The sequence below is a fragment of the Paraburkholderia unamae genome (genome assembly GCF_003268775.1).
GTDB lineage: Bacteria > Pseudomonadota > Gammaproteobacteria > Burkholderiales > Burkholderiaceae > Paraburkholderia > Paraburkholderia unamae.
The window spans coordinates 56781-113556 of sequence record NZ_QLSU01000027.1 but is presented as its reverse complement, the minus strand read 5'-3'; the positions used below and the strand labels follow the sequence as shown (position 1 = coordinate 113556).

Sequence of the window (56776 nt, the reverse complement as noted above, 5' to 3'; positions counted from 1 at the left end):
GCTCAGCGAAATCGTGCCCGCGAAAATCGCCAATGCGATCGGCAGCCTGCACGCGCTGGGCTGGGACGTGCTCGCGGGCGCGGTCGTGCTGCACGTGTGCGCGATCGCCGTCTATGCGCTCGCGAAAGGCCACAATCTGGTCGGCCCGATGCTCACCGGCAAAAAGCGCCTGCCCGCCTCGGTGCGTGCGCCCGCACGCGGGTCGTTGTGGCTCGCGGCCTTGCTGATGGGCGTATCGGGCGTGGTGGTCGCGCTGCTCGCCGCGTATCTTTGAAGCTTGAAGCGCAAATTCCGCGCAAACCTCGCGCAGCGCGTAAAATCAGCGGCTCGTTTTCACTCGACACGATTTACCCATGGCAACCTACCGCGAACTGCTCGCCCAGAAGCGCGAGCTCGACGAGCGCATCGAAGCGGCGCGCGCCGAAGCGGCGAACCAGGCCCTCGCCAGCGTGCGCGCGACGATCGCCGAATACGGCTTCACCCCTGACGAGGTGTTCGGCAAGCCGCGCCGCGAAAAAGCGGACAAGGCGGACAAGGCCGCGCGCAAGCCCGCAGACAACGAGGGCAAGGCCGGCAAAGGACGCAAAGGTAACAGCAAGCGCGAGCGCGCCAACCTGGACCTGTTCGGCGACACGGCCGAGAACGCCTGAGCCGTACGCGCGCCTTTATCGCGCCTTTAATCGGCAAACAGGGCCGCGAGGGCCCTGGCGGTGTTACTGCGCGCCGAGTTTCTTGATCAGCACGTCGAGCTGCGCCACTTCCTCTTCCGTGAGGTCGGTGAGCGGCGCGCGCACCGGGCCCGCGTCGTGGCCCACGAGCTTCGCGCCCGCCTTCACGATGCTCACGGCGTAGCCCGCGCGGCGATTGCGGATCGCGAGGTACGGCAGGAAGAACTCGTCGATGAGCTTGCCGACCGTCGCGTGGTCGTCGGCGGCAATCGCACGGTAGAACGCCATGGCCGTCTTCGGGATGAAGTTGAACACCGCCGACGAATACACGGGCACGCCTAGCGCCTTGTAAGCCGCCGCGTAGACTTCGGCCGTGGGCAGGCCGCCCAGGTACGAGAAGCGGTCGCCCAGACGGCGGCGAATCGTCACCATCGCCTCGATCTCGCCCACGCCGTCCTTGAAGCCGATCAGGTTCTCGCAGCGGTCCGCGAGCTGTTCGAGCATGTCGGCGTTGAGCTTGGAGTTGGCGCGGTTATAAACGATCACGCCCATTTTCGGCACGGCCTTGCAAACCTGCTCCACGTGCGCGGCAATGCCTTCCTGCGACGCTTCCGTGAGGTAGTGCGGCATCAGCAGAATGCCCTGCGCGCCATTGCGCTCGGCTTCCTGCGCGTATTCGATGGCCACGCGCGTCGCGCCGCCCGCGCCCGCGAGAATCGGCACCTTGCCCTTGCAGGTTTCAGTGGCCGTCTTGATGACCTGCGAGTATTCGCTTTTCGTGAGCGAGAAGAATTCGCCCGTGCCGCCCGCCGCGAACAGCGCGCTCGCGCCATACGGGGCCAGCCATTCCAGGCGCTCGGCATAGGTGTTCGCGCGGAAGTTGCCTTGCGCGTCGAAGTCGGTCACGGGAAACGAAAGCAGGCCTTCGGAGACGATTTGCTTGAGTTCTTGCGGCGTGGTCATGGTGTGGATCCTGTCGCTGAGTCGGTAGTAAGTGTTCGGTTGAAGATGGCGTTCAGCGCACGAGGCACGGACGCTTGTTGTCGAATTTCCAGTTGGGAATCAGGTATTGCATGGCGATGGCGTCGTCGCGCGCGCCGAGGCCGTGTTGCTGGTAGAGCGCGTGCGCCCTCTCCAGCTCGTCCATGTCGATCTCGATGCCGAGGCCCGGCTTTTGCGGCACCTGCACCTTGCCGCCCACGATTTGCAGCGGCTCGCGCGTGAGGCGCTGGCCGTCCTGCCAGATCCAGTGCGTGTCGATGGCCGTGATCTTGCCAGGCGCCGCCGCGGCGGCATGCGTGAACATCGCAAGCGAGATATCGAAGTGGTTGTTCGAATGCGAGCCCCACGTGAGGCCCCAGTCGTTGCACATCTGCGCCACGCGCACCGAGCCCTGCATGGTCCAGAAGTGCGGGTCGGCGAGCGGAATGTCCACGGATTGGAGCTGGATGGCGTGACCCATCTGCCGCCAGTCGGTCGCGATCATGTTGGTGGCCGTGGGCAGGCCCGTGGCGCGACGGAATTCGGCCATCACCTCGCGGCCCGAATAGCCGTTCTCCGCCCCGCACGGGTCTTCCGCGTAGGCGAGCACGTCGTGTTTGTCGCGGCACAGGCGCACGGCTTCGGCCAGCGACCACGCGCCGTTCGGGTCGAGCGTCACGCGCGCTTCGGGAAAGCGCTCGGCCAGCGCCGTGACCGCTTCCATTTCCGCGTCGCCCGCCAGCACGCCGCCCTTGAGCTTGAAATCGTTGAAGCCGTAGCGCGCTTTGGCGGCTTCGGCCAGACGCACGACCGCTTCCGGCGTCATCGCCTCTTCGGTGCGCAGGCGCTCCCAGTCGTCGCGGCTGTCGGCCCCGCTCGCGTACGCGAGGTCGGTCTTGTTGCGATCGCCGATGTAGAACAGATATCCGAGCATCTCCACTTCGCTGCGCTGCTGGCCTTCGCCCAGCAGCGCGGCAACGGGCACGTTCAGATGCTGGCCGAGCAGGTCGAGCAGCGCGGCTTCGAGGGCCGTGACCGCGTGGATCGTGGTGCGCAGGTCGAACGTTTGCAGGCCGCGGCCGCCCGAATCGCGGTCGGCGAACTGTTTGCGCACGGTGTTGAGCACGGCCTGCATGTTGCCGATGGACTGACCGACCACGAACGCGCGCGCATCGTCCAGCGTCTTGCGGATCGCCTCGCCGCCCGGCACTTCGCCGATGCCGGTGTTGCCCGCGCTGTCGCGCAGCAGCACGACGTTGCGGGTGAAGAACGGGCCGTGCGCGCCGGAGAGGTTCAGCAGCATGCTGTCGCGGCCCGCCACGGGCACGACGCGCAGCTCGGTCACGACGGGCGTGGCGTTCGGTTGGACGGTTTGTGTGGACATGAACGGATTACCTGTAAAAATGCGGCGCGCGGCGCCCTCAAAATCAAACGTTTCAATTGTCTAAATTCGCGCCGTTAAAGCGCGTTAGAAGACGCTAAAGCCGTTACGAACTCGCGGCGACGATTTCCACCCAGTTCGCGCCATTGCCGCCCTCGCAACGCGAGACGGGCGTGAGCGCGCCGCTGGCCGTATCGATGGCATAAACCGAGACGTGCTGCGACTTCTCTCCGCACGCCACCAGAAAGCGCCCGGTGGGATCGATGCGAAAGCCGCGCGGCTGCGTTTCGGTCGCGCTCGCGCCCACGTATTCGAGCGCGCCGTCCTGCGCCACGCGCAGCGTGAGGATCTGGCTCGTGGTGCGCTCCGACACGTAGACGAAGCGGCCATTGGGCGAAACGTGGATATCGGCGGCCCAAACGAGCTTCGCCAGTTCGGCCGGATCGGGCTGTACGGGGTCCGTGGGGCTGGGGCGCGCGAAGCCGTCATTCAGATGCGCGAGCGCGGCGGCGCGCGGCGAAACGTGCCGCGCCGTGAGCTTGCCCGTGGCGGCGTCGCGCGCGAACGCGGCCACCGTGGCGCGGAATTCGCTCAGCACGTACAGCACGTCGCCGTCCGGCGAGAAGCGCAGATGCCGCGGGCCGAAGCCCGCGCCAAGATCGACCGTGCCGATCTCGACGAGCCGTCCGGCCTCCTCCAGCGCGAAGCAGAACACGCGATCGCTGCCCAGCGACGACGCGTAGGCGAAACGCCCATCGGCGGAAACGATCACGGCGTGCGCATGCTCGATACCCTCGATCACCTGGAGCGGTTCGCCCTTGCCGCTTTCCACGTCGGTCACGCGGTACAGGCAAAGGCGGTGCTCGCCATACGATGCGCCCAGCAGGAAGCGCCCGAGCGGCTCCGCGCACAGATAGGCGAAGCTCGAATCGATCGGTGTTTGCACACGCGGCGCGAGGCCGCCGGATTGCGCGTCGATGGCGTAGTCGTTGATGCGCTTGTCCGCGCCGCGCGTGGCCGCGTACAGGCGCTTGCGCTCGGGCGTGAGCGCCATCGGCATCACGTTGTCCTGCGCGCGCACGCGGGCATGCGGCGCGAGCGTGCCGCGCCTGGCGTCGAGATGCAGCACGCTGATGTCGCCATCTTTCGAGTTCGCGACGTAGACGAAAAAGCGGTCGGGGTTGGGCGGATTCATGTCGAAGGTTCTCCGTGAAGGCGGCCGGGCTCAATGCGCGCCGCTATGCACCGAATCTTGCGCGAAGGCGCGGCGCGACGGCTTGTTGCGTGCCAGGAACGCAGCGGCGGCGGCGATCAGCGAGGTCACGCCGAGTCCGTAGAGGCCGCCCGTGATCGAGCCCGTGTGCTGTTGCAGGTAGCCAAACGTGGCCGGCGCGAAGAAGCCGCCCAGGTTGCCGAGCGAATTGATCAGCGCGATCACGGCGGCGGCCACGCGGGTGTCGAGATAGCCTTGCGGCATCGGCCAGAACAGCGACGAAGCCGCCTTGAAGCCGATGGCCGAGAAACAGATCGCCACGAACGAGAACACCGGGTTGGCCGAAGTCGAAGCGAACAGGCCGCATGCTGCGATCACGAGTGCGAGGGCGAGCCACGCCTGCTGAAAGCGGTACCTGGCCGAGAGCAGCGCGAAGCAGTACATCGCGACGATGGCGATCATCCAGGGAATGGCGTTGTAGAGGCCCACCTGGAAGTCGGTGAGGTCGCCCATCTTGCGGATGATGGTGGGCAGCCAGAACGTGGCCGCGTAAATGGTGAGCTGGATGGCGAAATACAGGAAACAGAACAGCACGATCTGCGGGTCTTTCAAAAGACGCAGCACCGGCACGTGCGCGCCCGTGGCGGCTTCGCGTTCGGCCTGCTCGCGCGCCAGATACGTTTCGAGCGCGCCCTGCTCGTCGCTCGTGAGCCAGTGGGCGTCGCGAATGCGCGACTTCAGGAGCAGCCAGCTCACGCCGCACAGCAGAATCGAAAAGCCGCCTTCGATCAGGAACATCCATTGCCAGCCCGCGAGGCCTAAGCCGCGCACCGAAAGCAGCGCGCCCGTGATGGGGCCGGAGAGCACGGAGGCGAACGCCGAGCCCGCGAGGAATACCGCCGCCGCCTTGCCGCGCTCCTTTTGCGGCAGCCACTGCGCGAAGTAATAGATCACGCCGGGAAAGAAGCCCGCTTCGGCAATGCCCAGCAGAAAGCGCAGCACGTAGAACGAGGTGTCGTTATGCACGAACGCCATCGCCGCGGCCACCACGCCCCACGTGCCCATGATGCGCGTGAGCCAGGCGCGCGCGCCGAACTTCTGCATGAGCATGTTCGACGGCACTTCGAAGAGTGCGTAGCCGATGAAGAACAGACCCGCGCCGAACCCATACGCCGCCGCCGAAAGGCCGATGTCGGCCTTCATGTGCGCACCGGCGAATCCGACGTTCACGCGGTCGATGTAGTTCGCGATGAACATGATGAGAAAGAGCGGCAGCACGTGCCGCATGACCTTGGCGCTGGCCGACTCCAGCAGGTCTTCATAGGCGTTGGCAGGGGCGGACATCCGGGGTGTCTCCTTCAGGCGCACCGGTGGTGCACGGATGAGATGCTTCGTGGTACGTTGTCTGATGACATTGTATTCGCGCAGGCCGGACCGGCCAATGTGGTGTTTACCCCTGCGCCCCGCTACTGCCTTGGCATTGGGCGTGTGCCGTATGTTCACATATCGCGGACGAGTTCGGGAAGGCTTCCCCGGTTCAATTATGTTGTACGATGACTTAGCGCATACCCGCACCGACCCCACAAGACCGGCGAGCCTGTGCGCACCTGATCCCGCAGCACAAAAACAAACAGCGGCCACGCGGGCCGCTGTTTGTTTTTGCATGCAGGTCATCAATCCGTATTGAACTGCGCCGTTTTGAACTACGCCTTCTCCCCCGCCTCCACCGCCGCACGGCGCAAGCGCTCTCGGCTGCTCGACAGATGCATGCGCATGGCCGCGCGCGCGCCTTCGGGATCGTGCCGGGCGATGGCGTCGAAAATGCTTTCGTGTTCGCGGTTCACGAGTTCGGCGTAGGCCTGGGGATCGCGATGCGCGATGCCCGCCGAATCGACGCGACGGCGCGGGATCAATGCCGCGCCCATCTGTGTGAGGATGTCGACGAAATAGCGGTTGCCGGTGGCGCGCGCCACCGAGACGTGAAACTCCAGGTCCGCGCCCGAGCTGTCGCCGCCCGTGCGGATGACGACATCGAGCGCGTCGAGCGCCGCGCGCATGCCAGCCAGATCGCGCTCGCTCGCACGCTGGGCGGCGAGACCCGCGGCCTCCGTTTCGAGGCTGATGCGCAACTCCAGCACGCACAGCACGTCGCCCAGCGTGCTGGCCGGCACGACGTCGAGATCGAGCGGCTCGCGGCGCGGCTCCAGCACGAAGCTGCCGATGCCGTGACGCGTTTCGATCACCCCCATGGCCTGCAAGCGCGAGATGGCCTCGCGCACCACCGTGCGGCTCACGCCCAGTTGCGTCATGAGACTGCTTTCAGTGGACAGCTTGTCGCCGGGCTTGAGCGTGCGCGAAGCGATCTGCTCATTGATGTAGTGGACGACCTGCTCGGCGAGATTGCGGCTACGCGCGGCAATGGGCGTGGCAAGCGACTCCGCCATGTGGTTCTCCTTGGCTCGATAGGTACGTTTATCGTTCCATTATACGTTGTCGGACAACCACACAACAGGGCCGAAACGGTCGTGGCAGCGGGCGTAATGGCGCGATGCGCGGGACGGAGGACATCGGATGACCAGCCGTTCGCGCCGGCGCACACGCTATTTCTCCATTCGAAACGGCTCTCATTTTATTTCGCATTCCGATCTAATTTGCCTCGCGCGCAAAACCCGATGTCGTTGTGTTAGCAAACATTTATCGCGCGGCTGTCGGTCGCAGATTTTTTTGCACAGCCTCGTGGCACGAATTTGGTTTTTTCTCCCATAATCTGTTCCGGAAGGTGCGCCCCGGCCGTCATTGAAAACGAGAATCCCCACGGACGGCGCTTCCACTGATATCGAATCGCAACGCGTTTGTGCCGTCACAATCCGCCACGAGGGAATCATTGAGAAACCGCATCGTCTTCCTCATCCTTGCGCTCGCGTTGCCGCTGGCACCGCTCTACGCGGCGCCGCCCGCCGAGCCCGCGCCTGACACGATGCAGGCCCGCGTGATGGGTTGCGCGGCCTGTCACGGCGCGCACGGCGAAGGCACCGACAACGACTACTTCCCGCGTCTTGCGGGCAAGCCGGCGGGCTATCTGTACAACCAGCTCATCGCGTTTCGCGACGGCGGGCGCAGCTATCCGCCGATGAACTATCTGCTCGCGTATCTGCCCGACGCGTACCTCAAGCAGATTGCGGAATTCTTCGCGCACGAGCGTCCGCCCTATCCGCCGCCCGTCACGCCCACCGTGGACGCCGCCACGCTCGCGCTCGGCAAGTCGCTCGTCATGAACGGCGACGCTGCCCGCAAGGTGCCCGCGTGCGCGAGCTGCCACGGCGCGGCGCTCACGGGCATGCAGCCGGCCATTCCGGGGCTCGTGGGCCTGCATGCGAACTACATCAGCGCGCAGCTCGGGGCGTTCCGCTACGGCACGCGCCGCGCCGCCGCGCCGGACTGCATGCACGACATCGCCACGCATCTCGCCGATCGCGACATCACCGCGATCGCGGCCTGGCTCTCGTCGCAACCCGCGCCCGCCGACACGACGCCAGCCGCGCCCTCGCCGCTGCCGCTCGCGTGCGGCAGCGTCCATAACTAGCCGGGGCCCCGACGTGCGCAGAATCCGATCCTTTCTCCGTTCATCGCTCAAGCCATCGTTCAAGCCTTGCCGCGCGGTGCTCGCCGCAGCCACGCTCTGCGTCGCCGCCAGCGCGCTCGCGCAGACGGGCGCGCCCAGCGCCAACTCCGCCGACGCGGCGCGCGCGGCCGCGGCGGCGGCCACGGCCAACGCCAAGCCGGTGGCGAGCAACGCCGAACTGATTGCGCGCGGCGAGTACCTCGCGCGCGCGGGCGACTGCATTGCGTGCCACACGGTGCCCTCCGAGCAGATGTTCGGCGGCGGCCGTCCGATGGAAACGCCGTTCGGCACGCTCTATACGCCCAACATTTCGTCGGACAAGATGTACGGCATCGGCTCGTGGACCGCCGACGAGTTCTACCGCATGCTGCACGAAGGCAAGTCGCGCGACGGCACGCTGCTCTACCCGGCGATGCCGTTCGCGTCGTACACCAAGGTCACACGCGCCGACTCCGACGCCATCTTCGCGTACCTCCTCTCCACGCAGGCCGTGCACAAGGAGAACCGCCCGCACGATCTGCGCTTCCCGTATAACCAGCGCGCGCTGCTGCTCGGCTGGCGCACGCTGTTCTTTCGCCAGGGCGAGTTCAAGCCCGACCCGAAGCAGTCCGCCGAATGGAATCGCGGCGCGTATCTCGTGGAAGGTCTCGGCCACTGCACCATGTGCCACACGGCCATCAACGCGCTGGGCGGCAACTCGGCCTCGAAGGAATTCCAGGGCGGCCTGATTCCCGTGCAGAACTGGTACGCGCCCTCGCTCACCTCGAACAAGGAAGCGGGCCTTGGCGACTGGAGCATCGAGGACATCGTCGACCTGCTGCACGCGGGCGTGTCCAAGCGCGGCGCCGTGTACGGGCCGATGGCCGAAGTGGTCTACGACAGCTTCCAGTACCTCACCGAAGACGACGTGCGCGCCGTGGCCGTCTACCTGAAGTCGCTGCCCGGCCACAACAGCGAAGTCGACAAGTCGCCCAAGAGCACTTTCGTGACGGAAGAAGCCGCCCGTCTCGTGCCGCTCGGCAAGAAGATTTACGACTCGCAATGCGCGGTGTGCCATGCGGCCGAAGGCCAGGGCAAGCCCCCGCACTTCCCGCCGCTCGCCGACAACCAGTCGATCCAGATGAACTCGGCCGTGAACCCCATCCGCATGGTGCTTAACGGCGGCTACGCGCCCGGCACGCGCAAGAATCCGATGCCCTATGGCATGCCGCCGTTCGCGCAGTCGCTCTCCGACGAGGAAGTGGCGGCCGTGGTCACCTATATCCGCACGGCGTGGGGCAACCACGGCACGCCGGTTTCCGAACATGAAGTGAACGCGCTGCGCTCCGCACCGCTTTTCTGAGGCTGCGATGATCGAGACTCCCGTACCCGAACAACCGGGCGAGCGCCCGCAGCACGAACAGGTCGACGAGATCGTGGCCAACGGCCCAGGCGGTGCGCTCGCGGTCGCGGGCATCGCCACCGCCATCGTGACCGCACTGTGGTTCGCGTTCTACTTCATCGTGTTCCTGCCGCGCGGCGTCATCCAATAAACCAGACAGAGAAGAAAAGGCCGGCCTCATGTCGAACCCCATCGATAACCATGCCAGTGCCGAAGTCGCGGCGCGCGTCGAGCGCCGCTGGGCGATGCTCATGGTGGCGCTCGTCGCCGTGCTCGTGGCCATGGTGGTTTTCACGGGCCTGCACTGGGCCATGATGCCGCCCTCGCGCGTGGAACTGGTCGACCCGGAAACGCTGCACGTGTCCGGCGAGTTCGTCGAATCGAATCTCGGCAGCGCGGTGGAGAGCGACGGCTCCGTCACGGTGCGCATCCTCGCACAGCAGTATTCATTCACGCCGCAATGCATCGTCGTGCCGGCGAATACGCCCATTACGTTCCGCGCCACGAGCGCCGATGTCGTGCACGGCTTTCTCGTGACCGGCACCAACCTGAACTCGATGGTCGAGCCCGGCTATATCTCGACGTTCCGCACGACCTTCGACAAGCCCGCTGACCACCTGATGCCTTGCCACGAATATTGCGGCACGGGGCACCAGGGCATGTGGGCGCACGTGAAGGTCATCGACAAGGATGCCTTCATGCAGATGGCGAATCAGGCAGGCAATTCCGCGCGGAGACTCAGCTGTGTTAAATAACAAGCGACTCGTACTCGCCCACTTCTGGCTCGCGTTCATCGTGTTCGGCGTGGCGCTGCTGCTAGGCGCATGGCAGATGCTGGTGCGCAGCCCGCTGCACCCCTGGCTCAAGGACCCCGAGCTTTATTACCGTTCGGTCACGGAGCACGGCACCGTGATGGGCTACGTGTTCCCCACGCTCATCGCCATGGGCTTTGGCTACGCGGTGAGCGAGCTGGCGCTCAAGAAGCCGCTCGTGGGCGTGCGCTGGGCCTGGCTCGGCTTCATCCTGCTCGCGCTCGGCGCGGTCACGGCCTCGGTGCCCGTGGCGCTCGGCCTCGCCTCGGTGCTCTACACCTTCTACCCGCCGATGATCGGCAACGTGTTCTATTACCTCGGCGTCGTGCTCGTGGTGGTGGGCTCGTGGATCTGGGTCGCGCTGATGGGCGTGAACACCGCGAAATGGAAACGCGAAAATCCCGGCAAACCCTTGCCGCTCGCCATGTTCGCGACCACGGCCGGCGCCTACCTGTGGGGCTGGACCGCCGTGGGCGCGGCCATCGAGGTGCTGTTCCAGATCCTGCCGGTCGCGTTCGGCTGGCGCAATACCATCGACGCCGGCCTCGCGCGCGTGTTCTTCTCGTGGACGCTGCACGCCATCGTCTACTTCTGGCTCATGCCCGCCTATATCGCCTACTACACGATCATTCCGCGCGCGATCGGCGGCCGGCTCTACAGCGACTCGATGGCGCGCATCTCGTTCATCCTGTTCCTCGTGGTGGCCATGCCGATCGGCCTGCACCACCTCTTCACCGACCCGCAGGTGGGCTCGGGCTTCAAGTTCGTGCAGTCGGTGTTCACGGCGCTCGTTTCGGTGCCCACGCTCCTCACCGTGTTCACGATCTGCGCCTCGGTGGAAATCGCCGGGCGGCTGCGCGGCGGCAAAGGGGCGTTTGGCTGGATCGCGAAGCTGCCGTGGCACAACCCGCAAATGCTGGCCGTGGCGTTCTCGTTCGTCATGCTGGGCTTCGGCGGCGCGGGCGGGCTCATCAACATGAGCTACCAGCTCGACCAGCCCGTGCATAACACGCAGTGGATCACGGGGCACTTCCACCTGATCTATGGCGGCGCGATCGTCATCATGTACTTCGCCATCGCCTACGACCTGTGGCCGCAGATCACGGGCCGCGCGCTCACGAACTGGAAGCTCATGCGCTGGCAGCTGTGGCTGTGGTTCATCGGCATGATCGTGACGACCTTCCCGTGGCACCTCGTCGGCCTCATGGGCATGCCGCGGCGCATGGCCTATTACGACTACAGCGACCCGGCGCTGGCGGGCCAGGGCGCGCTCGTCGTGCTCTCCGCGATAGGCGGGCTGATCCTCGTGATCTCGGCCATCCTGTTCTTCGTGGTGCTGCTGCAAGGCCATCGCAACGAAGTGGTCACGCCCGAGGAATATCGCTTCAGCAAGCCGGTGCACGAGTCGGCCACGCTGCCCGTGGCGCTCAACAGCTTCGCGCTGTGGGTCGTGCTGATGGTCGCGCTGACCATCACCAACTACGGCTACCCCATTGCGCAACTGCTCGCGACACCGCAGACCGCGGTGCCCGCGATCCCGATTGGAGCGCAGCGATGAGCGACGAACGCCTGTTCTCGTTACGCAATGTGTGGTTTCGCGCGGGCGTGGGCGCGACGATCGTGGTGTTCGTCGCCGCCGTGCTGATCGGCTTCGTCTGGCTGCCTTCCGCGAAATCCGACCCGCAGTTCCAGGGCATCTGGAATGCGATCTGTAGCGCGGCCGGCGTGCCGCGCCAGTGGCACCCGGTGGAGTCGGCGGTCGCGCCCGACTACAAGGTGAGCACGGTCGAACTCACGCCGCACATGCTCGACGGCGCGACGAGCCTGTCGATCGGCCGCGGCGCGACGCTTGCCCTGCGCTGCACGATGTGCCACGGACCGCGCGGCATCAGCATGGCCAATTCGCCGAATCTGGCGGGCCAGTTCGCCATCGTGGTCTTCAAGGAATTGCACGACTTTCAAACGGGCGCGCGCCAGAACGCGGTGATGTCGCCCATGGCGCGCGACCTCTCCGACGAGGACATGCGCGACCTCGCGGCCTACTACGCCTCGTTGCAGCCGATCGCGCACCTGCATGGCGGCGCGCCCGGCATCGTCGCGCACGGCGCGCCGCTGCGCAACATCCCCGCTTGCGCGTCCTGCCACGGCGGCGTGGACAGCAAGATCGGCAGCCCGTGGCTCGACGGCCTGCCGGCCGCGTACACGAAGGCGCAGTTGCTCGCCTTTGCGAACGGCACGCGCCACAACGATATTTCCGAGCAGATGCGCAACATCGCGCGCAACATGACGCCCGAGGAAATCGACGCGGCCGCCGCGTGGTACGCGGGCGAAACGCCCGCACAGCAACCCTGAAATACCGCGTGCGGGGCACGCCGCTTGCGTGCCCCGCACGCTCCCCTTTCGTCATTTCGACGTTTCCATATCGCGGAGAAACATCATGCAAAAGACGGCATCGGCCAAGTGGCATGGCGGGATCAAGGACGGCCAGGGCACCATCTCGACGCAAACCGGCGTGCTCAAGGAAGCGCCCTACGGCTTCGCCTCGCGCTTCGAGGGCGGCCCCGGCACCAATCCCGAGGAACTGATCGGCGCGGCGCACGCGGGCTGCTTCACGATGGCGTTCTCGCTCTTTCTCACCCAGGCGGGCTTCACGGCCGAGAGCATCGAGACGAAATCGACCGTGACGCTCGACAAGGTGGGCGAAGGCTTCGCCATCACGAGCTGCCAGCTCGACATGACCGCGAAGATTCCCGGCATCGACCAGGCGAAGTTCGACGAGCTTTCGAAGGGCGCCAAGGAGAACTGTCCGGTGTCGAAACTCTTCGCCAACAACGCGAAGATCACGCTCAACGCGAAGCTCGTTTGAGGGACTGTCATGGCCATCCCCCACGCCGCGCCGGGTGAGGTCTTCGACGCCCGGCCGCTAGGCGGCGCGCTCAAGAACGCGCAATCCACCACGCTGATCCGCGCGCAGGAACTGGAGGTGATCCGGCTCGTGCTGCCTGCGGGCAAGCGGCTGCCCGAGCACAGCGTGGCGGGCGAGATCACCGTGCAATGCGTCGAGGGCGTGATCCGCTTTTTCGTGAACGGCGACCCGCGCACCATGCACGCCGGCGACATGCTGTTGCTCGCCGCCGGTGAAACGCATGCGCTGGAGGCGCTCGACGACGCCTCCGTGATCGTCACGATTCATCTTGCCCAGGGCGGCAAGTAAGACCGGGGGCCGCGCGGCCCGCGCAAGCCATCGCCGAACGTCGGCGCGGCGGCCCGGCGGCCTTACTGCGGCTGTGACGGCAACGGCTCGTCGTTGAGCGTCTTGAGGAAGGCGATGATGTCCTCGATGTCGCCTTGCGTCATCGCGGGCTTGTCGCCGAACTTGCGGTCGAACGGCGCATCGGTCACATCCACGTTCTTCTGGAGCTGCGGCGGGATATCGTCGTACTTGTCGATCTTGCCGTCGGGGCCGCGCGGATAGAACTTGCCGGGGTCCGTGTTGCGATCGTTGTAGAACGCCATCACCTGGTCGAGCGTGTGATAGATGCCGTTGTGGAAGAACACCGTGCGCGTGGACGTGTTGCGCAGCGTCGGCGTGAGGAACATGCCGCAGTACTGCGTCTGGTCCTTGAAGTCCGAACGGAACGGGCCGCACACGCCCAGATCGAAGAAGTGCGGGTCCTGGTTCTGCGCGAGCTTGTGGTTGCGCGGCACGCCGAGCGCTTCGTACTGGTAGTCGGTGAACATGGGCGGCAGGCCGTCCTTGCCGGGCTTCGAGAGGTGGCAGCCCGCGCAGTTCGCCTTGTCCGGATCGTTGAACAGGCGCAGGCCGCGTAGCTCGGCTTGCGTGAGACGCGCATGGCCTTCAAGCCAGCGGTCGTACTTGCTGTTATACGGATGGAACGACGGATCTTCCACCTGGTAACGCGAGATCGCGAACATCGCCTCCGCCACGGCCATCTTCGGGTTGCTGAAAATTCGGGCTCCGAACAATGCCGTGAACTGCTTCGCGTACGAGGCCTTTTCGAGCTTGCCCGCCACCTGCTCGATGCTCGTGTTCGCCATTTCAACCGGGTTGAGCAGCGGGCCATAGGCCTGCTGTTGAAGCGTGTCGGCGCGGCCGTCCCAGAACAGACCGCCCTGCGGCACCATCTCCACCGAGGTGGACGGGCCGCCCGCCGTCTTCTGCGACTTCACCACGCTCGCGGCGGCCGTGGCCTGCTGCGCGACGGTAGGCGCGTCGTCGTTTTCGCCCGCGTCCGGCCCGATGCTGAAGTTCGGCTGGCGGTACAGGTACATGAGCGAAGGCGGCGGACGGTAGCCCTGCTGGTTCATCGCGAGACCGCCCTGCTGCACGTCGAGCCCGTTGGGCGGGCCATAGGCGTGCGCGGGGCTGTGACAGGATGCACAGGACTGCTGACCGGAGCCCGAGAGCGCCGGATCGAAAAACAGTTGCTTGCCGAGCTGCGCCATCGCCGAAAGCGGCGCGCTCTGGGGGCGTTGCAGCACGACGGGATGCGGGTTCGCGCCGGTCAGGTTCTCGACGACCTCGCCCACGGCGGCCGGCACATCGGCCGGAAACGCTGCGGCATAGGCGCAAAAGCCGAGCGCGGCGACCACGGCAACGGCGGCGGCTCGCAGCAGGAGGCGCGCGGGCCTGGCCGCCTTGCGCGGCGTGGGGGAAGACGGGGTAGGTTTGGGCGAAGCGGAAAGCTCGGACATGATGCGATCTTTCTTCTGCGAAGTTCCACGAAAGGAAAAAGCCGAACGCCGCGAGCGAGCCCCAGGGGCGCGCCACGCGGCGTGAGCCACAAGACGTCACACGAGACGTCACGGCGGCGCGAGGCCCGCCGCCCTGCACGCGCGAAACCTGCGCGTGTGGGCGATCGAGCCTCGCGCCGGCCGTCGATCAGATCATCAGATCGACGGTGCCGAGCTGAGCTGCGTGCCCTGCGTGCCGTCGAGGTACAGCACCGGCAGGCCGCCCTTGCCGCTGAAGTCGAACATGCTGCGCATGTCGCCCGCCACGGAGTCGAACGAGCCGCCGCCCAGACGCGCGCCGCCAAGCCAGTTGTCCTCGATGAAGCGGACGACCGAAGCCTGATCGATGAACGTGTGGTCGACGTAGTTGGCCTTCGCCCACGGCGAGATCACGAGGAACGGAATGCGCGTGCCCGGACCGCAACGGCCGTTGGCCGGCGAGCCTGCCACACCCGTTTGCTGCGTGCCCGTGCCGCACACGGCGTTGCCGTTGAGCTGGTCAGCCGCGGCGTACGACGAGTGCACCGGCGCCATGTACTGGTGGTCGTACCAGCCGTCCGAATCGTCATACGTCACGATCACGGCCGTGTTCTGCCAGTCGGGTTGCTGCATCAGGAAGTTCACGACCTTCGTCACGAACTGCTGCTCGTCGAGCGGGTCCGAATAGCCTGCGTGCGCGTCCTGTGCAGCCGGAGCCTTCAGGAAGCTCACCGACGGGAAGTTGCCTGCCTTGACCGACGCGAAGAAGTCGTCCGTGTCGTACTGGTGGTTCGCCGGGTCGGCCGTCTTGCCGTCCGATTCGAACGTGTAGCCGATGGCGGCCGTCGCGCTCGGGCGCAGATGCTGCGGGTTCGACGTCGACTTGAAGTACTGGAACCAGTTGTGGTGCGGGATGTAGTCGGCCGTTGCAGCGTTCACCGCCGTCGCGATCGAGCTGCGCTTGCAGCCCGTCGTGCCGTTCGAGTTCGTCGTCTGCAAGTTGAAGCCGCCCATGAAGCCGCCCCACGTGATCTTCTGGCCGTTGAGCAGGTCGCCGATGTTCAGCGCGTTGATCATGCCCGAATCGGTCGTGCTCGAGCACACGTCATAGCCCGGGTCGACGTCGTTGATCATCGTGAGACCGCCCGCGCCGTCCTGGATGTAGTACGACGACGTCGTCGCCGTGGCCGGCTGCTTCGAGGTGTTCACGAGTTCGAGGCCGTTGGTCTGGCCCGAGACGACTTCCAGCGCGCCGGGCGTGGACGGGCCGTACGTCGTGGTCCACGCGTTGTCGCTCATCGCGAACTTCTGCGCGTAGTTCCACAGCGCCGTGACGGTGTTGCCGTCGTAGTAGCCCATCACCTGGCCCTTCGTGCCGAATGCGCCCGCGCCGCCGCTCGTGCCGTTACCCGTGTACTTCGGGAACAGGTCGAGTGCGCCGTTGTTGCCCGCTTGCTGCTCGGCCGTATACGCGTGGTTCTGGTCGGCCGTGGCGGCCTGCGTGCGGTCGAGGCGGAACGGATTGGCCGCGCCCGTGCCGTTGCCCGTGGTGTTCAGGAAGTTCGGGTTGGCCGTGAGCAGCGTGCCCGTGAGGCCGTTGACCGTCGGCGTGCCCGAAGCGCCCGCGAAGGCCGGCTCGCCGCTCGGGTTGGTGGCGTTCGGGTAGGTGGCGAAGTAGTGGTCGAACGAAACGTTCTCACCGTAGATCACGACGACGTGCTTGATCGGCGTGGCCGTCGTGAGCGCGTCCTGCGCCGACACTACGGGAGTCGTCGTGCTCGACGACGACGTATTCGAATTGCTGCTGCCGCATGCAAACAAGGCGGCGGCAAGGCCTGCACAAGGCAGGGCGAGTAGTGCTCGGCGATACAACATGTAGTTGGGCTCCATCGATTGTTTGAGTTGCTTTTGGGTCCTGGGACGCGACGCGCACATGTGCGCCCTGCCGTCACGTTCCAGGTGAGGCTCGTCTAGCGAACGAGCCCCAATGCGCCTTACATCAGAGCGAGCGCATTACAACATCGCAAGATGACTACACGGCGAACGTTTAATTTCCGAATCCTTTCGACTTGTTTCACGACCGAAAGAATCGTGCAGATATCGGCCGTGCGGCGCGGCCCGAAACAACGGTTACCAGGCACCCGTGTATGGCCCGATTGCACTCCCGGCGGCGCGAGCTATAACTGAAAGTGCAGTGCGGATGTTCTCTGCGCGCCCGCTCGCCCCTTCTCCTTGCGTCGCGCCGCCCTGTGCCGCCCCCGAATGCGTGGGCGCGCTTCCCACGTGGAGCAGTGAGCTAACACGTTCGGCAGCCGTGCGCTGCGCGCCGGTATTCCGACTTTCCAGATGAGTGTGCGAGCGAGGCCCTGCGCCCGGCTCGCGTGCGTTCGCGCCGCGAGCGCCGCGGGGCCAAGGCGCACACTCGAGAAAGGAGGTTCAAATGAACATGCGCTTGGCGTTGATCGCCGCATGCGTGACGGCCGTGGCGGCCGCCGCGCCGGGCACGGCGCGCGCGAAGGACGAGCCTGTCTCGCAGGATCGCGCGCATCAAACGATGACTGAAGACGCCGATGCTTCGGCCCAGGCCAGCACCGACATGTCGTATGGCGGCACGCCGGATACGCGTGGCGCCTCGGGCCATCGCACGGGCAAGATGTGCTGGCCGCGTCCCGAGTGCGACGTTTTCTTCGGCCATTGAGCCGCGCTTCGAATCAGGCCTGGAACCGCGCAGCGCGCCGCGCCAGCGAAGCGCGGCCGACGCGCGCGAGGCAATGAACGAGCGATGAACGCAGGCGGCGCACGCCGCCACCCTCGCCTCGCCAACCCCGCTGCCGCGTTATGTGCGCCGGGCGAAGCCCACCGCGCGCCACACGTAAAGCGCGCCCGCCAGCATCAGGCAGCTCGTGCCGAGAAACACGGCGCGCATGCCCAGATGGCCGCCCACGAAGCCGCCGATCAGCGGCCCGAGCACCTGCCCCGCGAACTGCGCCGAAACCGAATAGCCGAGCACGGTGCCCGCCGATTGGTCGGGCGCGCTGTGGCGAATGACGGTTGCGATACACGGCAAGAGCGCCGCGAGCGACACGCCCATGAGAAAGCGCAGCGCAACGAGTTGCCAGCCCGCCGTGACGAACGCCTGCGGCACGAGCAGCAGCGCCGAGGCCGCCAGCGCGCCCACGATCACCTTCGCGTGGCCCACGCGGTCCGCGACGCGCCCGAGCCGCGAGGCCGAGACGATGCTGCCGAGCGCCGCCGCCGACATCGCGAGGCCCGCGACGAAAGTCACGCGCGCGGGATTGGGCACGAGCGTCGCCACATACACGGTGATGATGGGCTCGATCGACATGTTGGCGAGCATCAGCAGCATGCCGGTCACGAGCATGGCGATGATCGGCCGCTTGTCGGGCAGCGCGGACCAGCCGCCGCCCGCAGCGTGCTTCGCGGCGCGCGCGGGGCGCGGCGCTTCCTTCACGAGCACGCAGGTCGCGACGAAGGCCGCGAAGATCGCCGCGCCCGCCACCCAGAACGTACCGCGCAGGCCGATGAGCGGCGGCAGCGAGCCGCCCAGCAGCGGCCCGATGAGATTGCCCGCCATGATGCCCGAGGAGAGGACGCCGAGCGCCCAGGCCGAGCGGTGACGCGGCGTTTGCGTGGCGACGAGAATGGTCGAGCCCGACGAATAGCCGCCTGCGAAACCCGCGACGAGACGCAGCGCGACGAGCTCCCAGATGTTGCGCGACATGCCGATGAGCGACATCGTGACCGCCATGCCGAGGCTCGCGCGCACGAGCATGGGCTTGCGGCCGTAGCGATCGCCCAGGCGCCCCCACAGCGGCGCGACGAGCGCGGCGGTGAAGAAGGTCGCGCTATACGCGATGCCCGACCACTGCACGATCGCCGCGTGCCCGTGCACGCCCAGTTCCTCGACGTAGAGCGGCAGGAACGGCAGCATCAGCGTCATCGCCACGAGCGTCGTGAACGAACCGACCACGCAGACCGCGAGATTGCGGCGCCAGTACTGCGCGGCGGGGGATTCAGACGTAACGGAGGCGGAAGTCGAGGCAGGCGCCCCGGTGCGATCGCGTGACGGATCGGCGGGGGATTCGGGCGGGGCAGTCATCGGCGGATGGTGGGCTTGCGGCGGGAGGCGCGCTTTGCGCGGGAGCCGGGCAAAGTCACAAGCCGCTTACGTTAAGCGAAGCGCGCCGCGCCTGTCAATTTTTTAAGCGGGTGCCGAAGAGAGCCACCCACCCACTGCCGGGGCCCGCCTCGGGACCGCTACTGCACGGCGGTCTGGAGCAGCGCCACCACGCGTTGCAGCGGCACGAGCACCTCGGCGTCGATGCCGTACAGCGGCCCCAGCGTTTGCGAGACATCGCGGTAATCGAGCCGCGTGTGCCCCTGGTCGTCCTCCCACACCACCATGCGCAGCGGCAGTTCCACCGCGGCATGCGGGTTCGCCGCCATCACCGGGGTGCCCGCCTTCGGGTTGCCGAACAGGATGAGCCGCGTGCGGCGCAGGTCGAGCCCGGCGGTTTGCGCCGCCTCTCGCTGGTCCACGTCGGCGAATACGGCCGCGCCCGCCGTCGCCAGCGCGGTCTTCAGGCGCGCGATCGTCGTGTCGAAATCGTGTGCGCTCTTGAGCGCCAGCACGGATGAGGGATGCTGCCCGTACTCGGCCATGACCAACCTCCTTCAACGGCGACAGCGCCCGCGCGAGATGCGCGACGCATGCATGCGCACTTTATCCTGGAATGCATCCACGATGAGCCAGGGTTGAGCACGAGGCGGCTTCGGGGGTTGGCCTGCATCGCCCTACTTCGCCGCAGTCACCTTCTCCACGCTTTGCGGCAGCGACGCATGACGCGCCCACGCGTGCCACCACGTCCACGCCGCCACGGCCGAGAGCGCGGCGGCGACCAGCAGGTTCGCGCGCATGCCCGCGCCGATCGAAAGGCTTGCGCCGAGCCACGCGCCCGCCACCGCCACGCCGAGCGCCGCGCCCGTCTGCCGGGCCGCGTTGAGCACGCCCGCCGCCACGCCGGAGCGCGCCTGATCGACCGTCGCCATGAGCGCGGCCGTGGCAGCGGGCGTGATGAGGCTCGCGGCGAGTCCAATGGCCGGCAACGGCATGGCCAGCACCGCGTAACGCGCGCCCGGCACGCACACCGTCGCGCCCAGGTAGCCCGCCGCCGCAAGCAGGCACGCGAGCGCGACGAGCGCGCGCGGCCCGAGCCATGCCACGGCGCGCTGCGAAAGCAGGCTGCCGGCCGGCACCACCACGGTGAGCGGCAGAAACGCGAGGCCTGCGCGCAATGGCGCATAGCCGCGCGTTTGCTGGAAATACAGGCTGAGGTCGAACAACAAGCCGTAGAACGTGAACGCCGAAATCATCGAAACCAGCACGGCGGCGCCGAACACGGGCTGGCGAAAGAAGCCGAGCGGCAGCATGGGCTACGCGCGGTGTTTTTGCAGCGCGACGAACGCGAGCGCGGCGGCCACCGCCACGACGAGCCCGGCCACGACGAACGGCGAGAGCCAGCCGCGCGAAGGCGCCTCGATGATGGCGGCATTGAGCAGCGCAAGCGCGGCGATGGCCGCCGCCTGGCCCGCGAGATCGAGCCGGCGCGACGCGTGTGCGCCCGTCGGCGGCGCCACGCGTGCGGCCATGACAATGCCCGCCAGGCACACGGGCACGTTGAGCAAAAAGAGGCTGCGCCAGCCGGCGAGGCCGATGATCACCCCGCCCAGCAACGGCCCGGCCGCCATCGCCACGCCGCCGAGCCCGGCCCACACGCCGAACGCGGCGGCGCGCTCGCGCGCGCTGGCGCACGCGCCGTGGATGAGCGCCATGGAAGCGGGCACGAGCAGTGCGGCGCCGATGCCTTGCAGCACGCGCCCGGCCGTGAGCAGCGCGAGGCTCGGCGCCGCGCCGCACCATGCGGACGCCACGGTGAAGGTCGCGAGCCCGGCCATGTACACGTTGCGCGCGCCGAGCCGGTCGCCGAGCGTGCCGCCCGTGAGCAGCAGGCTCGCGAACGTGAGGGTGTAGGCGTTCACCACCCATTGGAGACCGGCCACGCCGCCCGCGAGGCTCGCGCCGATGCGTTCGAGCGCGACGTTGACGATCGAGGTGTCGAGGATCACCACGACATAGCTGATGCTGGTTGCCAGGAGCACCCGGCGTTGCTGTTCGCGACTGTGTGTCTGCATGGGCTCTCCGCTGTGCCGGAGCGAAAAGACCGGCAACGAGCCCAGTATCCGGCGCACGACAGACGCGATGCTTCGACGCGTGTCGAAGCATGCGACCCGCCTCGCGCGTTACGCTAGCGGCACATACCGGAGAAGCCCATGAATGGCATGAACGAGCAGCCGCGGGTGTCCGCCACCGCCTTCCTGATCGCCGACACCGCCCGCGCCGCCATGCTGATGGCGCTCGCGGACGGCCGCGCGCTGCCCGCGGGCGAATTGGCCTACGCCGCCGGCGTGACCGCGCAAACCGCGAGCAGCCATCTGGCGAAGCTGCTGGACGGCGGCTTGCTCGCGGTCGAAAAGGAAGGCCGGCACCGCTATTACCGGCTCGCGGACGCACAAGTGGCCGCCCTGCTCGAAAGCCTGGCCACGGTCGGCGCGCGCGCGCCGGTGCGGCGCAAGCCATTGGGCCGCGAGGCGCAGCAGCTACGCTTTGCGCGCTGCTGTTACGACCATCTGGCGGGCAAGGTCGGCGTGGCGATCACGGGCTGCCTCACCCACGTGGGCTTGATCACGGCCGAAGCCGACAAGCGCTTTGCGGTGACGCCCGCTGGCATCGAATGGTTCCGCGAACTCGGGCTCGACGTCGCCGCATTGAAGCCCGGCCGCCACGGCATTGCCCGCCAGTGCCTCGACTGGACCGAGCGTGAGCATCATCTGGCCGGGCCGCTTGGCGTGGCTTTTCTCGAACTGCTGTGCGAGCGCGGCTGGATGCGCCGCGCGCCCGCATCGCGCGCGGTGCAGGTCACGCCGCGCGGGTGGCTCGACCTGCGCGAGCGCTTGGGGCTCACGCCCGAATCGCTCGCGCCCGGCGCCACGGCCGGGACATCGGTCAATGCTTCGAATGACTAATCAACCGCGCTTCATCACGCCGCGAGAAAGCGCTGCGCAAGCCGCACCCAGCACGCCGCGCCGAGCGGCAGCACCTGGTCGTTGAAGTCATAGCCGGGGTTGTGCACCATGCAGCCGCCGAACTCGCCTTCGCCGTTGCCGAGCAGCAGGTAGCAGCCCGGCACCGCGTTGAGCATCCACGCGAAGTCCTCGCTGCCGTTCAGGCCCTTGGGCGCCTGCACGACCACGTTCTGCTCGCCCACCAGCTCCGTGCATACCGCTTGCGCGAGTGCGGTTTCCTCGGGCGCATTGACCATGGGCGGCGTCAGTTGCCGATAGTCGATATGTGCCTCCACGCCGTGCGCCTGCGCCGTGAGCGTGACGATCTCGCGCACGCGCGCCTCCACGAGCGCACGCGTCTCGGCGCGCGCCGCGCGAATATTCAGGCCGAGCGTGACCGACTCGGGAATCACGTTGTGGGTCGCGCCGCCGCGAATGTAGCCCACCGACACCACGGCCGGTTCATCGGGCGCCACGTTGCGCGCCACGATGGTTTGCAGCGCCGTGACGAGCGCCGCCGAGGCCACGATGGGGTCCTTCACGCGATGCGGCATTGCGCCGTGGCCGCCCACGCCCTTGAGCGTGACGTCGGCCACGTCCGAGGACAGGCTCACCGACCCCGTCAACACGCGGAACGTGCCCGCCGGCACGCCCGGCATGTTGTGCAGCGCGTAGACCGCGTCGCAGGGAAAGCGCTCGAAGAGACCGTCTTCGATCATCGCCTTCGCACCGCACAGGTTCTCCTCGTCGGGCTGGAAAATCAGGTTGAGCGTGCCGTTGAAGTCGCGCCGCTCGGCCAGCGTTTTCGCGGCGGCAAGCAGGATCGCCGTATGGCCGTCGTGGCCGCATGCGTGCATCTTGCCGGGCGACTGGCTGGCGTAAGGCAGCCCCGTATTCTCGACGATCGGCAAGGCGTCCATGTCGGCGCGTATGCCGAGCCGGCGCTTGCCGTCGCCCACTTTCAACTGCCCCACCACCCCGCTCTTGCCTATGCCCGTATGCACCTCGTAGCCCCATTTTTCCAGCAGCATGGCGACGAGCTTCGCGGTTGCGCCCACCTCGAAGCCTAGTTCGGGCTGAGAATGAATCTGCCGGCGAATGCCGATGAAGGTCTCGGCGTCGATCTCGATCTCCGGCAGCAAGGTGGGCAGCAACTGGAACGGAGTGAGCGTGGATTCGCGTTTCATGAGGATTCCGTAGTTCGAGTGAAGGATCGAAAGGCGTGCGCTCTCAGCTCACGCGCCGTTCGCGAATCGCGCTCACGGCGCACAGCGTGACAACGCCGCACGCAACGAGGTAGAGCGCGGGAGCAAGCGGATTGCCCGTTTTCGCGATGAGCCAGGTGACGATGAACTGCGAGCTGCCGCCGAACACCGTCACGCCCACGCTGTAGATGACCGACAGGCCGCTGGCGCGCACGCTGGCGGGCAGCAATTCCATGAGCATCAGCAGCATGGGTGTCGAGCCGAGATTGGCCGCCGCGGTCAGCATGACCGAGAGCGCGAGCACGAGCGGCACGCTCGGCATGTGCGTCATGAGCCAGAATGCGGGCACGACGGCCACCACGTTGAAAAGCAACGCGCCGATCACGAGCGGCTTGCGGCGCGCGAGACGGTCGGCCAGACGCCCGGACACGAGCGAGGCGACCAGCATCGTGAGACCCGTGGCGCAGCCCGAGAGCAGCGAGAGCGAAGGCGGCATCTTGAGCACGCGGATCATGTAGGTCGGCATGAAGAACACCACGAGATACATGCCCACCGTGCCCGCCGTGACCGAGAGAATGCCAAGGCCCACTTTCGCGCCGTGCTCGCGCATGAGCGTGCCGAGCGGGCTCGGCGCATCGGGTTCGGCTTCGTGCGTTTCGTCGAGCTTCGAGCGGATATAGAGGCCCACCGGCGCGATCAGAAGACCGCCGAGAAACGGCAGGCGCCAGCCCCAGCTTTCGAGCGCCTGCGGCGACAGCGTGGCGTACAGCACCGCGCCCGTGAGCGCGCCGATGAGCGCCGAGATGCCCTGGCTGCCCAGTTGCCAGCTCACGCGAAAGCCGCGCTGCCCCACTTCGCCCGCCTCCATCAGCATGGCCGTGGACGCGCCGATCTCGCCGCCCAGCGAAAAGCCCTGCAAAAGACGCCCGGACAGAATCACGAGCGAGCCCATCACGCCGGCCTGCGCGTAGGTGGGCGCGAACGCGATGCACAGCGTGCCCGCCACCATCAACGCAATGGTCAGCGTCATCGCGGCCTTGCGCCCGCGCCGGTCGGCATAGCTGCCGATCACGAGGCCGCCGAGCGGGCGCATGACGAAACCGATGCCGAAGGTCGCCACGGCGAGCAGCAGCGAGCCATAGGGGCTATCGGAGGGGAAAAAGAGCCGGCCGATCAGAAGCGCGAAGAAGCTGTAGACCGTGAAGTCATACATTTCGAGCGCATTGCCGATCGAACAGGCGGCGATCAGGCGGAACTGGCTCTGACGAGCGGCCGCGGGCGGCGCAATGAGCTTCGAGGCGTCGGCGCTGAGCGTTGCGTCATTCATGGCGGATCTCCGCGAGCGGTGAGGACAGCGGTGGAAAGATGAAAGGATGCGAATGCGACGTGGCCGGACGATATTCAGGCCGGTCTCACTTTTGAAAGAAGTCACAAATTTTCATCTCGATAACCAGATAGAATCACCGCCATAACCATCGGGCGCGGGCCATTGTCGTTTTCCATGAGCGCGGCGCGGGAGAATCCGGAATGAAACTGCACCAGTTGCGTGTCCTGCTCGCCCTTGCGCAGCACGGCAGCATGCATGAGGCGTCGCGCAGCCTGCATATATCGCAGCCGGCGCTGTCCAAGGCGATCGCGGAACTGGAGCGGGAACTGGGCGTGACGCTCATGTCGCGCTCGGTGCGCGGCGTGAGCCTCACGAACTACGGGCGGGCGCTGGTGAAGCGCGCAAGCGTGGTCGAGCAGGAGTTGCGCCATGCGCAGGAAGACATCGAAGCGATGCGGGGGCACGCCGAGGCGCAGTTGAATATCGGCTTTTCCGCGGTGGCGTCGAGCGGGCCGCTGCCCGCCTCCATCGCGGCGTTTCGCGCGCGCTTTCCGGGCGTGGCACTGCACGCGTACGAAATGCGGCCGCAGCAGATTCTCGAAGGGTTGCGTGAGGGCCGCCTGGACCTCGCGCTCATTTCGACCAACAGCGGCCCCGGCACGGGTGCGTTCCAGTGGGAGCCGCTTTTTTCCGTGGGCATGCTGCTCGCCGCACGGCCGGGGCATCCGCTCGCGCGCGCCACGCGCCTGCGCGATCTGCTCGACGCCGACTGGCTCACGCTCGACCCGCTCGACGACCCCGGCAGCCCGCTCGCGAGCCTCATGCGCCTGCACCGCCTGGACATGCCGAGGCGCGTCGTGCAGAGCGCATCGAATCTGCTCGGCCTGCAACTCGCCACCTGCACGGACCTCATCAGCATGTGGTCGGATTTCGTGTTCTACAGCACGGACGGCCCGCTCGTGCTCAATCGCGACGCGTTGCACACGCTGCCCATCCGCGACGAGCTACCCGACTTCCATGTGTTCATGGTGTACCGCTCGACCGACCTGATGACCCAGGCGTGCACCGAGTTCAGCAAGGAGATTCGCCATCGCAGCCGCACGATGGTCTCGCCGCGCGCGGCCGCAACCGGGCCGTCGCGCTCGCGCAGGACGGCGGGCGCGAAGTAACGTTTAAAGCGCTAACGTTGCAAAGCGTGCCAAGCGTGCTATTTGCCGGCGGCACCGCGCGCGCGAGCGAGCACGTCGAGGTTGCCCTCGCCGAAGCCGTGATGGCCGCTGCGCTGCACGATTTCGAAAAAGATCTCGCCGGGGTGGCGTTTCACGAAGGTCTGGAAAAAGAGGCGCGGCACGCCGTCCGCGCCAATTTCGCCGTCGATCAGGACCTGACGCGCGCGCAGCGCCCCGACGTCCACGCCGTGGCCGGGCAGGCGCGCATCCACGCTGTCGTAGTAAGCGGGCGGCGGCTCGACGAATTCCACGCCATTGGCCTTGAGCGCATCGACACTCGCCAGAATGTCGTTGGTCGCCAGCGCGATGTGCTGCACGCCCTCGCCGGGATGCTCGGGCAGATAGTCGTGCAGCAGTTGCGTGCGCCGCGTGCCTTCCTCGTACACGGGAATACGCAGTTCGCCATCGGGCGAGACCATCACGCGCGATTCCTCCGACACATGCCAGTTCGCATTGATTTCATGGATCTCGCGGAAATGCAGCAGGTTGCGATAGAAGTCGAGCCATTCCGCAATGCGGCCCGCCCCCACCGTTTGCGTGAGGTGATCGATGCGCGTGAGGCCGGTGCCGCCGTGATCGAGGTCGGTATGCGCGGTGGCGACGTCGATCGGCCGGAAGTCGATATCGAAGATCGAAATGTCGCCCACGCCGCCGCGCTGGCCGCCACGGCCGCGCCAGCGGTCGACGAAATAGAGGTGCGAGTCGCCAATGCCCTGAATGGCCGGAATGCTCAGCTCGGACGGGCCCACGCGCTCGCCTTCGAACGCCCACGCGCCTAGCGAGATGGCGTGCTCGAACGCGCGCTGCGCGTTTTCCACGCGCACGCCGATGGCGCAGATACCCATGCCGTACTCCTGCGCGTAGCGCGCGGCGAACGAGTCGGGCTCGGCATTCACGAGGAAGTTCATCTGGCCCTGGCGATAAAGCGTGACGGCCTTGCTCACATGGCGCGCGATCGCCTTGAAACCGAGTTGTTCGAAGCGGCGGCCCAGGTCGGCCGGATTGGGCGCGGCGAACTCGACGAACTCGAGTCCGGCCATGCCGAACGGATTGTCCGCCTGCGGCGGAAGGCTGGAGGGGCTGGACATGCAATGGGCTCCTGACGCAAGCGCGGAAACAGACACGAAGCAAGCTTCGCCGCGGTTCGCGCGAAGCACGCCGATTTTAACCAGTTCGTACACATTTCACGAAGGCCTGCGCCGGGCCAGCGGGCGCGCCATCTCGGTGCAAACCCGCAAAGCGTTCGATTATCGCACGCACATGCGCGATAATCGCGCAAAACGACGCCCCCACGCATTGCCGGACAGCGCGCCCCGCCCTATGCTCCGTTTCACCGTAGGCGCACGCGCTCAAGCATGGCACAGGCGCACATAGATTGGAGACACCTCATGACCCCATCCTTCGACACCGCCGGCACGCCCGACGCCGCCAATCGTTCGAAGCCGCGCAGCCAGGCCCGCAAGGCGGCGCTCGGCAGCTTCGTGGGCGCCGTCGTCGACTGGTACGACTTCCTGCTGTACGGCATCGTGGCCGCGCTGGTGTTCAATTCAGCCTTCTTCCCGCAAGTGGGCAAGACGATGGGCACGCTAGCCGCCTTCGCGACCTTCGGCGTGGGCTTCCTGTTCCGTCCGCTCGGCGGCATCGTGTTCGGTCACTTCGGCGACCGGCTCGGGCGCAAGCGCATGCTCGTGCTCACCGTCATGATGATGGGCCTGTCCACCGTGGCGATCGGCCTGTTGCCCACCTTCGCGACGATCGGCTGGTGGGCGCCCGTGCTGCTCGTCACGCTGCGCGCGCTGCAAGGCTTCGCCGTGGGCGGCGAATGGGGCGGCGCGGCGCTCATGGCCGTGGAAAGCGCGCCGAGCGGCAAGAAGGCCTTCTATAGCAGCGGCGTGCAGGTGGGTTACGGCGTGGGCCTCGTGCTCGCCACGGGCATCGTTTCGCTCCTGAGCCACACGCTCGGCGAGGCGGGCTTTCGCGCGTGGGGCTGGCGCCTGCCGTTCCTCTTCAGCGTGGTGCTCGTGCTGGTGGGGCTGTGGGTGCGCTCCAGCATGGACGAGTCGCGCGAGTTCGTCGAGAAGGTGGAGCACGGCGATCGCAAGCTGAAGATGCCGGTGCTCGAAGCGCTCACGCGCCACCCCAAGGCGTTCCTTTACATCATCGCGCTGCGCCTGGCCGAACTTTTCACGATGTACATCGTCACCGCGTTCGCGCTGAGCTATTCGACCACCAACCTCGGCATGTCGCGCGATCTGTTCCTCGGCATCGGCCTCTTCGTGGGCGCGCTGAGCTGCGTGACGATCCCCTGCTTCGCCTGGCTCGCCGACCGCCTCGGGCTGCGCCGCGTCTACCTGGTCGGCGCATTCATCGGTCTCGTGAGCGCCGTGCCGTTCTTCCTCGCGCTCGAAGCGCGTGCCACGGTGTGGATCGTGTTCTTCTCGGTGATGCTCGCCAACATCGCCCACGACATGGTCGTGAGCGTGCAGCAGCCGCTCTTCACCGAACTGTTCGGCGCGCAATACCGCTACAGCGGCGCGGGCGTCGGCTATCAGTTCGCGAGCGTGGTGGGCGGCGGCTTCACGCCGTTCATCGCCGTGGCGCTGGTGGGTTTCGGGGGCGGCTCGTGGCACCTCGTCGCCACGTATCTCGCGATCGGCTGCCTGATCTCGCTGATCGTCGCGGCGCGCATGAAACCGGCGCAGTGATCGCGCGCCCCATTCTCCTTCGCAAGCCGCAGACGTTGCCCGTCTGCGGCTTTTTCCGCTTTTTCCATTGCCGCTTGCGCGTGATGGTGATGGCGCGAAATGCGGCACGAAGCCTCGCCCGCCGATGAAGAATCCGCCCCTGGACCGGCGCGACTGGATCGCCGGACTCGAAAAAGGTCTCGCGATTCTCGAAGCCTTCGACAGCGCGCACGCGCGCATGACGCCCACCCAGGCCGCCGAGCGCACGGGACTCTCGCGCACCGCGGCGCGCCGCTATCTGCTCACGCTCGAATCGCTCGGCTATGTCCAGTCCGACGGCCGCCTTTACGGCCTCACGCCGCGCGTGCTGCGCGTGGGCTGGTCCTATTTCGATTCGGCGCGCCTGCCGCGCACCGTGCAGCCCTATTTGCAGCAGCTCAGCGCGACGCTCAACGAATCGGCCTATGTGAGCGTGCTGGACGGCTGGGATCTCGTGGTGATCGCACGCAACGGCGTGTCGCGCGTGATGACGACGGGCTTCGTGCTGGGCGCGCGCGTGCCCGCGCCGCTCATCTCCCCTGGCGTGGTGCTGCTCGCGCACGAGGCAGACCAGGCGGCGGTGTCGGCATGGCTCGATACGGTCGAGCTTTCGCCGTTCACGCCGCATACGATCACGAGCGCCGCGCGCCTGCGCGAAAAGATCGTGCGCGCACGCGTGAACGGCTACGCGCTCATCGAGCAGCAGTTGCAGGTGGGCGTGCGCGGCGTGGCGGTGCCGCTCAGGAATCGCAACGGCGAAGTGGTCGCCGCGCTCAGCACCAACATGCTGATCGGCGATGAAAGCCCCGAGGCCGCCATCAAGCGCGTGCTGCCGCATCTCCAGGAAAGCGCGCTCGCGATGCTCAACGTGCTGTAGCGCGGCGCGCCGGCATGGTGCGCGTGGTGTCCGTAATTGCCGGCGCGCGGACTCACGACCGCGTCAATGCCGCGTTGCCGGCCATGCGTGCCGGAGCGGCACCCGCCACCGCTAGTCCCGCCGTGGCGAGCGCATCGCGCGCGTGGCCGCGCAAGTCGTCGACCGCATACGGCGCATCCGGGTCGCGCACCCACGCGCTCAGACGCAGCCGCACGCCGCCGCTCGACGGATAGCTCTCGACCGCAACGGTCGGCGCGAGCGTCGTACCCGTTTGCACGCGCGGCTCGGCGGCCACCATCTCCTTGAGCTTGCCGATGGCCGCGTCCACCTGGTCGCGCCGCGCGAGATCGATCGTCACGTCGACACGCTGCGTGCCGCCGCTGCTGTAGTTGATGACCGGATTGCTCCAGATCTGACTGTTCGGCACGTACACGACGTTGCCGTCGCCACGTTCGATGCGCGTGGTGAAGAGTCCCACTTCGCGCACGATGCCCGCGGCCGCGCCGCTGCCTTCGATCACGTCGCCAGCGCGAAACGGCCGCAGCATCAACAACATGATGCCGGCCGCGATATTTTGCAGCGTGCCTTGCAGCGCGAGACCGATGGCGAGACCGGCGGCGCCGAGCGCTGCAAGCACGCTTGCGGTGGCGATGCCGACTTCACTGAGCGCGGCGACGATGGCGATCACGCGCACGGCCCACGCGGCCATGCCGGCAAGCATGGGCGCGAGCGTCGGATCCGCGTGCGAGCGCATCAGCATGCTCGCGAACAACTGCGCTATGCGGTTTGAAATCCACCAGCCGATCACGAGAATCAGCACGGCGACGATCAGATGCATGACATCCTGCGTGACCGTCGCGAACAGCGACGGTTGCAGATGAAAGAGGCGATTGAGGAATGCGTCCATAGTCGAGGTTCGGGCGGTTGCAATGGAGCGTGAGGCGCGAGCGCGCGCCAGACACTCCACGGCAGCAGCCTCCATGCCCGAAAGCTTTGAAAGCGTTCAGGCAAGACCCCGAGTGCGTGCGAACCCGAGCTAGAACTCGACCGCGTCGCGAACGATGGGGCACGTCATGCAGTGGCCGCCGCCCCGCCCGCGTCCCAGCTCCGCGCCCACGATGGTCACGACCTCGATGCCCGCCTTGCGCAGCAGCGTATTGGTATAGGTATTGCGGTCGTAGGCGAACACGACGCCCGGCGACGTGCAGACCAGGTTCGCGCCGCTGTCCCACTGCGTGCGTTCGCGCTGGTAATCGTTGCCGCCCGCCTCCACGACGCGCATCTTCTTGATGCCTAGCGCCGCGCTCACCACGTCGACGAAGGACTTCTTCTCCTGATGCAGTTCCACGCCCGCCGGATGATCGCTCGGCCGGTACGAGAACGTGCGCGTGCGCGCAAGGAAGTCCGGCGCGATCAGCACGCAGTCGCGGTCGGCGAACGTAAACACGGTGTCGAGGTGCATGGCCGCGCGGATCTTCGGCATGGCCGCCACGATCACGCGCTCGGCGGCGCCACGCCGGAACAGCGTGGCCGCGAGCTGGCTGATCGCCTGGCGCGAGGTGCGCTCGCTCATGCCGATGAGCACCGTCTTGTTGCCGATCGGCATGACGTCGCCGCCTTCGAGCGTGGCAAGCCCGTGATCCTGCGTGGGGTCGCCCCACCACTCGTTGACCTTGCCCGCGAAGTCAGGATGAAACCGGTAGATCGCCGTGGTGAGGATCGTTTCCTCGTGCCGCGCGGGCCAGTAAAGCGCATTGAGCGTCACGCCGCCGTATATCCAGCAGGTGGTGTCGCGCGTGTACAGCGTGTTCGGCAGCGGCGGCAGCAGATATTCGGTGGCCCCGGCCGCTTCGCGTACGACCTTGAGCGCCGCGCCGCCGTGCGCCTCCGGAAAATCGTAGATCGACAGGCCACCTAACAATGTTTCGGCGAGCTTGCGATTGTCGAGCCCTTCCAGATAGCTTCTCAACTCGTCGATGAACCCTAGCCCGACCTGGTTCGGCACGATCTGGTTGTCGAGTATCCACTTCTTGCCTTCGGGCACGCCCACCGTTTCGGTGAGCAGGTTGTGCATTTCGAGCACTTCCACGCCACGATCTCGCATTTTCGTCACGAAGTCGAAATGGTCGCGCTTCGCGTTGTCCACCCAGAGCACGTCGTCGAACAGCAACTCGTCGCAATTGCTCGGCGTGAGGCGCGAATGCGCCATGCCCGGTGCGCACACCATCACCTTGCGCAATTGCCCGACTTCCGAATACACGCCAAACGCGCTCTCGTCCTTCGTCTCGCTCTTTTCCCCACCCTTCTTACCGCCTTTCGCCTTGGACATATCGATCTCCGCTCATTGCGTGCAATGCCCGCACACCTGCTGATTAGACCGCCATGACACCCGTGGCCAGCGAAACGACGCCCACGATGGCCGCTACGGCCGCTACGATGAAAATCGCCCAGTCGCTCATGCCTTCGAAAACCTTCAGCTTGCGCTCGCGTCGCGCGATGACATAGAGCACCGTGCCCGGCGCGTAAAGAATCGCCGAAAGCAGAATGAACTTGAGGCCGCCCGCGAGAATCATGAACACGGTATAAATCACGGCCACGGAAGCGATCACGAGATCGCGCCTGCGCTCCTCGGGCCGGATCTCGTAGCTCTCGCCGCGATTCGAGACCATCCAGCCATAGGCCGCGACGAACAGATAAGGAATGAGCGACATCGAACTCGTGAGATTGAGCATCAACGCAAACGCGTCGCTCGAAAAATAGGTGCTCGCAACGAGTATCTGCACGACGATATTGGTGATCCACAGCGCATTGGCCGGCACGTTGTTGGCGTTCTCGCGGGCGAACACGGCGGGCATGTCCTTGTTGCGCGCCGCGGCGAACATCACTTCCGCGCAGATCAGCGACCACGCGAGATACGCGCCGAGCACCGACACGATCAGCCCGATACTCACGAAGATTCCGCCCCACGGGCCCACCACGCTTTCGAGCACGGCCGCCATGGAAGGCTGCCGCATGCCCGCCACGTCGCCGCGCGGCAGCACGGCGAAAGGCAGCATCGAAACGAGCACCATGAGCGCCGTCACGCCGACAAAGCCCATGATCGTTGCGCGGCCCACGTCCGTGCGCTCCTTCGCGTAGCGCGAATACACGCTGGCGCCTTCAATGCCGATGAAAACGAACACGGTGACGAACATCGTCGCGCGTATCTGCTGGATCAGGCCGCCCTCCTGCGCCGCCGACTCGATATTCAGGTGGAACGTGCCGTATCTGAAGACGAAAAGCAGGATGACGATGAACACAATGATCGGTATGACCTTTGCAAACGTCACGACGGTATTGATGAAGGCCGCCTGCTTCACGCCGCGCAGAATGAGGAAGTGAAACAGCCAGATGCCGACAGAGGCCACGACAATCGCCACCACGGTATTGCCGTCGCCGAACACCGGAAAAAACGCGCCCAGCGTGGACTTGATCAGCACCCAGTAGGAAACGTTGCCAATGCAACTGCCGATCCAGTACCCGAAGGCCGAGAGGAAGCCGGGGTAATCGCCGAAGCCTTCCTTGGCGTAGACGAACACACCGGCGTCGAGGTTCGGCTTGCGCTCGGCGAGCGCCTGGAACACGCGCGCGAGCGTGTACATGCCGATGCCCGCAACGAGCCAGGCAATCGCCGCGCCGACCGGCCCCGTGGCATTGGCGAAGGTGCGGGGCAGCGAGAAAATCCCGGCCCCCACCATGCCCCCGACTACCATCGCCGTCAGTTGCAAGCGACTCATCTTCTGCTCGGTATCGGCCATCGGTTTCCTCGCTTTGTCTGGAACTTCGCGTGATCGACAGGCGCAACCCGCATTGCACTTCGCGTGCGGACGTCCTGAAGCGTGTCTCCTGCGCTACGGCGCTCACGCCCGCTTTTAGCGGGTCACGCGCACCGAGTTGTTGCCGAGCAGCACGCGCACGCGGTCGCCCGGAACAAACTGCTGATCCGCGTCCTGGACCACCGACATCAGTTGGCCGGAATCCAGACGCACACCGATTTCAAGCCCTGCCCGCTGCGTGGCGCGTTGCTCCACGGCATTGCCCGCCACGCCGCCCAGCACCGCACCGCCTATGCCCGCGGCAACGGAGCCCGAGCCGCGCCCGATCGTGCTGCCGGCCGCGATGCCGCCCAGCGCGCCTCCCGCAACCGCGCCCACGCCTGTCGGGCCGGGTTGAATCGTGACGGGCCGCACCGTCTCGACCACGCCGACCTCCACCACGAACACTTGCTGCGCCTGGGCCGGTGTGAAAGTCGAACCCGAAGTCGGCGCCTCACAACCGGAGAGCGCAATTGAGGCAATGAGCGAGCCAAGCAGTGTTCCAGCGAGATATCGCATGACAATCCCCCTTAAACGATCATTGCGCGCACAGGCAGTTTGCTAACGACCTGCACGTTCGCTCATTAGCGAACATCGGGCAGGCAAGGCCGGCGGTACGCCACGCCGATCCATCATCCGGACACCTGACGAACATTATGGAATACGATTGACGCATGATGCGTTCAACCTGCCCTCTATTCCGGAATATTTCAGCGATTCAATGTGGCGCGCATTTTTAATCCGCGATTTCTCGCGCCTGTATTGCGATATGGCGAAAGTGAGAACAATGGATGAATACGAAATCGACGGATGAACAAAAATTGTCGCTCCCGGTTCTCACAGCCATGGTCGTGGGGTCGATGGTCGGTGCAGGCATCTATTCGCTGCCGCGCAACTTCGCTCTCGAAGCGGGCCCCAAGGCCGCCGTCATTTCATGGTGCATTGCGGGAGGCGGCATGTACATGCTCGCCCGCATCTTCCAGTTGCTCGCGCAAATCCGGCCCGACCTCGACTCCGGAATTTTTGCCTACGCGCGCGACGGCTTCGGCGGCTACGCCGGTTTTCTCTCCGCGTTCGGCTACTGGATGGCCGGTTGCTTCGGTAATGTCTCCTATTGGGTGCTGATCAAATCCACACTCGGCGCATTTATCCCGGCATTCGGAAACGGCAATACGCCAATCGCCATTGCCATATCGTCAGTGGGAATATGGTCATTTCACTGGATGCTCCTGCGCGGCATCAAACAGGCCACGCTCATCAATGCGATTCTCACGGTCGTCAAGATTCTGCCCATATTCGTTTTTATCGGTATTTTGAGTGTCCTGGCGAGCGCCGAGCCTTTCCGGATGAATCTGGCGGAAAGCGCCGGTGCGCTGGCGCCGCAAGTCAAAGGCACCATGCTCATCACGGTTTTCGTGTTTCTCGGCATCGAAGGGGCGAGTGTGTATTCGCGCTACGCGAAAAAGCGCTCGGACGTGGGCGCGGCGACAATACTCGGCTTCGCCTTCGTGCTGTTGCTGCTCGTGCTGGTGACGCTGCTGCCCTATGCGCTGCTCATGCGAGCCGACATCGCCGCGATGCGGCAGCCGTCGATGGCCACCGTGCTCGGCGCGGCCGTCGGCTCGACCGGCACCGTGTTCATCGGCGGCGCACTGATCGTCTCCGTGCTGGGCGCGTACCTCGCGTGGTCGTTGATCTGCGCGGAAGTGCTCTTTGCGAGCGCGCGCGAGAACGCCATGCCGGCCGTCTTCGCACGCCGCAACGCGCGCCAGCTTCCCACCGCCGCCATCTGGCTCACGAGCGGCGTAGTCCAGGCGTTCGTGATCAGCACGTATTGGTCCACCGACGCGTTCACGCTCATGTTGCGCCTCACGAGCGCCATGGCGCTCATCCCCTACTTCTTCGTCGCGACCTTCGGCCTCAAGGCCATTCGTGCATTGCCGCCATCGGCCATCAGCACGCGCAAACGCTTCCAGCACTACGCCACGGCGGCCATCGCCACGATCTATACCGTGTTCCTGCTCTATGCTTGCGGGGTGGAGTTGCTCGTCATGTCCGCATTGCTTTATGGCCCCGGCAGCCTGTTGTACATATGGGCCCAGCGCGAGCGCGGCAAGCCGCTTTTTTCCCGGCCCGAGTGGTGCGCATTTGTCGTGGTGATGGGCGGTGCCCTCGTGGCGATTTACGAGCTGAGCACCGCCGCCTGGCGTTAGCCGTACGTGACGGCCGCCTCACCTCGATCGCGATCATCGGGGCGCCGTCAATCGAACCTTCAAACGCCTGGGATCATGCCAATCACCTCCGCGCTTCGCAAGGCGCAGCTCGCCGCCGTCGAGCAGCGCGCGATGAAGATTTCGATCTACGTCGTGTGCCTCGGCTTCGCGGCCAATGTCGGTTATGGCTTTTTCGTTCAGTCCGATACGCTGCTGCTCACGGCGATCTTTTATCTGCTCAATCTCATCAGCTCGGCGCTGGGCCTGCTCGCCGCCACCGCGATCAACCGCCCGGCGACCAACCGGTTCGAGTATGGCTACTGGTTCCTGGAGCCGCTCGTCAACGGCATTAACGGCCTCATGATGCTCGTGGTGTGCGTGTATGGCTTCGTGAACGGCCTCGAAGGGTTGCGCTCGGGCGGCCACCTGGTCAACGCGCACGGCGTCATCGCAATCAGTGCCGCGAGTTGCGTGGTCTGCTTTGCCATGGTGGTGTACAAGAAGCGCGCGGCCGCGCAAATCCGCTCCAAGCTGCTGAAAACCGACGGCTGGAAATGGATCATGAAATTCTCGTTCAGCGCGGCCACGCTGCTCGGTTTTTTCGTGTATTCGATCCTGCCGGAGAGCGTGCGTGACCAGTGGGCCCACTATATCGACAGCGCCATGACGGCCGGACTTTCGCTGGTTTTTCTCTCCGTGCCCGCAAAAATCGTGCGCAACAGTTTTGCCGAATTGCTCCATATGAGCCCGGAAAGCAACAATCCCTCGGAGGAGATCCAGACGGAACTCGCGAAGTTCGAACGCGAACTTGGCATCGTGCGGCACCACACGCACGTCATTCAGGCGGGGCGGCGCAATTTCGTCGAAGTCAACGTGCTTGCCGACGCAGCTTCCTCGTTGCGCGATATCGGCTCGCAGGACCGCTTGCGCGAACGCATCTGGCGTTTGCTGGAGACGAACCCGATCGAAAGCCGCCTCACCGTGCAGATCACCGCCGACCCGCGCTGGGAAGACGGACGCCAGCCGGAATGACCGGTGATCGACTGCACGGCGCAACCGTCACCACACTGTCACCCCACAGTTACCAGAGCGCGCTCAACGAAGGCGACAACGACAGCGGCGTACCCGTTTTTTCCCAGCCGCCGCCCATCGCCCTGAAGAGCGCGATCTGCGCGCTCAATTCACCCACGCGCTCGCGCACGAGCGCGGCCTCGCTGTCCGCGAGCGCGAGTTGCGCGCGGTCCACGTCCATGCGCCCCACCTCCCCCACGCGCAACTGCGTTTGCGCCTTGCCGAGCAGCGTGCGGCGCTGGGCCACTTCGTCGTTGCGTGCGGCCTGGAGTTGCGCCTGGCGCGAAAGCCGCGCGAGCGCCTGCTCGACATCGAAAAGCGCGCCGCTTGCGGCCTTTTCATAGGCGAGTTCCGCCGCGCGCGCCTGCGCGTCGGTGGCCTGCACGCGCGATTCGCGCGCGCCGAAGTCGATGAGCGGCAACATGGCCGCCGCACCGAAAAGCCAAAGCGTGCTCGGCCCGAGAGACTGGCCCGCGATCTCCCAGCCATTGCGCGCGAGCACGGCGCTCAATGAAAACGTCGGCCAGTAGTTCAGGCGCGCGACATCGGCCTGACGAATGCTGGCAAAGAGACGGTCGCGCGCGGCGATCAGATCGGGGCGGCGTTCGAGCAGATCGACGGGCTGGCCGGGCGCGATGGCGGGCAGCGCGCGCGGCAGTCCGGTGGTTTCGTCGAGCACGCTCGCCAGTTCACCGGGCTTCGCTGCGCAGAGTTGCTCGATGGACAGGCGCGCCGCCACGATCGCGCTATTGACCTCCTGCTCGCGCGCCTGCACCTGAGCGAGCGCCGCGCGCGCCGCATCGATATCCGTGCTCAGCACCACGCCGGCCACGAAGCTGTGCTGCGCGATCACCACGAAGTCCGCTGCGATCTGTCGGCTTTGCACGATCAGGCGGCGCTGCTCGATCAGTCCGCGATACGTCACATAGGCGTCGGCCACGGTCGCGACCACGGCGAGCCGCGCAGCCTGCGCGTCGCCCGCTGCGGCAAGCGTCATCGCGCGCGCGGCGGCAAGCCGCGCGCGCCCGCGCCCGAACACGTCGATCTCCCATTGCGTCTGCAAGCCGACGCGCCAGAACTGCGCATCGAGATCGGTGATGCCCAGAAACTGTGCGAATTCCAGTTGCGTTTCGCCGCCGTGATACTTCGCGGCTTCCACGCCCACGCCCACCGTCGGCAGCAGCGCGGAGCGCGCCGCCAGGATGTTCGAGCGGGCGTCGTCCACGCGCGTGGCCGCGAGCGCGAGATCGTAGTTGTGCTCCAGCGCGCGCTGAATCAGCGTGGTGAGCGCCGGGTCGTCGTACTGGAGCCACCAGTTGGCCAGCACGGTTTCGTCGGGCGCCTGCGCGGGCGCGGCGGTGTCGGGCTCGCGTTGCTCGTACTGCGCCGGCATGTCCGGGGGACGGTCCAGCTTCAACGGCCCGCTGCATCCGGCGAGCACGGCAAGGAGCGCGGGCGCTGCGAGCCTGCGTGCCAACGGCCACGCGCGCGCATCCGTGTGGCAGGCATCACGACGCTTCATGCGGCCCTCCGTCCGGGTGGCGCGGCTCGCGCGGCTGCGTCTCGTCGCTACGAATCGAAAAGAACTGGACATACAGCGCGGGCACCGCAGCCATCGTCAGCACCGTTGCGAACGCCAGGCCCGCCATCATCGTGATCGCCATGTCCTTGAAAAACGGGTCCCACAGCAGCGGCACCATGCCGAGTATGGTCGTGCCCGCCGCCAGCGCGACCGGACGCAGGCGGCTTTTCGAACCGTCGATCACCGCGCGCATGCGCGGCACGCCGGAGGCAATCTGAAGATCGATTTCATCGACGAGCACCACGCCATTCTTGATGAGCATGCCGATGAGGCTGAGCAGCCCGAGCAGCGACATGAAGCCGAACGCCCCGCGAAAGATCAGGAGTCCGAGCGTGACCCCGCAGATCGACATCGGCACGACGAGCAGCACGATCAACGCGGGCTTGAGCCGCCCGAACATGAACAGCACGAGCAGGAGCATGGCGGCAAAGCCGATCGGCAACTGGCGGAACAGGCTTTCCTTTGCCTTGTTCGACGACTCGTACTCGCCACCCCATTCGAGCCGGTAGCCCGGCGGCAGGCGGATTGCCTCGATGGGCGCGCGAATGCGCTCGAAAGCGGCGACGCTGTTTTCGCCATAACGCGTGCCCGCCGATACGGTCAGCGTGCGGATGCGGTCGCGCCGCGAGATCAGGCCGTCTTCGGTGCCGTACGTGATGCCTGTGAGCACGTCCGAGACCGGCACATAGCGGCGCTGGCCGAGGCTGAACACCTGAAGGCCCGCGAAGCGCTCCACGCCGCTCTTGCCGGGCGGTTCGTCGAGTACGACCGGGAGCAGCAGATCGTTGTCGCGGAAGATGCCGATGCGTAGACCTTCGGTCGCATACGCAAAGGTGTCGTTGAGCTGGCGTCGCGTGACGCCCTGTGCGCGGGCGCGCGTGTCGTCGAACACCGGGCGCACCACGTTGACGGGGTTTTCCCAGTCGTCGCGTATCGATTGCAGACCGGCGTCCTTGTGCAGCACGGCTTCAGCCTGCACGCCCAGGCTGCGCAGCACGGCCGGATCGGGACCGAGAAAGCGCGCCTGGATCGGCAGCCCGCTCGAGGGGCCGAAGTTCGGCCGCGTGACCGACCAGCTAACGTCGGGAAAGCGCTTGCGCAACTCGGCATCGAGCGACGGGATCATGCTGTCGATGCGCGAGGCGTCGTCCACCGTCACGATGAATTGCGCGTACGAGGGGTCCTGCGTCTCGGGGTCGTAGACCAGAATGAAACGCGTCGCGCCGCCGCCGATGTAGGTGCCGACGTTCACCACGCCTGTTTGCGAGAGCAACAGCTTTTCCGGTCCTTTCGAGCGCTCCATTACCGTGCGGATATCCGCGCCGCGCGGCAGGCGCATGTCCACGTAGAAAATCGGATTGGTCGACGCCGGAAAAAAGCTCTGCTCGACGAACTGAAAGCCCCAGACGCAACCGGCCAGCAGCACCACCATGAAGCCGATCACCCACAGGCGCCTGCGCTCGACCCAGCCGAGCAACCGCCCGTAGCGGCGATACAGCGGCGCGTCGAACGGGTCCGCCTGCTCGCCCTCCTTGCGGCGAAAAAAATAATGCCCCAGCAAAGGCGTGAGCGCGATCGCGATGACCCAGCTCAGGAGCAGCGAGATGGCCGCGACCGCGAACAGCGACGCGCAAAATTCCCCGACCGCGTCGGGCGACATGCCGATGCCCGAAAACGCGAGAATGCCGACCACCGTGGAGGCGAGCAGCAACCACTTCCCCTGCTTGAGCACCTGCGCGGCGGCCTCGACATGCGAGAGCCCTTTCTCCACGCGCACGAGCATGCCTTCGCAAACGACGATGGAATTGTCGGTGAGCATCCCCATCACGATGATGAGCGCGCCGAGAGAGATGCGCTGTAACTCGATGCCTGCCGCATACATCACGAACAGCGTGCCGAGAATCGAGAGAAACAGTTCGATGCCGAGCACGACGCCCGCACGCCACCCGAGACCGATGCCGAGCGCCACGGTCACGATGCCGACCGAGAGCATGACGTCGAGCACGAAGCCGCGCACGGCCGCATCGACGGCGTCGGGCTGGTCGTAGAGCACGTGTAGCTCGATGCCGAGCGGCCGGGCGCGTTCGAGTTCTTGCAACCGCTCTTTCACCTCCTGGCCGACCTTGACGACATTCACGCCGGAGCGCGCGCTAATGCCGATCGTCAAGGCATCCTGACCGTTGTAGCGAATCGCTTGCGTTGGCACGGCGGCATAGCCGGAATGCACGCGGGCCACGTCTCCAAGCAGCAGCTCGCCGGGTGTCGTGCCCACCGGCAACGCGCGAACGGCCGCGAGCGTGTCGAGCGTGCCGGTTGGCGCGAGGCGGATCAACTGATCGCCCACGCGCTCGCGGCCCGCGGTGCGTATTTCGTTTTGCACGCCGAGCGCCTGGGCAATGTCGTCCGGCGAAAGATTGTTCGCCGCCAGCAAGGCCTGATCGGCCGTGATCGTGACCTGCTCCTGCTGATTGCCCGCGATGACGATATCCGCCACGTCCGGAATGGTGAGCAGTTCCTTGCGCAACTCGCGCGCGTAATCGAAAAGCTGCGCCTGTGAATAGCCCTTGCCCGTAATGGCGTAGAACATGCCATACACGTCGCCGAAACGGTCGAACACAATGGGCGGCCCCGCGCCCGGCGGCAGACGCGGCGTCACGTCGTTCACCTGGCGGCGCAACTGCTCCCAGATCTGCTGCAATTGCTTCGACGCGTACTGGTCGCGAATCTGCACCCGCACTTCGGAATAACCCGCCATCGAACGCGAACGGATGAAGTCCACCTGCTCCAGCTGCTGCACGGCGCTTTCGATGCGGTCGGTCACCTCGCTTTCCACCTGCCGTGCGCTGGCACCGGGATAGAGCGTGACCACCACCGCCGTCTTGATCGTGAACTTCGGATCTTCGAGGCGGCCGATGTCGATATAGGCAACGATGCCGCCGATCAGCGACACCAATGCAATGGTCCATGCAATCAGCGGTTTTTCGATGAGCGCTCGCGCGAGATTCATGGGTTCGCTTCCAGTGGGCGAACGGCTTCGCCCTCGCTCACGAACTGCGCCCCGGCCGCCACCACCTGGTCGCCCGCTTGCAGCGCGCCGCTCACGACAGCATCGTTCTGGCGGATCTCGCGCAACGCGACGGCGGTGCGGTGAACGCGATGCGTCGCGGCGTCGTATTTCCACACCGCGCGGCTGCCGTCCGCGGCGACCGTCAACGCATTGACGGGCACGATCAACGCGCTTTGGGCGGCGGGCGAACCCGGCACGTCGATGCTCACGCGCAGCGCCATGCCTGGCAGCAGCGTCAACTGTTCGGGCCGCGCCAGCGAGAACAGCAGGCGATACACGCTGCCGGCGGGCGTGGCCAGCGTGGAGTGCTCACGATAGACGAGCGGAAACACCGTCGAGGGCCGATCGGGCGGCCAGGCGCGCGCCTGTAGCGTGCGGTCGAACGGCAGCGACTCGGCCACGTTCTGCGGCAGCGCCACGCCCACCTCCAGGCGCGAAGTCGCTTCGAGCGTGAAAACGGGCGCGCCGGCCTGCACCATTTGCTGCGTTTCGATCGTGCGGCGCGCGATGCGGCCGTCAAACGGCGCCACGAGCCGGGTATTGCGCAGATCGCGGCGCGCGAGGTCGCGTTGCGCGCGCGCGATATCGGCAGCGGCCTTGAGCTGGTCATACCCCGCGCCGGAGAGGATGTTTTCGTCGCGCAGCACGGCCTTGCGCTTGAGGTCCTCGGCGAGCTGGTTGTATTGCGCCTCGGCGCGCTGCACCTGGAGCCGGTACGGCTCGTCGTCGATGCGGGCGAGCAACTGGCCTTCGCGCACGCGCGCGCCGTCGAGCACGGCGATCTGCACGACGCGTCCCGGCACCTCGAAGGCGAGCGCGGAGATATTGGTCGTTTCGACCTGGCCTGCGAACACGCGCAATTCGCTCGCGCCGCTGGTGCCGACGGCGATCAGTTCGACCGGGCGCGGCTCGCGCACCTGCTCGGTTGGCGCAGGCTTGCCACAGGCCGCCAGCACGGTGACGAGCGCGAGCGCGATCACAAGCGCCGGCCGCGACGTGCCGGGCTTCAAGGCTGGAAGGGTTGAAAAGGCATCCTGACCGCTCATTCGCGTCCTCGCAATCAGTCGACTGATCATCGGTCGAACGCTTATCGCCACGCGTTCGCTAACGTTCGACCGTGAATGACCGGTGCCGATGCCAATCCTTATGACCAGAGCCGAGCATAGCGGATTCTCGCGCGGCGAAATTCGAACGCGGCCAGCCGGACAGTTCCCGACAATCCCCCGCCAATCCGTACCGCCCACCGTTCTCGCAACTGTACCGGTACTGTACCGCGCACTCCCGATACACTGGCTTCGGTCGATTCTGCATTTTTCCCGGAGCCTCCCGCCCTATGCCGCCCGAACTGTACAGCGCGTTGCCCGCCGGCATGCTCTTCGTCGTGGTCACGACCATCACGCCCGGCCCCAATAACACCATGCTGCTCGCCTCCGGCGTCAACTTCGGTTTTCGCCGCACAGTGCCGCACATTCTCGGCATCAGCGCGGGCGTCGTGGTGCTCATGCTCTCGGTGGGCTTCGGGCTTGGCGAAATGTTCCGGCACATTCCGGCGCTCTACGTCGTGCTGGAAACGGCGAGCATTGCCTATCTGCTTTATCTCGCGTGGAAAATCGGCACCTCGGGCGACCTCAAGGTGAAAAGCGGCGAACACCGGCCCATGCGCTTTCATGAAGCCATCGCGTTCCAGTGGGTCAACCCCAAGGCGTGGATGATGGTGCTCACGGCCGCCACCACGATCCGCCTTTCTAAGGACTTCGGCCTCAACACGATGGTGATGGCGGGCCTGTTCTATGTGATCGGGCTGCCTTGCATCTGCGTGTGGGCCGCGTTCGGCACCGGCATGCGGCGCTTTCTCTCGAACCCGCGGCGGCTGCGCGCCTTCAACGTCGCCATGGCGCTCTCGCTGCTCGTTTCGCTGTATCCGATGTTCGCGCATCTGCTCGGGTATTAAGCCTGCCTCGACGTCGTTTCGTACGTCGCTTCGTACGTCGTTCCGCACGTTGTTTTCCGCGTATTTTCGCGGTTAAGGCGCCGCTCAACCGCTACAATCGCAAGCGGGAAACATGGGCGGCGGAGTCACACTTTGTCTGAGTTTGAAGCGGGTTTTATTCTCACCCGCCATTGGCGCGATACGGGCGAACACACCGAGGTCGAGTTCTGGCTCGCGACCGAAGCGGGACCACGCCGCTTGCGCCTGCGTCCGCAGCCTTCTGTCGCCTTCGTCCCCGCCGCGCAGGAGGCGGCCGCCCGCGTTGCGTTGAAGGGCGACGCGCGCGCCGAGTTTCGCACGCTTGCGCTGCGCGACTTCCAGCACCGCCCGGTGCTTGGCCTCTATTGCCCGCAGTATCGCGCGCTCGCCGGCCACGCGAAGCGCCTCGCGAAAGCAGGCGTGGATGTCTACGAAGCCGATATTCAACCGCACGAGCGCTACATGATGGAGCGCTTCATCACTGCGCCCGTGCTGTTTCGCGGTGAAGCGGCGGTGAACGCCGAAAGCGGCGGCGTGCTGATCGACGGCGAGATGAAACCCGCGAACGGTTATCGCCCGCGCCTGAAGCTCGTGTCGCTCGATATCGAAACGAGCGCGCAAGGCGAGCTTTACTCCATCGCACTGGAAGGCTGCGGGCAGCGGCAGGTCTACATGCTCGGGCCCGCGAACGGCAACGCGGATACGCTCGACTTCGACTTCGAATACTGCGAGAGCCGCGCGCACATGCTCGAGCGCCTCAACGCGTGGATGGCTCAGCACGATCCCGACGCGATCATCGGCTGGAATCTCGTGCAGTTCGATTTGCGCGTGCTGCACGCCCACGCGCAGCAAACCGGCGTGCCGTTGCGGCTCGGGCGCGGCGGCGAGGTCATGGAGTGGCGCGAGCACGGCATGCGCGAGAACCACTTTTTCGCGGGCGCCGCGGGCCGCCTCATCATCGACGGCATCGAGGCGCTGCGCTCGGCCACGTGGAGCTTCCCTTCGTTCAGCCTCGAATATGTCTCGCAGGCGTTGCTGGGCGAAGGCAAGTCGATCGACAACCCGTATCAGCGCATGGACGAGATCCAGCGCCGCTTCGACGAAGACAAGCCCGCGCTCGCACGCTACAACCTCAAGGACTGCGAACTGGTCACGCGCGTCTTCGAAAAGACCGAGCTGATTGCGTTCCTGCTCGAACGCGCGTCCGTGACCGGGCTGCCCGCCGATCGCAGCGGCGGCTCGGTCGCCGCGTTCACGCACCTGTATCTGCCCAAGATGCACCGGCTGGGCTTCGTGGCGCCGAATCTCGGTGACGTCGTGGGCGAAAACGGTCCCGGCGGTTTCGTCATGGACTCGCGCCCCGGCATCTACGACTCGGTGCTCGTGCTCGACTACAAGAGCCTGTATCCGTCGATCATCCGTACGTTTCTGATCGACCCGGTCGGGCTGATCGAAGGCCTGCGCGACCCTGGCGACGAGGCCTCGGTGGCGGGCTTTCTCGGCGCGCGCTTCTCCCGCGAGCAGCACTGCCTGCCGGAAATCGTGCGCCAGGTCTGGGAAGAACGCGAGAACGCGAAACGCCAGCACAACGCCCCGCTTTCGCAGGCGCTCAAGATCATCATGAACGCGTTCTACGGCGTGCTGGGTTCGACGGGCTGCCGCTTCTTCGATCCGCGTCTCGCTTCGTCAATCACGATGCGCGGGCACGAGATCATGCGCAGAACGCGCGCGCTCATCGAAGCACAGGGCTACGACGTGATTTACGGCGACACCGATTCGACCTTCGTGTGGCTGCGGCACGCGCACAGCGAGGCCGACGCCGCACAAACCGGCAAGCGGCTCGTCGAGCACGTCAACGCGTGGTGGAAGCACGAACTGCGCGAGCGCTACGGCCTGGAAAGCGCGCTGGAACTGCAATTCGAGCGCCACTACTCGCGCTTTCTCATGCCTACGGTGCGTGGCGCCGAGGAAGGCAGCAAGAAACGCTACGCAGGCCTGACGATTTCGAAGAGCGGCGCCGAGGAAGTCGTGTTCAAAGGCCTCGAAACCGTGCGCACCGACTGGACGCCGCTCGCGCAGGAGTTTCAGCGCGAGCTTTATCGCCGCATTTTCCAGCGCGAACCGCACGTGGAGTACATCCGCGACTATGTGCGGCGCACGCTCAATGGCGAACTGGACGCGCAACTCGTCTACCGCAAGCGCCTGCGCAGGCCGCTCGTCGAATACCAGCGCAACGTGCCGCCGCACGTGCGGGCGGCGCGCGTCGCTGACGAGTTCAATCGGGCCAAAGGCCGTCCGCTCCAGTATCAGAACGGCGGCTGGATCAGCTACGTGATGACGACGGCGGGGCCCGAGCCGCTCGAAACGCTCAGCTCGCCGCTCGATTACACGTTCTACGTGAGCCGCCAGCTACAGCCCGTGGCCGACGCGATTCTGCCCTTCCTGCGCGAGGATTTCGACACGCTGATGTCGGGCCAGCAGAGTTTGTTCTAATCACGCGCCCTGCTCCGCCCCCTAACGCACACGCTCGATGAACCGCCAGAGCGCGTCGTCCATCGAATACGGCGCGTTGAAGCGAAACCACGCGCTCGGCGCGTCGTCGGGCCGGAAATAGGAGCCAGGCGCAAGCCAGATGCCGTCGCGCAGCGCCGCCGTGGCGATCTCGCCCGCGCGCCCGGGCTCGACGCCAAGCCGCGCCCACACGAAAAGCCCCGCGCGCGGCCGGTGGAACACTTCCAGCCCAAGCGCGTCGAGCCGCTCCTCCACGCACGCGTGCGCGGCCTTGAGCCGCTCGTTCACGAGTTCGACGTGGCGCGCGTGGCGCCCTTCGAGCAGCACCTTGTCGACAACCCGCTCGATCGTCCCCGACGACGTAAGCCCCACTGCCATCTTCGCGCGCGCCAGTTCGCGCAGCACGTCGCGCTCCGCGACCACGTAGCCGCAGCGCAGCGAGGGCGTGACCGTCTTCGAAAAGCCGCCCACGTAAAGCACGCGCTGCAAGCCCTCCATCGCGGCGAGAAGCGGCGCGCCCGGCGGCGCAAGCTCGCGGCTCACGTCGTCCTCCACGACCCACATGCGCTGTCGCTCGGTGATCTGCAAGAGGCGGAAGGCATTGGCCATCGTGAAGGTCGCGCCCGTGGGGTTCTGGAGCGTCGTGTTCACGAAAATGGCTTTCGGCTGGTGCGCGGCCACCTGGCGCTCCAGCGCGTCGATGTCGAGCCCCGCCGGCGTGCGCGGCACGCCGTGCACCACGAGCCCGGCGAGTTTGAGGATCTGTAGCAGGTTGCAATAACCGGGGTCTTCCACCAGCACCGCGTCGCCGGGGCGCAACAGCGTGCGCACGATCAGGTCGAGCCCCTGCGTCGCGCCCTGGGTCAGCAGGACGTTCGACACCTCGACGGGCAGCCCCTGGCGGTCCAGTTGCGCCGCGATGCGTTCGCGCAGCGGCGCATAGCCGTAGGGGTGCCCATAGTCGCCCAGGCGCACGGCGGGCACGCGGCCCATCGCGCGCAGGGCGTGGTGCAGGCCGCTTTCGTTGATCCATTCGCCGGGCACCCAGCCGCAACCCGCCTTGATCGGCACCGAGTGATCGGCGTAGACATCGGAGAGCAGCCACGTGGCCGTGAGCGTGGGCGGCTGCCAGCCCGCGACGCTCGCGGGCACCGCCTCGCTGCGCGGCGCCACGCGGTAGCCCGAGCCGCGCCGCGCGACCACGAAACCCATCGAGACGAGCCGGTTGTACGCCTCCGTCACGGTATAGGTGGAGAGCGCATGCGTTTGCGCGAGCTGCCGTACCGAGGGCAGCAGCGCGCCCGCGCGCAGCGTTTGCGCCTCGATGGCGCGCGTGAAAGCCAGCACGAGTTGCTCGACGAGCGTGGTCGAAGCGCCGCGTCCGCGCTCCAGTGCGAGTTCGATCATGGAAAAACAGGGCGATGGTGCGAGGGAAAACCCGGGCGATCCGGGCGCCGACCAATACAGTTGGCGCGAATTGTCCAGCACGGTTTTTGGATCAGTATAGGGACTGTGTATGCCGTGCTTCAAGCCCGGACGCTACAGTTGCACGAATCAACCCGAGGAGGATTACCCATGACTTCGCGCCCCGTCATCGACGACCTGTCGTCGTTCTGGATGCCGTTTACGGCCAACCGCCAGTTCAAGGCCGCGCCGCGCCTGCTCGAATCGGCCAAGGGCATGTACTACCGCACGACCGACGGCCGCGAAGTGCTCGACGGCAGCGCGGGGCTTTGGTGTGTGAACGCGGGCCATGGGCGCGAGGAAATCGTCGCGGCGATCGCCCAGCAGGCCGGTACGCTCGACTTCGCCCCCACCTTCCAGATGGGTCACCCGCTCGCTTTCGAGGCCGCCAAAAAGGTCGCCGAAATCATGCCGGCCGGGCTCGATCGCATCTTCTTCACCAATTCCGGCTCGGAGTCCGTCGACACCGCGCTGAAAATCGCACTCGCCTACCATCGCGCGCGCGGCGAAGGCCAGCGCACCAAGCTCATCGGCCGCGAGCGCGGTTATCACGGCGTGGGCTTCGGCGGCATCTCGGTGGGCGGCATCGGGCCCAATCGCAAGGCGTTTTCGGGCCAGTTGCTGCCCGCCATCGATCATCTGCCGCATACGCACGATCTCCAGCACAACGCCTTTTCGAAAGGCCAGCCGGCCTGGGGCGCGCATCTGGCCGAGGACCTGGAGCGCATCGTCGCGCTGCACGACGCCTCGACCATCGCGGCCGTGATCGTCGAGCCGGTGGCGGGCTCCACGGGCGTGCTGATTCCGCCGCAAGGCTATCTGCAACGCCTGCGCGAGATCTGCACGAAGCACGGCATCCTGCTGATTTTCGACGAGGTCATCACGGGCTTCGGCCGCCTCGGCAAGGCCACCGCCAGCGAGTATTTCGGCGTGACGCCCGACATCATCACGATGGCCAAGGCGATCAACAACGCCGCCGTGCCGATGGGCGGCGTGGCCGCGAGCCGCACGGTTCACGACACGGTCGTGAACAGCGGCGCGCCCGGCGCAATCGAACTGTTCCACGGCTACACCTACTCGGCGCACCCGCTCGCCGCCGCCGCCGCGATCGCGACGCAGGACCTGTATCGCCGTGAAGGCCTGTTCGAGCGCGCCAACGCCCTCGCGCCGAAGTTCGAGGCCGCCGCGCACGCGCTGCGCGGCGAGAAGCACGTGAAGGACGTGCGCAACCTCGGCCTCGTGGCCGGCATCGAACTCGATTCGCGCGACGGCGCGCCCGGTGCACGCGCTTACGAAGTTTTCGTGAAGTGCTTCGAGGCGGGCGTGCTGATCCGCTTCACGGGCGACATCCTGGCGTTCTCGCCGCCGCTGATCGTGACCGAGGAAGAAATTGCGCGCCTGTTCGGCACGGTGCGCGACGTGCTCGCCACGGTGCAGTAAGCGGCGCCACGCGTGCAAGGGCGGCCCGGGTTCGGGCCGCTTTTTTTTTGCGGACGCCGATCGTGCGGCGGCGCTTCGTACGTGCGCCCTGTTTCGCGGCAACCGCGCCACTCGCCGCGCTGCGCCACTCATCAAGCACGGAACACGCCATCGGCGTATCGTTTCCCTATCTGCCAGGCGAGCGCGCCATTCACGCGCGCTTAGCCCATTGTGCGAGGAGGGAATCCCATGAAGATGCCAGTGCGCACCGGCGCCCATATCGAGGGCGTCCACTGGATCGCCGAATATTCGGAAGCGACCCAGCAGATCCGTGTTTTCCGCGACGGCCGCGAGGTCGATACGATCCCGGCGCCCGCGTCCATGTTCGGTGAGGAACGCGACGCGGGCTCGGCCAGCGACGCCGCGAGCCGCGCCGAGGAAGCCGCGCTGCTCGCCTGCCTGCGCCGTTACGTGGCCGACGTGCAGCCCGAAGAGTAGGAGTCTTGAACGTTTTCCCCTTCGTCTTGCAAGGAGAGCTCGCCGATGAACGAGCGCAACGCTCATCTTCCCCCGCCCACCGGAACGACCGAAGCCACCGAAACCATTGAAACCGATGCGCTCATTATTGGCGCGGGGCCGGTGGGCCTGTTCCAGGTGTTCGAGCTAGGCTTGCAGGACATTCACGCGCACGTGGTCGATTCGCTGCCCGTGGCGGGCGGCCAGTGCGCGGAGCTCTACCCCGACAAGCCGATCTACGACATTCCCGCCGTCACCATGTGCACGGGGCAGCAACTCGTCGACGCACTGATGAAGCAGATCGAGCCGTTTGGCGCAACGTTTCATCTTGGTCAGGAAGTGCAGGTCGTCGAGCGGCGCGGCGACGGCCGCTTTTTCGTGCAGACGAGCAAAGGCACGCGCTTTCTCGCGAAGACCGTATTCATCGCGGCGGGCGTGGGCTCGTTCCAGCCGCGCACGCTCAAGGTGAGCGGCATCGACCAGTATCGCGACACGCAGCTTTTCTATCGCGTGCGCGACCCCGAACGCTTTCGCGACAAGGATATCGTGGTGTGCGGCGGCGGCGATTCCGCGCTCGACTGGGCGTTGCAACTCGTGGACATCGCGCAGAGCGTGATTCTGCTGCACCGGCGCGAGTCGTTTCGCGCGGCCCCGGCAACGGTTGCGAAAATGCAGGCGTTATGCGAAGCGTGGCGCATGCAGTCGATCGTCGGCCAGGTCAGCGGGTTCGACGACGAAGGCGGCAAGCTCACGCGCATCAAGGTGACGGGCGGCGACGGCGTCACGCGCTCGCTGGAGCTCGATTGCCTGCTGGTGTTTTACGGCTTGTCGCCGCAGCTCGGGCCCATCGCGCAATGGGGCCTCGAAATCGAGCGCAAGCAGTTGCCCGTGGATACGGCGCGCTTCGAAACGAGCGTGCCCGGCATCTTCGCCGTGGGCGACATCAATACCTATCCCGGCAAGAAGAAACTGATTCTCTCGGGCTTTCACGAAGCCGCGCTCGCCGCATTCGGCGCGGCGCATCACGTCTTTCCCGAGAAGAAAATTCATCTGCAATACACGACAACCAGCACGCACCTGCACAAGGTGCTCGGCGTGGAGTCGCCGGTATTCGACTGAACGCGGAACCGTGGCCCCGCGTTCGGTCGCAGCGGGGTCAGCCCTGCTCTTCGTCCTGCTCGCGGAAAATGCGATCGGCGAGATGGAACGCCGAATTCGCCGCGGGCACGCCGCAATAGATGGCCGTTTGCAGCAGCACTTCCTTGATCTCGTCGCGCGTCACGCCATTGTTGCGGGCGGCGCGCAGATGCAGTGCAAGCTCCTCGCTGCGGTTGAGCGCGACCATCATCGAGATCGTCAGCAGGCTGCGCGTATGGCGCGGCAAGCCTTCGCGCGTCCAGATCTCGCCCCACGCGTAGCGCGTGATGAGGTTCTGGAATTCCTCGGTCACTTCCGTGCGGTTCGCGATCGAGCGATCGACGTGGGCGTCGCCCAGCACCGCGCGGCGCACCTTCATGCCCGCTTCGTAGCGATCTTCGTCGTTCATCACGCCCCCAGCAGGAAATCGACCACGAGCTTGTTGTACTCGTCGGCCAGTTCGACGTTCGAAATGTGCGACGCGTTGAGCTCGACATAGCGCGCGCCCGGCACCGACTCCGCCAGTTCGCGGCCTTGCGCGGGCGTGGCCGCGAGATCGTGCGTGCCCGAGATCACGAGCGTGGGCGCCTTGATCGAGGCCGCTTCGCCGCGCAGGTCGGCAGCGTTGATGGCGTCGCAGTTCGACGCGTAGCCTTCGTTGTCGGTATGCACGAGCACGTCGCGCGCCTGGGCGATCACGAGCGGGTTCTGCGTCATGAATTCGGCCGTGTACCAGCGCGGCAGCACGGCGTCGGCAAGCGCGAGCATGCCTTCGTTGCGCGCCTTCGCCGCACGCGGCACCCACACTTCAGGCGTGCCGATCTTCGCGGCCGTGTTGCACAGCACGAGGCGATCGATGCGATTGCCGAAACGCGCGCCCAGGCCCACGCCGGTCAGGCCGCCCATCGAAACGCCCGCGAAATGCGCGCGCTCGATGCCGAGATGGTCCATCAGGCCGATCACGTCGCCCGTGAGCTGCTCGATCGTGTACGGGCCCTTCGGCGCCGCCGAGTGGCCGTGGCCGCGCGTGTCGTAGCGCAGCACGCGGAAGTGCTTCGCGAATTCGACGAGCTGCGGCGTCCACATCGACACGTCGCTACCGAGCGAATTCGACAGAACCAGCCACGGCGCCGTGGTGTTCGCCGCACCGTCGATGCGGTAAAACAATTGCGTGTCGTTGACGGCTGCGTAAGGCATGCGTGTTACTCCTCGTGTGTCTGCTTTGATCAATTGGACGCGCGTTGCTCATACGACGCGAGCACCGCGTCGACGAAAGCATGCGCCTCGCCCACGTAATTGGCCGGATCGAGCAGCGCCTTCAGGCGCGCTTCGTCCAGATGACGGGTGACGGCGGGGTCCGCCGCCAGCACTTCGTAGAGCGTGCGGCCGCTTTGCACCGCCGATTTCGATGCGTGCTCAACGAGATGATGCGCGTCGAGCCGGCCGATCCGGTCGCCGAGCGCGAGCATGACCGCCTCGGCGAGAATCAGGCCGTGCGTGACGTCGAGATTCGCCGCGAGGCGCTCGGGCCGCACTTCGAGCCCGGCCGCGATTTGTTCGATCTGCGCGAGTGCGCCGCCGGCCAGGCGCGCGAGATCGGGCAGCGCGTCCCACTCGGCCTGCCAGCCGCCGAGCGCGCGCTCGTGTTCCTGGACCATGCCCGCGAATACGGTCGCGACGAGGCCCGGCGCGCGCGTCGCGGCCGTGAGGACAGCGGCGCAACCCACGGGGTTGCGCTTGTGCGGCATGGTCGAGGAGCCGCCCTTGCCCGCTGCGGCCGGTTCGGCCAGCTCGCCGATTTCGGTCTGCATTTGCAGGGAGATATCGCGCGCGATCTTGCCGAGCGTGCCGATCAGCATGCCGAAGAACGAGGCGGCTTCGGCAATGCGATCGCGCTGCGTGTGCCACGGCAAGGCGGGCTGCGCGAGGCCAAGTTCCTGTGCAAGCGCCGCGCTCACCTTGGGCGCGGCGTCGCGCAGGCTCGCGAGCGTGCCGGCCGCGCCGCCGAACTGGAGCACGAGCGCGCGCTCGCGCAGCGCGCCGAGGCGTTCGCGATGACGCAGCATCGCGTCGAGCCATTGTGCGAACTTCAGGCCGAGCGTGATGGGCAGCGCCTGCTGCAACCACGTGCGCCCCACGGCGGGCGTGGCGCGATGCGCGCGCGCGAGGTCGGCCAGCTTCGCACAGGTCGAATCGATGCCCTGCTCGACGAGCGCGAACGCGTCGCGCAATTGCAGCACGGTGGCCGTATCGATGATGTCCTGGCTCGTGGCGCCCCAGTGAACATACTTGGCGGCTTCAGGATCGGCGGCTTTCACGCGCGCCGTGAGCTGCTTGACGAGCGGGATCGCCAGATTGCCGCCGAGCGCGGCGTCGCGCGCAAGCGCGGGCGCGTCGAGCTGGTCCGCGGCGCACGCCGCGACGATCGCCGCCACCGCCGACTGCGGAATCACGCCATGCACGGCGCAGGCGCGCGCAAGCGCCGCCTCGACGTCGAGCATGCGTTGCAGCGTGGCGTCTGTCGACCACACGGCGTTCATCGGCTCGGTCCCGCAAATCAGGCTCGTCAGGCGTTCAATCATGGAATGTGGCGCGAAGAAAATAGCAGGCGTTCAGCTGCGGATGGAACGAAGCGGGCGCGGCAACCGCAGGCGAATGCCGTCGGTTGCCGCGCCACGACCGTACGCTTGATGCGCACGCAGGCAGACAGCTTACGCCGCGCTGCGGTTTTGCGTCGCGTCGATCAGCGGCACGCCCGCGAGCTTCTGGAGCGCGTCGAAGTCGATGTCCGAGTAGATCTCGCGCACGGCGAGGCCTTCGGGCGTGACGTCGAACGCGGCGAGGTCCGTATAGATGCGGCCCACGCAGCCCACGCCCGTGACCGGGTAAGAGCATTCGCTCACGAGCTTGCTTTCGCCCTGCTTCGTGAGCAGTTCCATCATGACGAACACCTGCTTCGCGCCGAGCGCGAGGTCCATCGCGCCGCCCACGGCCGGAATCGCGTCAGGCGCGCCGGTGTGCCAGTTCGCGAGGTCGCCCTTGACCGACACCTGGAACGCGCCGAGCACGCAGTAGTCGAGGTGGCCGCCGCGCATCATCGCGAACGAATCCGCGTGATGGAAGAACGCGCCGCCGGTGAGCAGCGTGACGTGCTGCTTGCCTGCGTTGATGAGTTCATCGTCTTCCTGGCCGGGCGCGGGCGCCGGGCCCATGCCGAGCAGGCCGTTCTCGCTGTGCAGGAAGATTTCCTTGCTGGGATCGAGGTGATTGGCCACCAGCGTCGGCACGCCGATGCCGAGATTCACATACGCGCCTTCGGGAATGTCCGCGGCCACGCGCTGGGCCATTTCGTCGCGATTCAGTCGTTTCATTGCCTCTCTCCGTTCCTTCAGGCTGCCTGGCCGCTTTGCTGCGTATGGGCTTGATGGGCCGCTTGCGGCACTTCCACGACGCGTTGCACGAAAATGCCGGGCGTCACGATGTTTTCCGGATCGAGCTGACCGAGTTCGACAACTTCCGAAACCTGCGCGATGGCGACCTTCGCCGCGCTCGCCATGATCGGGCCGAAGTTGCGCGCCGTCTTGCGATACACGAGATTGCCCCAGCGGTCGCCCTTGTACGCCTTGACGAGCGCGAAGTCGGCGTGCAGCGGCGCTTCGAGCACGTACTGGCGGCCGTCGATCAGGCGCGTTTCCTTACCTTCGGCCAGCTTCGTGCCGTAGCCCGTGGGCGTGAAGAAGCCGCCGATGCCGGCGCCCGCGGCGCGGATGCGCTCGGCCAGATTGCCCTGCGGCACGAGTTCGAGCTCGATTTCTCCGGCGCGGTAGAGCGCGTCGAACACATAAGAGTCGGTCTGGCGCGGGAACGAGCAGATGATCTTGCGCACGCGCTTCGCCTTGAGCAGCGCGGCCAGGCCGGTGTCGCCATTGCCTGCGTTGTTGTTGACGATCGTGAGGTCGCGCGCGCCCTGCTCGATGAGCGCGTCGATCAGTTCGGCGGGCATACCGGCCGTGCCGAAGCCGCCGATCATGACCGTGGCGCCGTCATGCACATCGGCCACGGCGGCTTGAAGCGAGTCGAAAATCTTGTTGATCATGCCTGTTCCTGAAAGCGATGCGCATCGCGGAAGGTCCACGCCACTCAATCGCGAAAAAGTTCTATATACGAACACTGATTCGTTTAGCGAACGTCCAGCGCATTATCGGAGTGTATTCACGGGCTTGTCAAGGCGGGTCTACCCACGGGTTTGCCAATACAAGCAATCTACTTCATGTTGGCGCGGGTGCCGCGCGGTTTGCACGCGGGCGCACTTTCCTGCCGCTCTTTCAAGCCAGGCGCGGCCGTGGGCACATACCCCAATATCCGGATTTTCAATTGATCGACTAGTCTTTATCTGAATTCGGCATAGTTCACCTCCACGCCCTCCCTGTGCGCCGCTTCATGCAAGAGCTCGATCTCAATCTCATCCCCTATCTCGTGGCCATGGAGGAAACGCGCAACGTGAGCCGCGCCGCCGAGCGCCTCGGCGTGAGCCAGCCGCGCGTGAGTACGGCGCTTGGCAAGCTGCGCGAATTTTTCGGCGATCCGCTGTTCGTGCGCACCTCGCGCGGCATGGAGCCGACGCCGCGGGCGCTCGGCCTGATTCCCGCCGCGCGCGACGCGCTGGTGCATATCGAGAAAGGCATGTTGCAGGCGCAGGACTTCGATCCCGCCACGAGCACGCACACCTTTTCCATCGCGCTTTCTGATGTCGGTGAAATCGTCTTTCTGCCGCGTCTCTTGCAGGTGTTCGCCGAGCGCGCGCCGAACGCGAACCTGCGCTCGGTGTCGCTGCCGCCAAGCCAGGTCGAACGCGGGCTCGAATCGGGCGATATCGATCTCGCGGTCGGCTATTTTCCCGACCTGGGCGGCAACAACTTCTTTCAGCAGCGCCTCTTCACGCACCGCTTCATCTGCATGATGCGCAGCGGCCATCCGCTCGCGGGCAAAACCATGACTACGGAGCAGTTCCTCGCCATGGGCCACGCCGTCGTGCGCGCCGAGGGGCGCAGCCAGGAGGTGCTGGAGCAGTATCTGGAGAAAAGGCGTATGCGCCGGCGCGCCGTGCTCGAAACGCCTCACTTCATGAGCCTGCCGTTCATTCTCACGCGCTCCGACCTCATCGCGACCGTGCCGCATGCAATCGGCTTCGCCTATGTGTCGGAGCATGCGTCGATCACACTCGTCGAGCCGCCGCTGGCGTTGCCGCGCTTCGACCTCAAGCAGCACTGGCATCGCAAGTATCACAACACGCCGCGCGGCGAGTGGCTGCGCGGCGTGGTGGCGGAACTCTTCAACGACGCCATGGACGAGTGGCCGAAGTAACCCGCGACGCAGACAATTGCCCACGCAACGGCGGCGCTGCGCGTGGCGCGACAAAACATGAAACAATGCGCGTTCGTGGTGCGCGCCCCGGCGGCGCCCTGCCACATGACCGGAGCCCATGCATGAGCGAAATAAAAAAAGCGGGAAAAGCGAAGCAGCGCAAAAGCCAGACGAGCCAGGACGTACGCGCGTCGCGCCCCTCACGCGATGAAGCCGAGGACGCCGTGCGCGTGCTGCTACGCTGGGCCGGCGACGACCCCTCGCGCGAAGGACTGATCGATACGCCCGCGCGCGTCGTGCGCGCCTATGAAGAGTTCTTCGCGGGCTATGACGTCGATCCGCGCGACATCCTCTCGCGCACCTTCTCCGAGGTGGACGGCTACGACGAAATGATCGTGCTGAAGGACATCCGCTTCGAGAGCTACTGCGAGCATCACATGGTGCCCATCATCGGGCGCGCGCACGTGGCGTATCTGCCCGAGCATCGGGTGGTGGGGATTTCGAAGCTCGCGCGCCTCGTCGACGCCTTCGCAAAGCGCTTGCAGATTCAGGAGAAGATGACCGCGCAGATCGCCGACACGCTCAACGAGGTGCTGCAACCGAAGGGCGTGGGCGTGATACTCGAAGCGGCGCATCAATGCATGTCCACGCGCGGCGTGCACAAGGCGGGTGTGTCGATGGTCACGTCGCGCATGCTCGGCACCTTCCGCACCGACCCCTCCACGCGCCGCGAGTTTCTCGCCATCGTGGGCAATCCGGGTGCGATGAGCGTCGCGAACACCTGAGACGTCGGTCGCGCGCGATGAACGGGGCAGTACGCCCCGTTACCCCGTGTCGCGTTCGTTATGTGAGAGACTTCACGTGCTCTCGTCGCCGCGCTCGATCTCGCGAATCTTGCCCTGGCGCACGCTGCTGCCCGGCGGCACGCTGTGCGTGAGCCACACATTCCCGCCGATCACCGAGCCACGGCCGATCGTCACGCGGCCGAGAATGGTCGCGCCCGCGTAGATCACCACGTCGTCCTCGACGATCGGGTGGCGCGCATTGCCCTTCACGAGCGTTCCGTCGAGATCGGCCGCGAAACTCTTCGCGCCGAGCGTGACCGCCTGATACACGCGCACGCGCTCGCCGATAATCGCCGTTTCGCCGATCACCACGCCCGTGCCGTGATCGATGAAGAAGCTCGAACCGATCTGCGCGCCGGGGTGGATGTCGATGCCCGTTGCCGAATGGGCGATCTCGTTGATGAAGCGCGCGAGCAGCGGCACGCCGAGGCGATGCAAGGCATGGGCGAGCCGATGATGCGTCATGGC

Annotated in this window: 52 protein-coding genes (2 of these 52 only partly in view); 24 read left to right on the top strand and 28 right to left on the bottom strand. The window is 66.1% G+C overall.

Annotated features, from left to right (window positions below):
* Both C7401_RS33345 and C7401_RS33340 read left to right on the top strand, forming a co-directional pair.
* Positions 1 to 274, top strand: the 3' end of a protein-coding gene (locus tag C7401_RS33345; protein ID WP_112175982.1) for a cytochrome b/b6 domain-containing protein. 434 nt of this gene lie to the left of the window's left edge; the window shows 274 of its 708 coding nt (coding positions 435-708); its start codon lies beyond the left edge, outside the window; it ends in the stop codon at positions 272 to 274.
* Between the two features lie 79 nt (positions 275 to 353).
* Positions 354 to 650, top strand: a complete 297-nt coding sequence (locus C7401_RS33340) for an H-NS family nucleoid-associated regulatory protein (protein WP_112175981.1) — start codon at positions 354 to 356, stop codon at positions 648 to 650.
* Positions 651 to 713: 63 nt separating this feature from the next.
* On the opposite strand, the gene kdgD is transcribed toward C7401_RS33340, so the two are convergent.
* From kdgD to C7401_RS33315, 5 genes are all read right to left on the bottom strand, one after another.
* Positions 714 to 1631, bottom strand: a complete 918-nt coding sequence (gene kdgD / locus C7401_RS33335) for a 5-dehydro-4-deoxyglucarate dehydratase (RefSeq protein ID WP_112175979.1) — start codon at positions 1629 to 1631, stop codon at positions 714 to 716.
* Positions 1632 to 1683: 52 nt separating this feature from the next.
* Positions 1684 to 3033, bottom strand: coding sequence for a glucarate dehydratase (gene gudD / locus C7401_RS33330; RefSeq protein ID WP_112175977.1), 1350 nt, complete (start codon positions 3031 to 3033; stop codon positions 1684 to 1686).
* Between the two features lie 103 nt (positions 3034 to 3136).
* Positions 3137 to 4225, bottom strand: coding sequence for a lactonase family protein (locus C7401_RS33325; RefSeq protein WP_112175975.1), 1089 nt, complete (start codon positions 4223 to 4225; stop codon positions 3137 to 3139).
* 30 nt (positions 4226 to 4255) lie between these two features.
* On the bottom strand, positions 4256 to 5587 hold the full coding sequence (locus C7401_RS33320) for an MFS transporter (RefSeq protein WP_112175973.1): 1332 nt from the start codon (positions 5585 to 5587) through the stop codon (positions 4256 to 4258).
* 359 nt (positions 5588 to 5946) lie between these two features.
* The gene (locus C7401_RS33315; RefSeq protein WP_112175972.1) at positions 5947 to 6687 is read right to left on the bottom strand and encodes a FadR/GntR family transcriptional regulator; all 741 of its coding nucleotides are present in this window, start codon (positions 6685 to 6687) and stop codon (positions 5947 to 5949) included.
* 410 nt (positions 6688 to 7097) lie between these two features.
* On the opposite strand from C7401_RS33315, the gene C7401_RS33310 reads away from it, so the two are divergent.
* The 8 genes from C7401_RS33310 to C7401_RS33275 all read left to right on the top strand — a co-directional run bounded on the left by C7401_RS33310 (position 7098) and on the right by C7401_RS33275 (position 13272).
* Entirely contained in the window at positions 7098 to 7826 is a 729-nt protein-coding gene (locus tag C7401_RS33310) for a c-type cytochrome (protein ID WP_373864474.1), read from the top strand.
* Between the two features lie 22 nt (positions 7827 to 7848).
* A complete protein-coding gene (locus C7401_RS33305; RefSeq protein WP_444980878.1) occupies positions 7849 to 9207 on the top strand; it encodes a c-type cytochrome in 1359 nt (452 codons plus the stop codon).
* A 7-nt stretch (positions 9208 to 9214) separates the two neighbouring features.
* A complete protein-coding gene (locus C7401_RS33300; RefSeq protein ID WP_112175968.1) occupies positions 9215 to 9397 on the top strand; it encodes a hypothetical protein in 183 nt (60 codons plus the stop codon).
* Between the two features lie 28 nt (positions 9398 to 9425).
* Positions 9426 to 10001, top strand: a complete 576-nt coding sequence (locus C7401_RS33295) for a cupredoxin domain-containing protein (protein ID WP_112175966.1) — start codon at positions 9426 to 9428, stop codon at positions 9999 to 10001.
* Positions 9991 to 11616 carry a b(o/a)3-type cytochrome-c oxidase subunit 1 gene (locus C7401_RS33290; protein WP_112175964.1) on the top strand — a complete coding sequence of 542 codons (1626 nt, stop codon included), beginning with the start codon at positions 9991 to 9993 and terminating at the stop codon, positions 11614 to 11616. Before C7401_RS33295 ends, C7401_RS33290 begins: the two co-directional genes overlap by 11 nt.
* Positions 11613 to 12410 carry a c-type cytochrome gene (locus C7401_RS33285; RefSeq protein WP_112175963.1) on the top strand — a complete coding sequence of 266 codons (798 nt, stop codon included), beginning with the start codon at positions 11613 to 11615 and terminating at the stop codon, positions 12408 to 12410. Before C7401_RS33290 ends, C7401_RS33285 begins: the two co-directional genes overlap by 4 nt.
* Before the next feature lie 85 nt (positions 12411 to 12495).
* Positions 12496 to 12924 carry an OsmC family protein gene (locus C7401_RS33280; protein ID WP_042260258.1) on the top strand — a complete coding sequence of 143 codons (429 nt, stop codon included), beginning with the start codon at positions 12496 to 12498 and terminating at the stop codon, positions 12922 to 12924.
* A 9-nt stretch (positions 12925 to 12933) separates the two neighbouring features.
* Positions 12934 to 13272 carry a cupin domain-containing protein gene (locus tag C7401_RS33275; RefSeq protein ID WP_112175961.1) on the top strand — a complete coding sequence of 113 codons (339 nt, stop codon included), beginning with the start codon at positions 12934 to 12936 and terminating at the stop codon, positions 13270 to 13272.
* 62 nt (positions 13273 to 13334) lie between these two features.
* On the opposite strand, the gene C7401_RS33270 is transcribed toward C7401_RS33275, so the two are convergent.
* Both C7401_RS33270 and C7401_RS33265 read right to left on the bottom strand, forming a co-directional pair.
* Positions 13335 to 14774: a cytochrome-c peroxidase gene (locus C7401_RS33270; RefSeq protein ID WP_112175959.1), complete on the bottom strand. Its 1440-nt coding sequence runs from the start codon at positions 14772 to 14774 to the stop codon at positions 13335 to 13337.
* Between the two features lie 195 nt (positions 14775 to 14969).
* Positions 14970 to 16664 (bottom strand): phospholipase C, encoded by a 1695-nt coding sequence (locus C7401_RS33265; RefSeq protein ID WP_112176025.1) that lies wholly within the window; start codon positions 16662 to 16664, stop codon positions 14970 to 14972.
* A gap of 568 nt (positions 16665 to 17232) precedes the next feature.
* Between C7401_RS33265 and C7401_RS33260 the strand changes: the two genes are divergently transcribed.
* On the top strand, positions 17233 to 17490 hold the full coding sequence (locus tag C7401_RS33260; RefSeq protein ID WP_112175957.1) for a hypothetical protein: 258 nt from the start codon (positions 17233 to 17235) through the stop codon (positions 17488 to 17490).
* Between the two features lie 138 nt (positions 17491 to 17628).
* On the opposite strand, the gene C7401_RS33255 is transcribed toward C7401_RS33260, so the two are convergent.
* The 4 genes from C7401_RS33255 to C7401_RS45160 form a co-directional block, all read right to left on the bottom strand.
* Entirely contained in the window at positions 17629 to 18912 is a 1284-nt protein-coding gene (locus C7401_RS33255; RefSeq protein WP_112175956.1) for a multidrug efflux MFS transporter, read from the bottom strand.
* A 158-nt stretch (positions 18913 to 19070) separates the two neighbouring features.
* Positions 19071 to 19475 carry a DUF302 domain-containing protein gene (locus C7401_RS33250; protein ID WP_112175954.1) on the bottom strand — a complete coding sequence of 135 codons (405 nt, stop codon included), beginning with the start codon at positions 19473 to 19475 and terminating at the stop codon, positions 19071 to 19073.
* Between the two features lie 132 nt (positions 19476 to 19607).
* Positions 19608 to 20243 carry an MFS transporter gene (locus tag C7401_RS45165; RefSeq protein ID WP_181565761.1) on the bottom strand — a complete coding sequence of 212 codons (636 nt, stop codon included), beginning with the start codon at positions 20241 to 20243 and terminating at the stop codon, positions 19608 to 19610.
* Positions 20244 to 20246: 3 nt separating this feature from the next.
* Entirely contained in the window at positions 20247 to 21005 is a 759-nt protein-coding gene (locus C7401_RS45160) for an MFS transporter (RefSeq protein ID WP_181565760.1), read from the bottom strand.
* Between the two features lie 138 nt (positions 21006 to 21143).
* Between C7401_RS45160 and C7401_RS33240 the strand changes: the two genes are divergently transcribed.
* Entirely contained in the window at positions 21144 to 21896 is a 753-nt protein-coding gene (locus tag C7401_RS33240) for an ArsR/SmtB family transcription factor (protein WP_309252014.1), read from the top strand.
* A gap of 14 nt (positions 21897 to 21910) precedes the next feature.
* Here C7401_RS33240 and C7401_RS33235 read toward each other — a convergent pair whose 3' ends face one another.
* Together C7401_RS33235 and C7401_RS33230 are read right to left on the bottom strand one after the other, a co-directional pair.
* A complete protein-coding gene (locus C7401_RS33235; RefSeq protein ID WP_112175952.1) occupies positions 21911 to 23122 on the bottom strand; it encodes a M20 aminoacylase family protein in 1212 nt (403 codons plus the stop codon).
* Positions 23123 to 23165: 43 nt separating this feature from the next.
* Entirely contained in the window at positions 23166 to 24467 is a 1302-nt protein-coding gene (locus C7401_RS33230) for an MFS transporter (protein WP_112175950.1), read from the bottom strand.
* A 200-nt stretch (positions 24468 to 24667) separates the two neighbouring features.
* Here C7401_RS33230 and C7401_RS33225 point away from each other — a divergent pair, with 200 nt between their 5' ends.
* A complete protein-coding gene (locus C7401_RS33225; protein ID WP_112175948.1) occupies positions 24668 to 25636 on the top strand; it encodes a LysR family transcriptional regulator in 969 nt (322 codons plus the stop codon).
* A gap of 38 nt (positions 25637 to 25674) precedes the next feature.
* On the opposite strand, the gene C7401_RS33220 is transcribed toward C7401_RS33225, so the two are convergent.
* On the bottom strand, positions 25675 to 26784 hold the full coding sequence (locus C7401_RS33220; protein WP_112175946.1) for a 4-hydroxyphenylpyruvate dioxygenase family protein: 1110 nt from the start codon (positions 26782 to 26784) through the stop codon (positions 25675 to 25677).
* A 300-nt stretch (positions 26785 to 27084) separates the two neighbouring features.
* Here C7401_RS33220 and shiA point away from each other — a divergent pair, with 300 nt between their 5' ends.
* Both shiA and C7401_RS33210 read left to right on the top strand, forming a co-directional pair.
* Complete coding sequence (gene shiA / locus C7401_RS33215; protein ID WP_112175944.1) at positions 27085 to 28401, top strand: shikimate transporter; 1317 nt, start codon at positions 27085 to 27087, stop codon at positions 28399 to 28401.
* Between the two features lie 124 nt (positions 28402 to 28525).
* Positions 28526 to 29296: an IclR family transcriptional regulator domain-containing protein gene (locus C7401_RS33210; protein ID WP_112175943.1), complete on the top strand. Its 771-nt coding sequence runs from the start codon at positions 28526 to 28528 to the stop codon at positions 29294 to 29296.
* A gap of 52 nt (positions 29297 to 29348) precedes the next feature.
* Here the strand turns inward: C7401_RS33210 and C7401_RS33205 are convergent, their stop codons facing one another.
* The 4 genes from C7401_RS33205 to C7401_RS33190 form a co-directional block, all read right to left on the bottom strand.
* The gene (locus C7401_RS33205; protein ID WP_112175941.1) at positions 29349 to 30203 is read right to left on the bottom strand and encodes a mechanosensitive ion channel family protein; all 855 of its coding nucleotides are present in this window, start codon (positions 30201 to 30203) and stop codon (positions 29349 to 29351) included.
* Between the two features lie 129 nt (positions 30204 to 30332).
* On the bottom strand, positions 30333 to 31523 hold the full coding sequence (locus C7401_RS33200) for an arginine deiminase (RefSeq protein WP_244315023.1): 1191 nt from the start codon (positions 31521 to 31523) through the stop codon (positions 30333 to 30335).
* Positions 31524 to 31668: 145 nt separating this feature from the next.
* Positions 31669 to 33093: a basic amino acid/polyamine antiporter gene (locus C7401_RS33195; protein ID WP_112175938.1), complete on the bottom strand. Its 1425-nt coding sequence runs from the start codon at positions 33091 to 33093 to the stop codon at positions 31669 to 31671.
* Positions 33094 to 33207: 114 nt separating this feature from the next.
* Positions 33208 to 33669, bottom strand: coding sequence for an outer membrane lipoprotein (locus C7401_RS33190; RefSeq protein ID WP_112175936.1), 462 nt, complete (start codon positions 33667 to 33669; stop codon positions 33208 to 33210).
* 272 nt (positions 33670 to 33941) lie between these two features.
* On the opposite strand from C7401_RS33190, the gene C7401_RS33185 reads away from it, so the two are divergent.
* Both C7401_RS33185 and C7401_RS33180 read left to right on the top strand, forming a co-directional pair.
* Positions 33942 to 35363: a basic amino acid/polyamine antiporter gene (locus C7401_RS33185; RefSeq protein WP_112175934.1), complete on the top strand. Its 1422-nt coding sequence runs from the start codon at positions 33942 to 33944 to the stop codon at positions 35361 to 35363.
* A gap of 75 nt (positions 35364 to 35438) precedes the next feature.
* Positions 35439 to 36395 (top strand): cation diffusion facilitator family transporter, encoded by a 957-nt coding sequence (locus C7401_RS33180; protein ID WP_112175932.1) that lies wholly within the window; start codon positions 35439 to 35441, stop codon positions 36393 to 36395.
* 49 nt (positions 36396 to 36444) lie between these two features.
* On the opposite strand, the gene C7401_RS33175 is transcribed toward C7401_RS33180, so the two are convergent.
* From C7401_RS33175 to C7401_RS33165, 3 genes are read right to left on the bottom strand one after another with little or no spacing between them, the layout of a single operon-like run.
* Positions 36445 to 37956 (bottom strand): efflux transporter outer membrane subunit, encoded by a 1512-nt coding sequence (locus C7401_RS33175; RefSeq protein WP_181565759.1) that lies wholly within the window; start codon positions 37954 to 37956, stop codon positions 36445 to 36447.
* Positions 37943 to 41023: an efflux RND transporter permease subunit gene (locus C7401_RS33170; protein ID WP_112175930.1), complete on the bottom strand. Its 3081-nt coding sequence runs from the start codon at positions 41021 to 41023 to the stop codon at positions 37943 to 37945. The genes C7401_RS33175 and C7401_RS33170 overlap by 14 nt, the downstream gene beginning before the upstream one ends.
* Complete coding sequence (locus tag C7401_RS33165; RefSeq protein WP_112175928.1) at positions 41020 to 42129, bottom strand: efflux RND transporter periplasmic adaptor subunit; 1110 nt, start codon at positions 42127 to 42129, stop codon at positions 41020 to 41022. The genes C7401_RS33170 and C7401_RS33165 overlap by 4 nt, the downstream gene beginning before the upstream one ends.
* 287 nt (positions 42130 to 42416) lie before the next feature.
* Here C7401_RS33165 and C7401_RS33160 point away from each other — a divergent pair, with 287 nt between their 5' ends.
* On the top strand, positions 42417 to 43034 hold the full coding sequence (locus C7401_RS33160; RefSeq protein WP_112175926.1) for a LysE family translocator: 618 nt from the start codon (positions 42417 to 42419) through the stop codon (positions 43032 to 43034).
* A gap of 132 nt (positions 43035 to 43166) precedes the next feature.
* Positions 43167 to 45545 (top strand): DNA polymerase II, encoded by a 2379-nt coding sequence (locus tag C7401_RS33155; protein WP_112175924.1) that lies wholly within the window; start codon positions 43167 to 43169, stop codon positions 45543 to 45545.
* A gap of 21 nt (positions 45546 to 45566) precedes the next feature.
* Here C7401_RS33155 and C7401_RS33150 read toward each other — a convergent pair whose 3' ends face one another.
* A complete protein-coding gene (locus tag C7401_RS33150) occupies positions 45567 to 46970 on the bottom strand; it encodes an aminotransferase-like domain-containing protein (protein WP_112175922.1) in 1404 nt (467 codons plus the stop codon).
* 168 nt (positions 46971 to 47138) lie between these two features.
* Here C7401_RS33150 and aptA point away from each other — a divergent pair, with 168 nt between their 5' ends.
* From aptA to C7401_RS33135, 3 genes are all read left to right on the top strand, one after another.
* Positions 47139 to 48467 carry an omega-aminotransferase AptA gene (aptA, locus tag C7401_RS33145; protein ID WP_112175920.1) on the top strand — a complete coding sequence of 443 codons (1329 nt, stop codon included), beginning with the start codon at positions 47139 to 47141 and terminating at the stop codon, positions 48465 to 48467.
* Positions 48468 to 48695: 228 nt separating this feature from the next.
* A complete protein-coding gene (locus C7401_RS33140) occupies positions 48696 to 48944 on the top strand; it encodes a hypothetical protein (RefSeq protein ID WP_112175919.1) in 249 nt (82 codons plus the stop codon).
* Between the two features lie 45 nt (positions 48945 to 48989).
* Positions 48990 to 50081 (top strand): NAD(P)/FAD-dependent oxidoreductase, encoded by a 1092-nt coding sequence (locus tag C7401_RS33135; RefSeq protein WP_112175917.1) that lies wholly within the window; start codon positions 48990 to 48992, stop codon positions 50079 to 50081.
* 37 nt (positions 50082 to 50118) lie between these two features.
* Here C7401_RS33135 and pcaC read toward each other — a convergent pair whose 3' ends face one another.
* The 5 genes from pcaC to C7401_RS33110 all read right to left on the bottom strand — a co-directional run bounded on the left by pcaC (position 50119) and on the right by C7401_RS33110 (position 54195).
* Complete coding sequence (pcaC, locus tag C7401_RS33130) at positions 50119 to 50508, bottom strand: 4-carboxymuconolactone decarboxylase (protein ID WP_112175915.1); 390 nt, start codon at positions 50506 to 50508, stop codon at positions 50119 to 50121.
* The gene (gene pcaD, locus C7401_RS33125; protein WP_112175913.1) at positions 50508 to 51296 is read right to left on the bottom strand and encodes a 3-oxoadipate enol-lactonase; all 789 of its coding nucleotides are present in this window, start codon (positions 51294 to 51296) and stop codon (positions 50508 to 50510) included. Before pcaD ends, pcaC begins: the two co-directional genes overlap by 1 nt.
* 29 nt (positions 51297 to 51325) lie before the next feature.
* Positions 51326 to 52681 carry a 3-carboxy-cis,cis-muconate cycloisomerase gene (locus C7401_RS33120; protein ID WP_112175911.1) on the bottom strand — a complete coding sequence of 452 codons (1356 nt, stop codon included), beginning with the start codon at positions 52679 to 52681 and terminating at the stop codon, positions 51326 to 51328.
* A 129-nt stretch (positions 52682 to 52810) separates the two neighbouring features.
* Entirely contained in the window at positions 52811 to 53470 is a 660-nt protein-coding gene (locus C7401_RS33115) for a 3-oxoacid CoA-transferase subunit B (RefSeq protein ID WP_112175910.1), read from the bottom strand.
* A 17-nt stretch (positions 53471 to 53487) separates the two neighbouring features.
* Positions 53488 to 54195 (bottom strand): 3-oxoacid CoA-transferase subunit A, encoded by a 708-nt coding sequence (locus C7401_RS33110; RefSeq protein ID WP_112175909.1) that lies wholly within the window; start codon positions 54193 to 54195, stop codon positions 53488 to 53490.
* Positions 54196 to 54539: 344 nt separating this feature from the next.
* Between C7401_RS33110 and C7401_RS33105 the strand changes: the two genes are divergently transcribed.
* Positions 54540 to 55463, top strand: coding sequence for a LysR family transcriptional regulator (locus C7401_RS33105; protein WP_112176020.1), 924 nt, complete (start codon positions 54540 to 54542; stop codon positions 55461 to 55463).
* Between the two features lie 122 nt (positions 55464 to 55585).
* Positions 55586 to 56248: a GTP cyclohydrolase I FolE gene (folE, locus tag C7401_RS33100; protein ID WP_224039431.1), complete on the top strand. Its 663-nt coding sequence runs from the start codon at positions 55586 to 55588 to the stop codon at positions 56246 to 56248.
* A gap of 72 nt (positions 56249 to 56320) precedes the next feature.
* On the opposite strand, the gene epsC is transcribed toward folE, so the two are convergent.
* On the bottom strand, positions 56321 to 56776 hold the final stretch of the coding sequence (gene epsC / locus C7401_RS33095; protein ID WP_112175907.1) for a serine O-acetyltransferase EpsC. Its footprint extends 468 nt past the window's final position; the window shows 456 of its 924 coding nt (coding positions 469-924); its start codon lies off the right edge, out of view; its stop codon occupies positions 56321 to 56323.

Bases quoted from the DNA above. Each gene is read 5' to 3' on its own strand.
- C7401_RS33340 (WP_112175981.1), top strand. From the start codon at position 354: ATGGCAACCTACCGCGAACTGCTCGCCCAGAAGCGCGAGCTCGACGAG.
- kdgD (WP_112175979.1), bottom strand. From the start codon at position 1,631: ATGACCACGCCGCAAGAACTCAAGCAAATCGTCTCCGAAGGCCTGCTT.
- gudD (WP_112175977.1), bottom strand. From the start codon at position 3,033: ATGTCCACACAAACCGTCCAACCGAACGCCACGCCCGTCGTGACCGAG.
- C7401_RS33325 (WP_112175975.1), bottom strand. From the start codon at position 4,225: ATGAATCCGCCCAACCCCGACCGCTTTTTCGTCTACGTCGCGAACTCG.
- C7401_RS33320 (WP_112175973.1), bottom strand. From the start codon at position 5,587: ATGTCCGCCCCTGCCAACGCCTATGAAGACCTGCTGGAGTCGGCCAGC.
- C7401_RS33315 (WP_112175972.1), bottom strand. From the start codon at position 6,687: ATGGCGGAGTCGCTTGCCACGCCCATTGCCGCGCGTAGCCGCAATCTC.
- C7401_RS33300 (WP_112175968.1), top strand. From the start codon at position 9,215: ATGATCGAGACTCCCGTACCCGAACAACCGGGCGAGCGCCCGCAGCAC.
- C7401_RS33295 (WP_112175966.1), top strand. From the start codon at position 9,426: ATGTCGAACCCCATCGATAACCATGCCAGTGCCGAAGTCGCGGCGCGC.
- C7401_RS33285 (WP_112175963.1), top strand. From the start codon at position 11,613: ATGAGCGACGAACGCCTGTTCTCGTTACGCAATGTGTGGTTTCGCGCG.
- C7401_RS33280 (WP_042260258.1), top strand. From the start codon at position 12,496: ATGCAAAAGACGGCATCGGCCAAGTGGCATGGCGGGATCAAGGACGGC.
- C7401_RS33275 (WP_112175961.1), top strand. From the start codon at position 12,934: ATGGCCATCCCCCACGCCGCGCCGGGTGAGGTCTTCGACGCCCGGCCG.
- C7401_RS33270 (WP_112175959.1), bottom strand. From the start codon at position 14,774: ATGTCCGAGCTTTCCGCTTCGCCCAAACCTACCCCGTCTTCCCCCACG.
- C7401_RS33260 (WP_112175957.1), top strand. From the start codon at position 17,233: ATGAACATGCGCTTGGCGTTGATCGCCGCATGCGTGACGGCCGTGGCG.
- C7401_RS33255 (WP_112175956.1), bottom strand. From the start codon at position 18,912: ATGACTGCCCCGCCCGAATCCCCCGCCGATCCGTCACGCGATCGCACC.
- C7401_RS33250 (WP_112175954.1), bottom strand. From the start codon at position 19,475: ATGGCCGAGTACGGGCAGCATCCCTCATCCGTGCTGGCGCTCAAGAGC.
- C7401_RS45165 (WP_181565761.1), bottom strand. From the start codon at position 20,243: ATGCTGCCGCTCGGCTTCTTTCGCCAGCCCGTGTTCGGCGCCGCCGTG.
- C7401_RS45160 (WP_181565760.1), bottom strand. From the start codon at position 21,005: ATGCAGACACACAGTCGCGAACAGCAACGCCGGGTGCTCCTGGCAACC.
- C7401_RS33240 (WP_309252014.1), top strand. From the start codon at position 21,144: ATGAATGGCATGAACGAGCAGCCGCGGGTGTCCGCCACCGCCTTCCTG.
- C7401_RS33235 (WP_112175952.1), bottom strand. From the start codon at position 23,122: ATGAAACGCGAATCCACGCTCACTCCGTTCCAGTTGCTGCCCACCTTG.
- C7401_RS33230 (WP_112175950.1), bottom strand. From the start codon at position 24,467: ATGAATGACGCAACGCTCAGCGCCGACGCCTCGAAGCTCATTGCGCCG.
- C7401_RS33225 (WP_112175948.1), top strand. From the start codon at position 24,668: ATGAAACTGCACCAGTTGCGTGTCCTGCTCGCCCTTGCGCAGCACGGC.
- C7401_RS33220 (WP_112175946.1), bottom strand. From the start codon at position 26,784: ATGTCCAGCCCCTCCAGCCTTCCGCCGCAGGCGGACAATCCGTTCGGC.
- shiA (WP_112175944.1), top strand. From the start codon at position 27,085: ATGACCCCATCCTTCGACACCGCCGGCACGCCCGACGCCGCCAATCGT.
- C7401_RS33210 (WP_112175943.1), top strand. From the start codon at position 28,526: ATGAAGAATCCGCCCCTGGACCGGCGCGACTGGATCGCCGGACTCGAA.
- C7401_RS33205 (WP_112175941.1), bottom strand. From the start codon at position 30,203: ATGGACGCATTCCTCAATCGCCTCTTTCATCTGCAACCGTCGCTGTTC.
- C7401_RS33200 (WP_244315023.1), bottom strand. From the start codon at position 31,523: ATGGTGTGCGCACCGGGCATGGCGCATTCGCGCCTCACGCCGAGCAAT.
- C7401_RS33195 (WP_112175938.1), bottom strand. From the start codon at position 33,093: ATGGCCGATACCGAGCAGAAGATGAGTCGCTTGCAACTGACGGCGATG.
- C7401_RS33190 (WP_112175936.1), bottom strand. From the start codon at position 33,669: ATGCGATATCTCGCTGGAACACTGCTTGGCTCGCTCATTGCCTCAATT.
- C7401_RS33185 (WP_112175934.1), top strand. From the start codon at position 33,942: ATGAATACGAAATCGACGGATGAACAAAAATTGTCGCTCCCGGTTCTC.
- C7401_RS33180 (WP_112175932.1), top strand. From the start codon at position 35,439: ATGCCAATCACCTCCGCGCTTCGCAAGGCGCAGCTCGCCGCCGTCGAG.
- C7401_RS33175 (WP_181565759.1), bottom strand. From the start codon at position 37,956: ATGAAGCGTCGTGATGCCTGCCACACGGATGCGCGCGCGTGGCCGTTG.
- C7401_RS33170 (WP_112175930.1), bottom strand. From the start codon at position 41,023: ATGAATCTCGCGCGAGCGCTCATCGAAAAACCGCTGATTGCATGGACC.
- C7401_RS33165 (WP_112175928.1), bottom strand. From the start codon at position 42,129: ATGAGCGGTCAGGATGCCTTTTCAACCCTTCCAGCCTTGAAGCCCGGC.
- C7401_RS33160 (WP_112175926.1), top strand. From the start codon at position 42,417: ATGCCGCCCGAACTGTACAGCGCGTTGCCCGCCGGCATGCTCTTCGTC.
- C7401_RS33150 (WP_112175922.1), bottom strand. From the start codon at position 46,970: ATGATCGAACTCGCACTGGAGCGCGGACGCGGCGCTTCGACCACGCTC.
- aptA (WP_112175920.1), top strand. From the start codon at position 47,139: ATGACTTCGCGCCCCGTCATCGACGACCTGTCGTCGTTCTGGATGCCG.
- C7401_RS33140 (WP_112175919.1), top strand. From the start codon at position 48,696: ATGAAGATGCCAGTGCGCACCGGCGCCCATATCGAGGGCGTCCACTGG.
- C7401_RS33135 (WP_112175917.1), top strand. From the start codon at position 48,990: ATGAACGAGCGCAACGCTCATCTTCCCCCGCCCACCGGAACGACCGAA.
- pcaC (WP_112175915.1), bottom strand. From the start codon at position 50,508: ATGAACGACGAAGATCGCTACGAAGCGGGCATGAAGGTGCGCCGCGCG.
- pcaD (WP_112175913.1), bottom strand. From the start codon at position 51,296: ATGCCTTACGCAGCCGTCAACGACACGCAATTGTTTTACCGCATCGAC.
- C7401_RS33120 (WP_112175911.1), bottom strand. From the start codon at position 52,681: ATGATTGAACGCCTGACGAGCCTGATTTGCGGGACCGAGCCGATGAAC.
- C7401_RS33115 (WP_112175910.1), bottom strand. From the start codon at position 53,470: ATGAAACGACTGAATCGCGACGAAATGGCCCAGCGCGTGGCCGCGGAC.
- C7401_RS33110 (WP_112175909.1), bottom strand. From the start codon at position 54,195: ATGATCAACAAGATTTTCGACTCGCTTCAAGCCGCCGTGGCCGATGTG.
- C7401_RS33105 (WP_112176020.1), top strand. From the start codon at position 54,540: ATGCAAGAGCTCGATCTCAATCTCATCCCCTATCTCGTGGCCATGGAG.
- folE (WP_224039431.1), top strand. From the start codon at position 55,586: ATGAGCGAAATAAAAAAAGCGGGAAAAGCGAAGCAGCGCAAAAGCCAG.